The following is a 56714-nucleotide window of genomic DNA, read 5'->3' on the forward strand; positions in this document are numbered from 1 at the left end:
GACCCCGAAGCCCAGTCGGCACATGGCCACCTACCGGACGGGCGGCTGCACGGTCGTCGAGCTCCGCGGCGAGATGGACATCGCCGCGGCCCTCGACGCCGCCCCGCACCTCGACCGGGCCACCGCCACGGCCGAGCCCCGGCTCGTCATCGACCTCAGCCCGGTCACCTTCCTCGACGCCTCCGGGCTGAGCCTGCTGTGCCGTGCCCACCGCCGCGTCCACGCCCAGGGCGGACGCCTCGCCCTGGTCTGCGACCGGCCGGGCCTCCTGCGCATCCTGGGCATCACCGGCCTCGACCACCGCTTCCGTCCCGTCCCCACACTGGCCGAGGCGCTGCGCCGCCACGGTGCCCGCGTCTGAGCGTCCCGCTGGCGGGTCGCGCCAGTTCTGTGCCCCGATCCTTGGCCGAACGCGTACCCGGTGACCGGGGTCCGGGCGCCCAGGATGGTGGGGCGGTGCCCACCGCACCCGGCACCGTCGTCCGACCGGTGCCGCCGGACCGGATACGAAGGGGAGACCCCTTGACGGGTTCACGCGTCCTGGCTCTCGGCCACCACCAGCCCGCCGCCGTGCTGACCAACGACGATCTGGCGGCCATGGTCGACACGGACGACGCGTGGATCCGCAGCCGGGTCGGCATCCGCACCCGCCATGTGGCGGGTCCCGACGAGACCGTGGACCAGATGGCCGCCGCCGCGGCCGCCAAGGCGCTGGCAAGCTCCGGTCTCGCCGCCGCCGAGGTGGACCTGGTCCTCGTCGCCACCTGCACGGCCGTCGACCGCAGCCCCAACACGGCCGCCCGCGTCGCCGCCCGGCTCGGCCTCCCCTCCCCCGCCACCATGGACCTCAACGTGGTCTGCGCGGGCTTCACCCACGCCCTGGCCACCGCGGACCACGCCATACGGGCCGGCGCGGCCCGTGCGGCACTGGTGATCGGCGCCGAGAAGTTCACCGATGTGACCGACTGGACGGACCGCACCACCTGTGTGCTCACCGGGGACGGCGCCGGGGCCGCGGTGGTGACCGCGGCGGCGGAGCCGGGCATCGGGCCGGTCGTCTGGGGCTCGGTGCCGGAGATGGGCGGTGCCGTGCGCATCGAGGGCACCCCGAGCCGCTTCGCGCAGGAGGGGCAGACCGTCTACCGCTGGGCCACAACCCAGCTGCCGCCGATCGCACGCCGGGTGTGCGACCGCGCCGGGGTGCGGCCCGAGGACCTGGCGGCGGTGGTACCGCACCAGGCGAACCTGCGGATCATCGAGCCGCTCGCCCGGAGACTCGGAGCGGTCAACGCCGTGATCGCCCGGGACGTGGTCGACTCCGGCAACACCTCGGCCGCCAGCATCCCGCTGGCGCTGTCGAAGCTGGTGGAGCGCGGGGAGATCGAACAGGGCGCTCCCGTCCTGCTGTTCGGCTTCGGCGGCAATCTCTCGTACGCGGGCCAGGTCATCCACTGCCCGTAGGACCGGGCGGCTCCTCCGTCCGGGCGACACGGGGAACGTCCGGCCCGGCCCCCGCGTTGAGGGGACGAGGGGTGGTGCACCGCCCGGCCGCCCCCGCCGCACCGATCGCAGGAGGCAGCACATGGCAGGGTTTCTGGACCGCGCCAAGGAGCAGGCGCAGCGCGGGCTCACGCAGGGCAAGCAGAAGCTCGACGAGGTGCAGACCCAGCGCGCCGGTGCCGATCTGCTGAAGAAGCTCGGCGCGGCGTACTACGCCGAGCAGCGCCGCTCGGGCTCCCCGGAGGCCACCCGTCAGGCGATGGCGGCGCTGGAGCAGCACATCGCGACCCACGGCGACGGGGTCCTGCGGGGCTGAGTCCGCGGCGCCCGCCCCGGGCCGCGGCCCGCCCCGGCGGTGCCGCCGTCCGGACCGGGCGACTCCGCCCCGGCCCCGGGCGCTCCGTCCGGACCGGGCGCCGTGGTCCGCGGCCACCGGCCCCCGCCCGCGCGTCCCACGCCGGCACCGGGCGACAATGGTCCGGTGTCCGCCCCCTCCCCCGCCGCTCCCGGCACCCCGCCCGGCCGCACTTCCGGCCCCGGTGCCCTGCGGCCCCGGCTGCCGTCACCGCTGCGCCCGGCCGGTGACGAGCGCTTCGCGCGCCACGGCGTGCGGCTGCTGCTCAAGCGGGACGACCTCATCCACCCCGAGCTGCCCGGCAACAAGTGGCGCAAGCTCGCCCCGAATCTGCGCGCCGCCGCCGAGCACGGCCACACCACCCTCCTCACCTTCGGCGGCGCCTACTCCCACCATCTCCGGGCCACCGCCGCGGCCGGCCGGCTGCTGGGCCTGGCCACCATCGGCGTCGTACGGGGCGACGAGTTGGCGGACCGCCCGCTCAACCCGTCCCTGGAGCGCTGCGCCGCCGACGGGATGCGGCTGGTCTTCCTCGACCGGGCCGCCTACCGGCGCAAGAGCGCACCGGAGTTCGTCGCGGGGCTGCGCGAACGCTTCGGCCCCTTCCAGCTCGTGCCGGAGGGCGGCAGCAACGCCCTCGCCGTGCACGGCTGCACGGACCTGGGCCGCGAACTCCGGGGCCGGGCCGATGTGGTGGCCGTCCCCTGCGGCACCGGCGGCACCCTCGCCGGGCTGGCGGCGGGGCTGGCGCCCGGTCAACGGGCCCTGGGTTTCGCGGTGCTGAAGGGCAATTTCCTGGACGGCGAGGTCGAGCGCCTGCAGCGCGAGGCGTTCGGCGCCCGCCGGGGCGACTGGCGGGTGGAGCACCGCTTCCACTGCGGCGGCTACGCGAAGGTCCCGCCCCGACTGCGGGCGTTCGCGGAGGACTTCTCCGCCCGGCACGGGGTTATCCTGGAGTCACTGTACGTCGCCAAAATGTTCTACGGACTGTTGTCGCTGACCGAAGAGGGCGCGTTCCCCCGGGGCACGGTGATCGCGGCCGTTCTCACCGGACCCGGCTGACCAGTGGCGACGGCCGCCCCCGGCCCCGCGGAGTGAACCCGGGGCCGAATGACGGGAATTGGGACCGCCACACCCCTAGCCACTGTCCGTAGAGACGTGTTTACAATGAGTGACGTTCACCGGACCGCGGGCTCCGACCGGCCGTTGAAGGGCGGCCCCGCTGTGCCCTGCGCCCCCCGCGCAGGCGACACCGGCCCACAGATCACGATAGCGTCGCAGGCGAACCATGTGCTGCGCCGGTTCCGCCCTCGTATGAAGCGCGCGGTCCGGCGCTCGATCAGCTCGAAGAGCTTGTCACCTTGGAGGTGAGGGTGTCCCACATCGCAGGTGAGCCCGGGAACCAGGACTTCGTGGAAGTCCGGCTGCCCGCCGCGGGTGCCTATCTTTCCGTGCTGCGGACGGCCACGGCGGGCCTCGCGGCCCGATTGGACTTCACCCTCGACGAGATCGAGGATCTGCGCATCGCGGTCGACGAGGCCTGCGCGATCCTGCTCCAGCAGGCGGTGCCGGGTTCCGTGCTCAGCTGCGTCTTCCGCCTGGTCGGGGATTCGCTGCGGGTGACCGTCTCGGCCCCGACGACCGACGGCCGCGCCCCCGAGCGCGACACCTTCGCCTGGACGGTGCTCTCCGCGCTCGCCGGTGAGGTGGACTCCACGGTCGCCGAGGACCGCACGGTGAGCATCGGCCTGCACAAGAAGCGCGGCGCGGGTCCCGGTCAGCCGTGACGGAGGGAACGGGCGGGCCGGTGCAGGACGAGAGGCGCTCGGCGGGGGCGGTGCCCAGGGCGGCCATCCCCGAGCAACAGGCAGAGCGGGCGGACCACATGGACCAGCATCAGCAGGAGCAGCGGCAGGAGCAGCCCCGGCGCGAGCAGGGCCAGGGCGGGCACCCGGGGCGCGAGCACGACTACGCCCGCGGGGAGCAGCCGGATCCGCACGACCGCAGCGGTGCCCGCGCGCTCTTCATCGAGCTGCGCGGTCTCCCCGAGGGCTCGCCGCAGCGCGCCGAGCTCCGCGACCATCTGGTGCGGATGCATCTGCCGCTGGTGGAGCACCTGGCCCGGCGGTTCCGCAACCGCGGCGAGCCGCTGGACGATCTGACCCAGGTCGCCACCATCGGCCTGATCAAGTCGGTGGACCGCTTCGACCCCGACCGGGGCGTGGAGTTCTCCACCTACGCCACTCCGACGGTGGTCGGGGAGATCAAGCGGCACTTCCGCGACAAGGGCTGGGCGGTGCGGGTCCCGCGCCGGCTCCAGGAGCTCCGGCTGTCGCTGACCACGGCCACCGCCGAGCTGTCCCAGCGGCACGGCCGCTCCCCCACCGTCCACGAACTCGCCGTCCAGCTCGGCATCTCGGAGGAGGAGGTGCTGGAGGGCCTGGAGTCCGCCAACGCCTACAGCACCCTCTCGCTGGACGTCCCGGACACGGACGAGGAGTCGCCGGCCGTCGCCGACACCCTGGGCGCCGAGGACGACGCCCTGGAGGGCGTGGAGTACCGCGAGTCGCTCAAGCCGCTGCTGGAGGAACTGCCGCCGCGGGAGAAGAAGATCCTGCTGCTGCGCTTCTTCGGCAATATGACGCAGTCTCAGATCGCGCAGGAGGTCGGCATCTCGCAGATGCACGTCTCCCGGCTGCTGGCCCGCACCCTGGCGCAGCTGCGGGACAAGCTCCTCGTCGAGGAGTGACCGCCGCGGGCCGCCCCCCGGCTCCGTACGGGCGGTGCGGTCCCCGCCGCCCGCGGGCCGCGGCTCCTCACGGGAAGCACGGGAGGCGCCGCCCCGGGCCCGTCAGGGCTCGCCGCGGGGACCGATGCCCAGCGCCTCGGTGGCCGCCGGATTGACCAGCAGCACCAGTACGGTGACGGCCACCGCGCCCAGCGCCGCCCCCGCGGCGATCACCGCGCCGCCGGTGCCCACCAGCGTCCAGGCGACCGGCACGGCCATGAGCTGGGTGATCACCGCCGGTCCGCGGCTCCAGCGCCGCCGCAGCAGCAGTCCGCGGGCCGCGACGAGCGGCAGCGCGGCCAGCGCCAGCAGGGTCAGCCCGCCCATCTCCGCCTGCCGCGGGCTCGACGGGTCGCCGAGCAGCCCCATCAGAAGCAGATACGCCCCGAACCCGGCGAGCACCACGCCCTCGGCGGCGCAGAGGGCCGCGGCGGCGGAGAGCCGGGCCGGGCGGGGGGCGGCGGGAGATGATGCGCCGGTGGACGGTCGCTGCTCACTGCTCACCTCAGCAGCGTATCCGCCGTCCTCTTCCCGTCCGGTGCGGGGCACCGTCCGGACTGTGCCGTATACCCGCAGGTAGGTAATGTGCACGGCATGCGCGCCCTCCTCGTGGTCAATCCGGCAGCCACCACCACCAGCGCCCGCACGCGGGACGTCCTGATCCACGCCCTGGCGAGCGATCTCAAACTGGAGGTGGCGACGACGGAGTACCGGGGGCACGCCCGCGACCTGGCCCGGCGGGCGGCCGAGAGCGGCGAGGTCGAACTGGTCGTCGCGCTCGGCGGCGACGGCACCGTCAACGAGGTCGTGAACGGCCTGCTGCACCGCGGCCCGGACCCGGATTCCCTGCCCCGGCTCGCGGTGGTCCCGGGCGGTTCCACGAATGTGTTCGCCCGCGCTCTGGGACTTCCCAATGACGCCGTGGAAGCGACCGGTGCTTTGCTGGACGCATTGCGTGACGGAAACGAACGGACGGTCGGTCTCGGTCTTGCCTCGGGAACTCCCGGAACGGTGGACGAGGCGGTTCCGGCGCGCTGGTTCACTTTCACCGCGGGGTTCGGATTCGACGCCGGAGTCGTCGGCCGAGTCGAACAGCAGCGCGAGCGAGGCCGGCGTTCAACACACGCTCTGTATGTGCGCCAGGTGCTCCGCCAGTTCTTCAGCGACCCGCACCGCGGCCGCGGCACGATTACGCTCGACCGCCCGGGGCACACGCCCGTACGGGAGTTGGTGCTGTCGGTCGTCTGCAACACCGCTCCCTGGACCTACCTGGGCAATCGTCCGGTCTACGCCGCCCCCGGGGCGACGTTCGACACCGCGCTGGACGTGCTCGGACTGAGCAGTCTGTCCGCCGCCGCGGTGGCGCGGTACGGGACCCAGCTGCTCACGTCCTCGCCCGGGAAGGGCCCGCACGGCAAGCACGCTCTGTCACTGCACGACCTGACGGACTTCACCTTGCATTCGCAGGCGAAACTGCCGTTCCAGATGGACGGTGACCACCTGGGAGTGCGTTCCAGCGTGACGTTCACAGGCGTACGGCGTGCACTGCGTGTGATTGTGTGAGCGGAACCGCAGAAAGTCCTTTCACTCGAACGTTTAGGCCATCTTCCACCCCCTGGAAGTGAGGCTGTGACCGAGGCGACACCAAGGAATCAAAAAAAACTTTCCGGAAGGGGTTGTATCCGCAGCCCAGGTTTGCGAGTCTCTTCCTGGCGATCGGGACGGCCTCGCACATGGCCCCCTTGAGAGCCCGAACCCCCCTCCTCAATCCCGCTGGGACCGCACCAGGGAACTGGTCGTCGGCCCTTCTGTCGCGGGGGGATTCGTGAAAGCGTTCACATTCACAAGCAATCAGCAAGTATCACAAGGAGATGGAGCAGCCATGGACTGGCGTCACCGCGCCGTTTGCCGCGAGGAAGACCCCGAGCTCTTCTTCCCCATCGGCAACACCGGTCCTGCGCTGCTGCAGATCGAGGAAGCCAAGGCCGTCTGCCGTCGCTGCCCCGTCATGGAGCAGTGCCTGCAGTGGGCGCTGGAGTCCGGTCAGGACTCCGGTGTGTGGGGTGGCCTCAGCGAGGACGAGCGCCGCGCGATGAAGCGCCGCGCCGCTCGCAACCGGGCGCGCAACGCCAGCGCCTGAACCCCCCTGCACCCGGGCGGAGCGTGTTCCCGATGACACCACGTCATCCCAGCGGGTACGCACCACCCGCCCCCCGAGTCGCAGCGCGCAGTACCCGTTGCACATAAAGCTTTGAGCCCCGGCCGGATCCCGGCCGGGGCTCAGTGCTGTACCCGGCGCGGTCCGGGGCCGGGGCACGCCCGGCCCGGCCGCGCCGGACCGTTCAGAGCCGCCCCGGCTGCGGAAGGACCCTCCGCTCGGCGCCCTCGGCCCATACCGGGATGTCCAGCAGGACCCGGGTGCCGCCCTCCGGGGCCGGCCGCATGTCGAAGGTGCCGCCCAACTCGCCCTCCACCAGCGTCCGGACGATCTGCAGGCCCAGATTGCCGGTGCGGTGCGGGTCGAAGTCCGCCGGCAGGCCCGCGCCGTCGTCCTGGACGGTGACCAGCAGCCGCGGGTCGGCCCGGCCGCCGCCCCGCACCGCGGACACCTCGACCGTGCCCTGCTGCTTCCCCCGCTCGCCCGGAGCCACCGGCGGAAAGCCGTGCTCCAGGGCGTTCTGCACCACCTCGGTCAGCACCATCGACAGCGGGGTGGCGACGTCCGCGTCGAGTATCCCGAACCGGCCGGTGCGGCGGCAGACGACCCGCCCCGGGGAGATCTCGGCCACCATCGCCAGCACCCGGTCGGCGATCTCGTCGAACTCCACCCGCTCGTCGAGGTTCTGCGAGAGGGTCTCGTGGACGATGGCGATCGAGCCGACCCGGCGGACGGCCTCCCCGAGCGCCTCCCGACCCTGGTCGGAGTCCATGCGGCGGGCCTGGAGCCGCAGCAGCGCCGCGACGGTCTGCAGATTGTTCTTCACCCGGTGGTGGATCTCCCGGATGGTGGCGTCCTTGGTGAGCAACTCCCGCTCCCGGCGGCGCAGTTCGGTGACGTCGCGCAGCAGCACCAGGGAACCGATCCGGGTGCCCTTGGGCTTCAGCGGGATGGAGCGCAGCTGGATGACGCCCTGGTCGCTCTCCACCTCGAAGTCGCGCGGCGCCCAGCCGCTCGCCAGCTTGGCCACCGCCTCGTCGACCGGGCCGCGCGCGGGCGCGAGTTCGGCGGTGGCCCGGCCCAGGTGGAGGCCGACCAGGTCGGCGGCGAGACCCAGCCGGTGGTAGGCCGAGAGGGCGTTGGGGCTGGCGTACTGGACGATGCCGTCGGCGTCGAGCCGGATCAGCCCGTCGCCGGCGCGGGGCGAGACGTCCATGTCGCCCTGCTGGTCCTGGAAGGGGAAGGCGCCCGCGGCGATCATCTGGGCGAGGTCGGAGGCGCTCTGGAGGTAGGTGAGCTCCAGCCGGCTGGGGGTGCGGACGGTCAGCAGATTGGTGTTGCGCGCGATCACCCCGAGGACCCGGCCCTCCCGGCGCACGGGGATGGACTCGACCCGGACGGGGACCTCCTCGCGCCACTCGGGGTCGCCCTCCCGCACGATGCGGCCCTCGTCCAGGGCGGCGTCCAGCATCGGGCGGCGGCCGCGGGGAACCAGGTGGCCGACCATGTCGTTCTGATAGGACGTGGGCCCGGTGTTGGGCCTCATCTGGGCGACGGACACATAGCGGGTCCCGTCCCGGGTGGGCACCCACAGCACCAGGTCGGCGAAGGAGAGGTCGGAGAGCAGCTGCCACTCCGACACCAGAAGGTGGAGCCACTCCAGGTCGGAGTCACCGAGCGCGGTGTGCTGGCGGACGAGGTCGTTCATGGACGGCACACCCGCGAGCCTACCCGGACGGGCTCCGGACCTGCGGGCTTGGACAGTGGCGGAGGTCCGGTCCAAGATGGTGGGGAGACAATCGAACAGAGCCTCTGCCCTCCCCGCACAGGAGGGCGGATACGAGACCCGGGGCGCTCTCTGCCCTGACCGCGTCCGGGTCTCCGGTCGGCCGGGAACGGCCCCGGGGGACCGCACACCCCGGGAAACCACCGGCCGGTACAGCTCCGGGCTGCGGTGCCGGACAGGTTGAGGGTCCTGTCCCGGCGCCGCGGCCCGCGGGTCTTTCCGGGGGCGGGCCGCGGCTCGTCCCCCACCCCTGGACCGGCCCCGCGCCGTCCCCGGCCCCGTCCCCCGGGCTCCGTCAGCGGGTCTCGGTCACCTTCGCCAGCGCGCGGGGCGCGTCCGGGTCCTGGCCCCGGGCGAGCGTCACCTCGCGGGCGAGCATCTGCAGCGGCAGGATCTCCAGCACCGGCTGCACCTCCTCGGCGACGTCGGCGGTCGGCAGGGCGAAGCCCGCGGAGGCCGCCTTCACCTGCTCGCCGCTGCCGATGACGACGAGGTCGGCGCCCCGGTCCCGGAGCCGGTCCAGCACCGGCCGCAGGGCCTCACCGCCCCGGCCCTCCGGCACGATGGCGATCACCGGCGAGACGTTGTCGACCATGGCGAGCGGCCCGTGCAGCAGATCCGCGCCGGAGTAGGAGAGCGCGGGGATGTAGCTGGTCTCCATGAGCTTGAGGGCGGCCTCCTTGGCGGTCGGATAGCCGTAGCCGCGGGAGGTGAGCACCATGCGCTCCGCGAAGCGGTAGCGGCCGGCCAGCGTCCGCACCTCGGCCGCGCGGTCCAGGATCTGCCGGGCCAGCTCCGGCAGCACCGCGGCCGCCGCGCCGTCCCCGCCGGACAGGCCCTCGGTGAAGAGGTAGAGCGCCAGCAGTTCGGCGGTGTAGGTCTTCGTCGCCGGCAGGGCCTTCTCGGCCCCCGCGAGGATGTCGATGTGGAACTCCGCCACCGCGGCGAGGGGGGAGGAGGGGTTGTTGGTCACCGCCACGGTGACCGCGCCACCCGCGCGGGCGGCCTCCGTGGAGGCCACCAGATCGGGTGAGCCGCCGGACTGGCTGACGGCGATGACCAGCACGTCCGTGAGGTCGGGGCGGGCCCCGTAGGCGGTGGTCGTGGACATGGAGGTGAGCCCGCAGGGCATGCCCCGGCGGATCTCCAGCAGGTACTTGGCGTAGAGAGCGGCGTTGTCGGAGGTGCCGCGGGCGGTCAGCAGCGCGAAGCGCGGCCGGCGGGCGGCGACCCGGCGGGCGGTCTCGCGGATCGCGGCCGCGCCCTCGCCGAGGATCCGGGCCAGGACGGCGGGCTGTTCGGCGATCTCACCGGCCATGATGCGGCCCGGCTGCTCGGGGTACCGGATCGGCTGCTTGGCGGACATGCGGGGTGCCTCCCGTAGCTCTGGGGCCACCGGAGCGCCGGCCGCGGTGCTCCGCGGCGGCCGCTCCGGCGCGGGGCCGGACGCGATCAGGGTACCCTCATTTGGTTTAGACCAATACGCCCGTGTCCCGCCGTCCGGACCGGAACGCCGCGGAGATCCCGGAGGTGTATAAGGAGGGCTGTCGGTCCCCGGTGACGGGGCCCGGCACCTTCCGGCCGCACAGGGGCAGCGCACCGTGAACGCCGGACCGTGCCACGATGTGAGCCCTACGTACGGAGGAGCCGGTGACGGCAGCAGGCCAGGAGTCGGGAAGGCTGACGATGGAGACCGACGGGGGCGCCGAGAACGGCCCGGGCGGCACGGCGGGCACCGGGCGTCCCGCGCGGGTGCCCAAGTACTACCGGCTCAAGCGCCACTTGCTGGAGATGACCGAGACCCTGCCCCCGGGCAGCCCGGTCCCCCCGGAGCGCACGCTCGCCACCGAGTTCGACACCTCGCGCACCACGGTGCGTCAGGCCCTCCAGGAACTGGTCGTCGAGGGCCGGCTGGAGCGCATCCAGGGCAAGGGCACCTTCGTCGCCAAGCCCAAGGTCTCCCAGGCCCTCCAACTCACCTCCTACACCGAGGACATGCGGGCCCAGGGGCTGGAGCCCGCCTCGCAGCTGCTCGACATCGGCTACGTCACCGCCGACGACCGGCTCGCCGGGCTGCTCGACATCGCCACCGGCGACCGGGTGCTGCGGATCGAACGGCTCCGGCTGGCCAGCGGTGAGCCGATGGCCATCGAGACCACGCATCTGTCGGCCAAGCGCTTCCCCGCGCTCCGCCGCAGCCTGGTGAAGTACACCTCCCTCTACACCGCGCTGGCCGAGGTCTACGGAGTGCGCCCGGCCGAGGCCGAGGAGACGATCGAGACCTCGCTCGCCAGCCCGCGCGAGGCCGGCCTGCTGGGGACGGACGTCGGGCTGCCGATGCTGATGCTCTCCCGGCACTCCTTCGACGCGACGGGGGCGCCGGTGGAGTGGGTCCGCTCGGTGTACCGGGGCGACCGTTACAAGTTCGTCGCCCGTCTCCAGCGCCCCAAGAGCTGAGACGGGCCCGGGGGCCGCGGGTTCCGGGGGCTTCACGGGCCCGGTCATCACCGGCTGTCACCGGGTCGGGACGGCAGGGCGGAGAGTAACGGGCCATTCCGTCTGCCGGACTATGGTTTCCACAACGTGTCCGTACCGGTATGCAGGCGTAGTGACCACCGGCCGCGCGCTGCCCTAGATTTCCCTGCGCGTTACGCAGGAGATCCTTCCCGGAAAAAACGGAGACGCTCCCATGCCAGAGTCAGCATCCGCAGCCCCGCCCACCACCGCGAAACGCGGGATGACCCCCGGATCGATCGCGGTCTGGGCCGCTGTGGCCCTCGTCGGCGCGGCAGGCTGGGCCGTCCTCGCCCTCTCACGCGGCGAGGAGGTGTCGGCCGCCTGGATGGTCGCCGCCGCTCTCGGTTCCTATGCCATCGCCTACCGCTTCTACTCCCGGTTCATCGCCAACCGCGTCCTGAAGGCCGACAAGACCCGGGCCACCCCGGCGGAGCGGCTCGACAACGGTGTCGACTTCCACCCCACCGACCGGCGCGTACTGCTCGGCCACCACTTCGCCGCCATCGCCGGAGCCGGCCCGCTGGTGGGCCCCGTGCTGGCGGCGCAGATGGGCTACCTCCCCGGCACCATCTGGATCATCGTCGGCGTGATTTTCGCCGGCGCGGTCCAGGACATGGTGACGCTGTTCTTCTCCATGCGCCGGGACGGCAAGTCGCTGGGGCAGATGGCCCGGGAGGAGATCGGCCCGTTCGGCGGCGCCGCGGCGCTGATCGCCATCTTCGCCATCATGATCATCCTGCTGGCGGTGCTGGCGCTCGTCGTCGTCAACGCCCTGGCGCACTCGCCGTGGGGCACCTTCTCCATCGCGATGACGATCCCGATCGCCTTCTTCATGGGCTTCTACCTGCGGGTGCTGCGCCCGGGCCGGGTGACCGAGGTGTCGGTCATCGGTGTGGCGCTGCTGCTGCTCGCGATCATCTCCGGGAGCTGGGTCGCCGAGTCCTCCTGGGCGGAGACCTTCACCCTGCAGCCCGGCACCCTGGTGATCTGGCTCGTGGTCTACGGCTTCTTCGCCTCGGTGCTGCCGGTGTGGATGCTGCTGGCCCCTCGTGACTACCTGTCCACCTTCATGAAGATCGGCACGATCGTCCTGCTGGCCCTCGGGGTGGCGTTCGCCCTGCCGACCCTGAAGATGCCCGCGGTCACCGAGTTCGCGAGCTCGGGCGCCGGCCCGGTCTTCGCCGGCTCACTCTTCCCGTTCGTCTTCATCACCATCGCCTGCGGCGCGCTCTCCGGCTTCCACGCCCTGGTCTCCTCGGGCACCACCCCGAAGATGATCCAGAAGGAGACCCAGGTCCGCATGATCGGCTACGGCTCCATGCTGATGGAGTCCTTCGTGGCGATCATGGCCCTGGTGGCCGCGTCCATCATCGACCCCGGCCTCTACTTCGCGATGAACTCGCCGGCCGGCCTGATCGGCGACTCGGTGCAGTCCGCCTCCGAGGCGGTCGCGAACCTCGGCTACACCATCTCCCCCGGCGATCTGGCGGCGGCCGCCGCGGCGGTGGAGGAGGACTCCCTGCTGTCGCGGACCGGTGGTGCCCCGACGCTGGCCGTCGGTATGGCGGAGATCTTCTCCTCGGTCTTCGGCGGCGCCGGGATGAAGGCCTTCTGGTACCACTTCGCCATCATGTTCGAGGCGCTGTTCATCCTCACCACGGTGGACGCCGGTACCCGCGTCGGCCGGTTCATGCTCCAGGACATGCTCGGCAACGTCTACAAGCCCTTCCGGGACGTCAGCTGGAAGCCGGGGGCCTGGATCGCGAGCGCGGTCGTCGTCGGCCTCTGGGGCTACTTCCTCTGGGTCGGCGTCCACGACCCGCTGGGCGGCATCTACCAGCTCTTCCCGCTGTTCGGTATCGCCAACCAGCTGCTGGCGGCCGTCGCGCTGGCCGTCGCCACCACGCTGCTCGTCAAGTCCGGACGGCTCAAGTGGGCCTGGGTCACCGGTGTCCCGCTGGCCTGGGACGTGGTGGTGACCTTCACGGCGAGCTGGCAGAAGATCTTCTCGGGTGACCCGAAGATCGGCTTCTTCACACAGCGCTCCATCTACCAGGAGGCCATCGAGGACGGCAAGGTGCTGCCGCCCGCCAAGGACATGGGCGACATGCACACCGTCGTCACCAACGCGACGGTGGACGGCGTCCTCTCCGTCCTCTTCCTCCTGCTGGTCATCGTGGTACTCGTCGACGCCGGGCGGGTATGCGTCAAGGCGATCCGCAATCCCGCGCAGGCCAAGCTGGAGGAGGTGCCCTACGTGGAGTCGAAGCTCGTGGCCCCGGCCGCTCTGTGGCCCACCAAGGAGGAGAAGGCCGAACTCGTCGCGGCCGGCGCCGGCACGGACGGCAAGGAGAGCACCGGCACGGGGAGTTCCTCGTGAGCTCCGCGCTCAGGGAGAAGGCCGCCAGGATCCGCTTCCTCTGGCGGGAGGCGACCGGGGAGGCCACCTACGACCGGTACGTCGCCCACGCACGGAAGTGCGATCCGGACGCGGAGGTGCTGAGCCGCCGCGAGTTCGAGAAGCAGCGCGTGGACGGCCGTGAGGCCGACCCCCGCGAGGGCTTCCGCTGCTGCTGACGCCCACGCCACCGCTCCGGCGGAACCGCCCGAACGACCCGATGGCCCCGGCCCCGCGCCGGGGCCATCGGCGTGCCCGGGGGGCGCGCCGGGGTGCGCCCCCCGGGCCGCCGGGCGCACGCCACTCCGGTGCGCGGAGGATTTTTCCGGGATCCCGAACGGGAACACCCGCCCTTCCCGGCGGCCCGGTTCCCGCTCCCCGCGCACTCCGGGGGCGGCCCCGGACGTGTTCCCCTGCAAAGCGCCCCCGTGCGCCGGGATACACAACATCTAGTGCCGCTCGCGGAAAGCGACACAAGATGTATGCTCATGCTCGCTGACGCGCCAGGGGAATCCGGTGCGAATCCTGAACTGTCCCGCAACGGTGTGAAGGCGGCTTTCGCCTGCCTTCGAGTCCGAGCGCCTGCCGTCGGCCACGTCCGGCTCGACCGAGCCGGCGTCGATTCCGTCCGGGCTCCGGGGATTGGGCCGGTGGACGTCGCGCGGTCTTCCGCCCCTCCGGGCGGACGGGGGCCGCACGCGCCCCGCGCTCCGCCCCGCGGCCCCGCCGAGCGAGGGAGAGTTCTCCGTGACCATCGCGCCCGCCGATCCCGCATCAGCCGACAGCGGCGGCACAGCGACCGCCGGCCGGGACGCCCCCGGTACCGCGCTGCTGCGCCTCCTCACCGGGCTGACGGCCGATCTGCCCGCCGCCGACCCGGGCCGGGTGGCCGCCGCCGCGCTGCGCGGCCGCGAACCCGGCGCGGACGAGGCCGCGTTGCGCGAGCTGGCGACGGAGGCCGCGGCCGGGCTGATCTCCGAGGACCCGGTGTACTCGCGGCTGGCGGCCCGACTCCTCAGCCGTGCCATCGCGGACGAGGCGGCCGGCCAGGGCGCGGTCTCCTTCCCGGACTCGATCGCGGCCGGCCACCGGGAGGGCCTGATCGCCGACCGCACCGCCGCCTTCGTCCGCGAGCACGCGGCACGGCTGGACACCCTGGTGGAGACGTCGCTCGCCGACGGCGCCGACGACCGCTTCGGCTACTTCGGGCTGCGGACCCTGTACAGCCGCTACCTGCTGCGGCATCCGGTGAGCCGTCAGGTCGTCGAGACCCCGCAGCACTTCCTGCTCCGGGTGGCCTGCGGGCTGGCCGCAGACGACTCGCGCGCGGCCGTGGACGAGGTCGCCTCGCTCTACCGGCTGATGAGCCGGCTGCACTATCTCCCCAGCTCCCCCACCCTCTTCAACTCCGGCACCCGGCACCCGCAGATGTCCTCCTGCTATCTGCTGGACTCCCCGCTCGACGAACTGGACTCCCTCTACGAGCGCTACCACCAGGTCGCCCGGCTCTCCAAGCACGCGGGCGGCATCGGCCTGCCGTTCAGCCGGATCCGCTCCCGGGGCGCCCTGATCCGCGGCACCAACGGCCACTCCGGCGGGATCGTCCCGTTCCTGCGCACGCTCGACTCCTCCGTCGCCGCCGTCAACCAGGGCGGCCGGCGGAAGGGCGCGGCCTGCGTCTACCTGGAGCCCTGGCACGCCGACATCGAGGAGTTCCTGGAGCTGCGGGACAACACCGGCGAGGAGGCCCGCCGCACGCACCACCTCAATCTGGCCAACTGGATCCCGGACGAGTTCATGCGCCGGGTCGAGGCCGACGCCGAGTGGTCGCTCTTCTCCCCCTCCGACGTGCCCGCGCTGCCGGACCTGTGGGGCGCCGAGTTCGACGCGGCGTACCGCCGGGCCGAGGAGGCCGGGCTCGCCGTCCGGCGGCTGCCCGCGCGGCAGTTGTACGCCCGGATGATGCGCACGCTCGCGCAGACCGGCAACGGCTGGATGACGTTCAAGGACGCCGCCAACCGGACCGCGAACCAGACCGCCGAGCCCGGCAAGGTCGTCCACTCCTCGAATCTCTGCACCGAGATCCTGGAGGTCACCGACGACGGGGAGACCGCCGTCTGCAATCTCGGGTCGGTCAACCTCGCGGCCCATGTCGCGGCGGACGCCGGTCCCGGTGAGGCCGCGGTGGCGGAGGCGATGGACTGGGAGCGGCTGGACGCCACCGTCCGCACCGCCGTCGCCTTCCTCGACCGGGTCGTGGACATCAACTTCTACCCCACCCCGCAGGCCGCCGCCTCCAACCGGCGCTGGCGCCCGGTCGGACTCGGGGTAATGGGGCTGCAGGACGTCTTCTTCCGGCTGCGGCTGCCGTTCGACTCCCCCGCGGCGGCCCGGCTCTCCACCGAGATCTCCGAGCGGATCATGCTCGCGGCCTACGAGGCCTCCTGCGCTCTCGCCGGGCGGCACGGCCCGCACCCGGCCTGGTCCTCCACCCGCGCCTCGCGCGGCGTGCTCCACCCCGACCACTACGGCGTCCGGCCCCGGTGGCCGGAGCGGTGGGAGGCGCTGCGGGCCCGGATCGCCGCCACGGGGCTGCGCAACTCCCTGCTGCTCGCCATCGCCCCGACCGCGACGATCGCCTCCATCGCCGGGGTGTACGAATGCGTCGAGCCGCAGGTGTCGAACCTCTTCAAGCGCGAGACCCTCTCGGGTGAGTTCCTGCAGGTCAACACCTACCTGGTGGCGGAGCTCAAGGAGCTCGGCCACTGGAACGCGCGGACCCGCGAGGCGCTCCGCGACGGCAACGGCTCCGTCCAGGCGCTGGACCGGCTCCCGGCCGGGCTGCGGGACCGCTACCGCACCGCCTGGGAACTGCCGCAGCGGGCGCTGATCGACATGGCCGCGGCCCGCACGCCGTATCTGGACCAGAGCCAGTCGCTCAATCTCTTCATGGCCTCGCCGACCATCGACAAGCTCAGCTCGATGTACGCCTACGCCTGGAAGAAGGGCCTCAAGACCACCTACTACCTGCGGTCGCGCCCGGCCACCCGGATCGCGCGGGCCGCCGGTTCCGCCGACGCGGCGACCGCGCCGCCGGACCCCGTACCCGCCCCCGTCCCCGTCCCGGCGCACCGCCCCGGCTCCGCCGCCGTTCCCGCCCCCTCTCCCGCTCATGCTCCCGCTCCGGCGGAGCAGGCGGCCGGCGGGGACGCGGCCGCCTGCTCCCTGGAGAACCCCGAGTCCTGCGAGGCCTGCCAGTGACCACCGAAGCGACACCGACCACCACCACCGCGGCAGCCCCGGCCGCCTCCGGCACCGGAGCGGCACCGGCCGCCCGGAACCTGCTCGACCCGGGCTTCGAACTGACCCTGCGCCCGATGCGCTATCCGGGCTTCTACGAGCGCTACCGCGACGCGATCCGGAACACCTGGACCGTGGAGGAGGTCGACCTCCACTCCGACCTGGCGGACCTCGCCCGGCTCTCCCCCGGCGAGCGCCATCTCATCGGGCGGCTCGTCGCCTTCTTCGCCACCGGGGACTCGATCGTCGCCAACAATCTCGTGCTCACGCTCTACCGGCACATCAACTCCCCCGAGGCGCGGCTCTACCTCTCCCGTCAGCTGTTCGAGGAGGCGGTGCACGTCCAGTTCTATCTGACGCTGCTGGACACCTACCTCCCCGACCACGACGACCGCGCCGCCGCCTTCGCAGCCGTGGAGAACATCCCCTCGATCCGCGAGAAGGCCGAGTTCTGCTTCCGGTGGATGGACTCGGTGGAGAAGCTGGACCGGCTGGAGAGCAGGGACGACCGGCGGCGCTTCCTGCTCAACCTGATCTGCTTCGCCGCCTGCATCGAAGGGCTGTTCTTCTACGGGGCCTTCGCCTATGTCTACTGGTTCCGCTCCCGAGGGCTGCTGCACGGGCTGGCGACCGGCACCAACTGGGTGTTCCGCGACGAGTCCCTGCACATGGACTTCGCCTTCTCGGTCGTCGACACCGTCCGCGAGGAGGAGCCGGACCTCTTCGACGAGGAACTGGCCGGCCGGGTCACGGCGATGCTGGAGGAGGCGGTCGAGGCGGAACTGCAGTTCGCCCGTGATCTCTGCGGGGAGGGGCTGCCGGGCATGAACACCGATTCGATGCGCGAGTATCTGCGGTGCGTCGCCGACCAGCGGCTGCGCCGGCTCGGGCTGCCGGTCCGCTACGGGGCGCGGAACCCGTTCTCCTTCATGGAACTGCAGGGAGTGCAGGAGCTGACCAACTTCTTCGAACGCCGGCCGTCGGCCTACCAGGTCGCGGTGGAGGGGTCCGTCTCCTTCGACGACGACTTCTAGGCCCAACGCCGCGCGGCAGCCTTCTGACCACATGCGTGAGAAGGGGCCTGCGAACTCCGGCGCAACCGGTCATGTTCGGCAATATCCAGTCAGTCCCCGCCTCCCGCTTTGGCAACCGGCCGGTGGGGGCAACCTACCGTTCTATGCTCCCTGTCCCGGTCTCCCCGGCGCTTGTCCCGGTTGCCGTTCTCCGGAGCCGCGATTCCTGCGGGGCCCGGCCGCCCCGGCCGGGGCAGCCGGGGCAGCCGGGGCAGCCGGGGCGGAGCAAGGATCCGGGGCGGAGAGGAGCACGGGGGATGCGATGGCCGCGACGTGGCGGTGTCGGTGCAGGGTGGAGACGGGGCGGGAGGCGATCCCGCTTACCGCAGCCCGAGCACAGCCCGCAGGAGTGGGCCGCCGTCGCGGCTATCGCCCGGGAGGCATCGGGCCGGGCCTGTCCCGGAGAGCGGGAATTCTTCGGAGACATACTCACCGCGTACAGGAAGAACCCGAGGAAGGCCGCCCGGGGCGGCGCCCTGCGCCCCCCGGTGGGCATGGGAGTGGACCTGGCTCTGGGGTCACCCCAAGTGCTCTGGCTGGTGTCGCTGCTGGTCTCGGCCGTGGCGGGCAAGATGGCAGAACACACCGTCAACGGGCTGAGCCGCGTCACCCGGCAGCGGCTGATGCCGCTGCTGCGCCGTCGCGGCCGCGGCACCGCGGAGGGCCGGACGGGCTCCGAGCCCGGGGCCGGGGGCTCCGGGCCGGATGACGGCGGGCAGGGACTCGGCGCCGAGGAGCGGCGCGAGGTCCGGGCGCTGCTCGAAGCCGGGGCGGCGGACCTGGGGGTCCCCCAGCCCACCGCCGAACGGTATGTGAACGCCGTCATGGAGGCGTTGGGCGGCCACAGCGGCACCGGCGACGCCGGCGACAGCCGCCCCGAGGACACCCCGCGAAGCGGCGGTCGCGACGGCGGCGGAGGAGAGAGCGACCCGGACGACAGCGGTGCCGGCACGGCCGGAAGCCCCGGGTGAGCGCCCCGTCGGAGGCGCCCGGCCGGGAAGCGGAGCCGGGAGGGTCCCCGGAAGCCCGGTCGGACTCCACCTCCTACCCCTCCCCCGGCCGGGGACGGTACGTGCTCCTGCTGCTCGTCCTGCTGCTGGCCGGCGGATACGCGGGCCGCGTGCTCTTCGTCGGCCTCCGGGGCAGCGCCCCCGCGCGGGCCTTGGAGCAGTGCTCGGCCGTATACGAACGGGAGGCCCCGGCGGGGCCGCAGTCCGACCCCCGGCGTTCGGCGGCCGCGCTCGCGCGCCTGCAGGAATGCACGGCCGACGTAGAACAGGAGATGGACGTCTTCGTGGTGGCGGGCGCCGCGGTGACGCTCGCGCTCGGTCTGCTGCTGATGCGGCTGCTGCCCCTGCTGCTCGCCCGCCGCGCCGGACCGCTCGTCCCCGCGCCGCCCGGCTGGAGCGACCTGGCCGCCGAGGCCGCGCGTGAGCTGGGGCTCCGGCGGGCACCGGAAGTCCTGCGCGGCGGGCTGCGGTTGCGGGAGGCGTTCGCCTACGCCCACCACGGCCGGGCCCGGATCGTCCTGCCGCCGGGGGCCGCGGGTCTGCCGCCCGGGCAACGCGCGGCCCTCATACGGCACGAGACGGCACATGTCGCCGCCGGAGACATCACCCTGGCCTGGCTGACGCGCGGCGTCCGCTGGGCGGTGCTCGCCGTGCTGGTGGTCCCGGTCCTCCATGTACTGGTCAGCGCGCTGCCGTCCACCGGCGGCGCGTCGTCGCTCTCCTCACTGCCGGCCATCCTGCCGGGGATGCTGTGGAAAATATTCACCTCCCCCTTCTATCTCGACTACGGGCTGCGGGCCGTGCTGCTCCTGGGCACGGCCGCCGTGGTCGCGGCCGCTCTGCTGCGACGCCGCGAGTACGAGGCGGATCTCCGGTCCGTCCACGGCCGGCCGACCGAGGCCCTGCAGGCCCTGCTCACCGACCGGGCGGACTCCTCCGGACGGTGGTGGCACCGCCCCTTCGCCCTGCATCCGGCCCCCGCACGGAGACTGGCCGCCGTACGCCACCCCCACCGCATCCTGCGGAGTTCGGTCGCGGGGACGGCGGCGGTCGGCCTGCTGGTGGGCATGTTCCTCCCCGCACTGGAAGCCGCGTTGCCGCAGGGGCCCCATCGCCTGCTCCCGTGGGGAGACCAGCTGCACACGGCCGCGGTGCCGGCCGGGCTCGCCCTGGCCGCGGCCTGGGGAGTACCGCTGTGGACGGGGGTCCTGGCCGGCCGGGCTGCCGGCCGGCCGCCGGGAACCCGCCGGCTGCTCCTCGCCCTGCCGGCCGGGCTTCTCCTCGGACTGCTGGCGCAGCTGTGGGCCACCGGGCTCGTCCGGACGACGGGACCGTTCGGCCTGTGGAGCACCCTGGTGACCGTCCCGGTGGCCGTCGCCGGTGCGGCGGGGTGCAGCCTCGTCCTGGCGCGGCTCCGGGCCGGCGGGCGCCCTGCGGGCCGCTTGACGGGCCGGGACCGGCTGGTGGCCACCGCGGTCAACCTGGCCCTGTTCACCGGGGCGTTCTGGGCAGGGCGGGACACCGCCTTGTTCTTTCACATTTTCGGCAGTTCACCGGCGGGCGGCGGCTGGACGGTCTGGTGGAACGGGTTCAACGCTGCCGCGATGTTCACCGGCCGCGAGACCGTGGTCGCCGCCGCGCTGGCCGTCCTGGCGTTCCTGGCCTGGCGCTGGAGCGTCCGCGTCGGCCCCGGGGGCGCTCCGGCGGCGCCGGGCCGCGGCGTGGGCGCCGCCTTCCTCCCGGTCGCGGTCGTCCCGGCGGTCCTCGGGGCCGCGGTCGGCGCGATCGCCGCGCGCTGGACCGTTCCGCCGGCCGAGCGAACCGGAGGCTACGGCCTGGCCGACGGTCTCCTCGACCTGTGGGTGATCTCCTCGGCCGGTGTGGCCTGCCTCGTGACGCTCGTCCTGCTGACCGGCTCCGCCGGGCTGGCCACGGCCGTCGCCGCGGCACCGCCGGCTTCCCTCCTGGTGTCCCTGGCGGTGTGGGGCCGGTACCTCACCACCTGGCCACAGCCCTGGGTCGCCCTGCATACCCTGGCGATCAGGCCGCTGGCCCTGCTCGCCGTGATCCTGCTCACCGTGGGGCTGCCGCTGGCGTCGCTGAGCGCCCGCCGCGGACCGGTGCGGCGCGCCGTCGCGCTCCGGGTGGCCCCGGCCCTGTCCCTGGTGATCGCCGCGTCGCTCACCGCCGTTGTGCAACGGTCCCCGGAGCTGGCCTTCGCCTATCTGAACACGCTGGACGGCGGTTGAGCCACCGCGGTGCCGGGCGGTGGGAGTTCACCGGCAGCGGGTACCCGGTGACCCGCGCCGGCACCGGCCGGACCCGCCGCTCGGGGGCCCCGGCACAGGCCGCTCCGTCCGCGGGGAGCGGACGGAGCGGCCGGGCGCCGGTCCCGCCGGGGCGGGGACGAGAGCGCGTCAGATACCGCACCTCGACGCGGACCAGAACCGGTTCGACCGGTGGGCGACGTGGGTGTGGTCGTCGTGCCCCTGGTAGCCCGGGCCGAGGATCTCCCGGAAGCCGTGGTTGCGGGCGGCCTTGGCCAGGGTGCACAGGGAGTGCGGGGAGACACCCAGGTCGGCCGCGTCACCGTAGAGGTGGCGGCTGCTGGCGGAGCCGCCGGCGGCGTTGTTGCAGGCGGTGGAGCGGAAGCCGCTGGTCACCCGGATCGGCTGGTCGCCGAGTGCGTGCCGCATCGCCTCCAGCTTCCACATGGTGCGCAGCGCGTTGGACTTGGCGGTGGCGGCGCTGACCGCGCCGCCGGCCCAGCTGCTGTTGCACTGGTTGAGCTCGCTGTACGAGAAGTGGGCCGGTGTGCAGTCGTTGTCCTGCAGCGCGTAGATCTTGCTGAACGTCGCGGGGCCGGCGACGCCGTCCGCGGCCAGCCCGTACGCGGCCTGGAAGCGCTTGACCGCGGCCGCGGTCGCCGGTCCGTACGAGCCGTCGATGGCCAGGACGCCGCCGGTGCCGGGGTAGCCGGCGACGCGGATCTGCAGCTGGCTGACGTCGGCGCCCGAGGCACCCTGGGAGAGGGTGCGGGACCACGTGTAGCAGCTGTCGGCCTGCGCGGTCCCGGCCGTGGCGAGCGCCCCGGCGGTCAGACCGGTCATGACCATGACAAAGGCAACCAGGAGCCGTGCGACACGTCTGATCACAAGTGCCTCCAACGAGTGGGGGATTCGGTACGGAAGAGACTGACGGTACGGTCGACGCGCGTCAACCGTACGGAAGTCGAACAGAAAGCGGCGGAATCGTCATCACGACTCCGCCGCCTCGGCAAACGCGGGGTCCGGTCAACTCCCGGAAATTTCCCGGGAGTCACCGGCGTGGAAGGGCCCGGGGAGGCGGCGGCCGGCCGCCGCACCGCCGTGGTCAGTCGTTCGGCACCGTCTCGTAGCGCGGTGTGCCCTCGGCCATCTGCCGCAGGGCCTCCTTGCGGTCCCGCTTCGACAGCCGGTCGATGTAGAGATAGCCGTCGAGGTGGTCCGTCTCGTGCTGGAGGCAGCGCGCGAAGTAGCCGGTGCCGCGGACCACGATCGGCTTGCCCTGGGCGTCCTGGCCGCGGCAGACCGCGTAGTCCGGGCGCGCCAGCGGGGCGTAGGCGGTCGGGACGGACAGACAGCCCTCGTTGGACTCGTCCAGCACCCGGCGCTCGGCCGGCAGTTCCTCGATGACCGGGTTGCAGATGGCGCCGACGTGGCGCACGCCGTCGTCGTCCGGGCAGTCGTAGACGAACACCCGCAGGTCCACGCCGATCTGATTGGCCGCCAGGCCCACGCCCTCCGCCGCGCGCTGGCTGGCGAACATGTCGTCGATCAGCTGCGCGAGCTTGTCGTCGAACTCGGTGACGTCCTGGCACCGGCGGTGCAGCACCGGATTGCCCACCACGGTGATCGGGCGGGCCGTGCCCCGCTCGCGGTGCGCCCGCTCGCGCTCCTCGGCGCCGGCCGTGTCGTCGGAGAACTCCAGGCCCTCCCCGGACTCCAGGTCCTCCCCGGACTCCGCGGGCTCCGGAGCCTCCGCGGCCGGTGTCCCCTCCGCCGTCTGCCGTGCGCTGTCCTGCTGGGCCATGTCCGCCGTACGCCTTCCCTGAAGAACCCTCGTGGTGCTGCCCGTACAGGGTACGGGCACCGGGGAGGGCCGTTCAGCAGACCTCTTCGAGATCCCGCCAGGCGCGGGTGTCCGGGCTGTCGGCGACCCAGCCGTCGAGGAGGCCGCGGACCAGCCCGGGAGGCGCGGCTATGCCGCACTCGCGCTCCGCGACCCAGCGGTCACCCGCGGTGCGGTGGCCCAGCGGGCCCGGATGGCCCGGGACGCTGTGGTCGTGCGGGTCCAGATGCTCCCCGTCGCCCTCCGCGCTCGGCATCCGGCTCTCGGAACAGGTGCGGCAGAGCAGCCGCACCGAGGAGGACCAGTCCTCGGCGGCGAACCCGGCGTCCGCGGCCAGCCGCTCCAGGGCGTCCCGGTCGGCCTCGGCCGCCGCCTCCAGCAGCACCACCCAGGTCGGCACCGGGGACGGCGCCCACAGCTCGATCTCGTCGAAGACGGGGTACGAGGGCCCGGCCGCGGTCAGCCGCTCACCGCGCGGGACGCCGTCGTGCAGGACGACCTCGCCCCAGCGGCGCCCGGAGGACGGCAGCGGGATGCTCAGCACCTCGATCCGCGCCGGGTCCAGCCGGCGGCCCCACACGACCTCGGCCTCGCCCTCCGGCGACAGCCTTACGGCGGCGCTGCCCAGCTCCATGCCCACCGGCTCACCGGCGGGGGCGTCCGCGCCCTGGTCGCCGCGGACCCGGAGCCCGTACGCCTGCCAGGCGCGGCGGGCCAGCGGCCAGTCCTGCAGGGCGGTGGCGGCGATGCCGACGTTCCACCAGTCCGGGGCGCCGGCGTCCCGGTCCAGCAGGGCGACCGCGCGCAGGCCGGCCGTGCGCGCCTGCTCCCAGTCGTGCCGGAACTTGTGCAGCAGGGCCAGGTTGAACCAGGACTCGGAGAGCCAGGGCTCCATGTCCGCGGCGCGCGTCAGCAGCGCTCCCGCGTCCTCGTACCGGCCGTCGCCGATCAGCGTGAAAGCGCGGTCGGTCGCCTGCCGCCAGGAGGCGGAGGGCCGGTTCCGTACCTTGCCGAAGATCTTCACGATTCCCGCCTGCCGGTTCGCTCCGTGTCCTTCTGCCCTGCTCCAGCCGGCCCGGGGCCGGATGCGGTGCGCGAAGCACCGGGGACGCGTCTTCCTCCCTGAGGACAACCTGCCACACTTCGGCCGTCGCCTCAGCCCGGATATCGGCGCCCACCACAGCTCTTTGCCGCGCGGACGGCCTCCGAATCCCTCTGGGCCGCATCCAACCATGCCCGCCGGGGTGCCCGCGCCACGGCCCCGTTCCCGCCCTCCCCGGCGCTCCCCGGCGCTCCGCCGCCCTACCGCCCGGGCTCCCCGCCCCGGTCCGCCGGGGCCCGGCCCGCCGGCCGCGAGGGCCCCGCACCGCCGCGGGAGAGCACCCGGGCCAGCGCGTCGACGACCCGGGGTTCGTACTCCTCCCCGTCGTCCCGCCGGAGCCGGTCCAGCGCCTCGGCGCCGGCGGGACGGCCGGCGCCGTCCGTCAGATCGTCGTAGGCGTCGACGGCCCGGATGATGCGGGTGGGCAGCGGCTGCTCCGGGCACGGGTCCGCCTGCCGCTCGACGACCACGGCCACCTCGGGCGGCACCCCGGTCTGCCGGACGACCGCGCCGCCGAGCCGGGCGATCCGGCGGCGGTCCTCGGCCGGGAGCTCCCCCGCCCCGCCGGGCGCGGGGTCCGGGAGGGAGAGCCGGCCGACGTCGTGCAGCAGCGCGGCGTACTCGACGACGTCCAGCTCGGGCCCGGAGAGCCCCAGTTCGCGTCCGACGTCCCGGCTGAGCGCGGCGACCCGGCGGGCGTGGCCCACGGGGACGCAGCCGGCGATCTCGGTGGCGCGGGCGAGGGAGGCGATGGTCTGGCGGCAGGTGGCCCGGACCTCCTCGTAGCGGCGGTAGGCGTACAGGGCCGGCAGCAGCGGCAGGCAGAAGGCGGGCAGCGCCCACAGGCCGGCGACGTCCACGGCCGGGGCCAGCAGGGCGCCGGTGCCGCAGACCGCCGCCGCGGGGCCCGCCCGCGCCCGCGGCTCGTCACGGAACCGCGTCCCGGACGGGCCTGCACGCCGGGAGCGGGCCGACACGGCACGGAGCGCGGTGTCGCACTGCGCGGTGAGGACCGCGGCGAGCAGCAGGTACAGCGCCCGGCCCGGCCCGCCGCCGGTCCAGACGGGCAGTGCCTCCGGGTGGGACAGCGGCTGGACGCAGCAGGCGGCGAAGCCGGCGGTCAGCACCCGGCGGGCCAGCCGGTCCCGGGCGTGCCGGGCGTCCTCGGCGGCCCGGGCATCCCCGGCGGCCTTGGCGGCCTTGGCGGCCCGGGCGTCCTCGGCGCCCCGCCCGCCCCGGCCGCCGTCGCCGCAACGGGCGGACAGCACCGCACCGGCCGGGCGGGCCAGCCCGGCCAGCCCGGCCACGAGGACGACCGCGACGGTCTGGAGGACCCCGGGGCCGTCCGGGCCGCCGGGGTCCCCGGCCGCCGGGCCCAGGAACGCGTAGCCCACCGCGCCGGCGGCGGCCAGCGGCGCGGGGCCGCGCCGGTCCGGCCCGCAGCGGAGGAGCTCCCCGGCGGCGATCAGCGCGCCGAAGGCGAACGCGGTGCGCGGGCCCGTGACGCCCTGGGCGAGCGTCCGTCCGAGCGCCCCGGCCGCCAGCAGCGCGGCCGCCGCCAGAAGGAGAACGGCCCCGGCCCCCGGGCGCGCGGCCCGGGGCTCCGGGGCCGCTCCGCCGGGGCTCACCGGGCGACACCTCCGTGCGGGCCGCGGCCCGGTCCCGGCCGCTCCCCCGCTCCGGGCGTCTCCCGCGCCTCCGTCCGGCCGCCGGACGCCGCCGTGCGCGACGGGGGCAGGCCCCCGCCGCGTCCCGGCCGCGCCTCGTGGTGCGCCGCGGCCGCCGGGTGCCAGCCATGCCGTTCCAGCGCCCGGCAGAGGGCCCGCACCATGCGCGGGTCGAACTGGGATCCGGCGCAGCGGCGGAGCTCCGCGACGGCCTCAACGACCGGCCGGGCCCGCCGGTAGGAGCGGGTGGAGGTCATGGCGTCGAAGGCGTCGGCGACCGCGACGACCCGCGCCGATTCGGGGATCCCGTCGCCGCTCAGCCCGTACGGATAGCCGCGCCCGTCCAGCCGCTCGTGGTGGTGGAGAATCGCGGCGCGCGCCTCCTCCAGGAAGGCGATCCCGCGCACCATCTCGTCCCCGTACTCGGGGTGGAGCTGGATGAGGCGGCGCTCCTCGGGCGTCAGCGGTCCGTCCTTGCGCAGCAGCCGGGTGGGGACGCCGATCTTGCCGACGTCGTGCAGCACGCCGGCGAAGCGCAGGGCCTCCAGCCGGTCACCGGCCAGGCCGAGTTCACGCGCGATCAGGACGGAGGCGCGGCCGACCCGCTCGCTGTGGCCGCGGGTGTAGTGGTCCTTGATGCCGACGGCCTGGACGAGGGCGCGGATGGTGGCCTGGTGGGCGGTGTGCTCGTGGTGGTACCGGGCGAGCACCCAGCCGGAGAGCGACATCGGCAGCAGCGCGGCCGCCGCCGTGACGGGGCCGTACGGGCTGTGCCACAGGGCCGCGGCGAGCAGCCCGGCCGGGCCGTGCAGGAGATGGGGCGGCAGGGTGCGCGGCAGGTCCCGGGAGGCGTCGCGGGCCGGCAGTCCCTCGGCCGTGACGAGGATGCCCCAGTCCAGCAGGGCGAGCACCAGGCAGTAGGCGCCGGCGCCGGCGGCCGCGGGGAGCAGGGCGCCGGGGACGTCACCGGCCCCGAGGGGCGCGCCGGCCGGGTCGCCGGCGGCTCGCGCGTGGACGTGGGCCGCTGCGCAGGTGGCGAGGGAGAGCCGTACGGCGTTCCAGAGGCGGCGGAGCCCCACCGGCCGCCGCTCCACCCGGCCGGCGAGCGCGCCGGGCACGGGGACGAGGGCCGCGGCGGCGGGCGGCAGCAGAAACGCTCCGGCCAGCAGGACCGGCGCGAAGCTTCCCCCGGCGGACGGACGGCCCGTCCGCACACCGCCACCGCCCGGCGCGGCCGCGCGCCCGGTGGCGCCGGGGAACGGCGGGAAGCCGGGAAAGGGGAGCCGGGCGAGCCCGCCGCAGAGGGCGTACAGGGCGGCGAGCAGGGCCGCCGCCGCCCAGGGTGTGCGGGCCCCGGGGAGCAGCGCGGGGGCGGCGGACACCGCGGCGGCGAGCGTGACGCAGAACAGATACGCGCGCGCCCCCCGTGGCACCACTCGCATGGAGCGTCCTCCCGCCGGTCCCGCGCCCACGGCTCCGTGGGCGCGTCAGACCGGTGAGGATAGGACGGCGGACGCCGCGAGGCGGGGGGTTCGGCGGATCGAAGGGGCCCGGGAGACCCCGATTCGTCCCTTCGGGTGAATCGGGGTCCGTCAGGCCGAATCGGCGCGGGCGGCGGCCGCGGAGGAGTCCGTCTCCCGGGGGGCCTCGGCGGTGCCGCAGGACCCGGGATCGCGCTCGGCGGGCCGGCGTTCCATCACCGGCTTCTCCGGGACGGCCTGGCCGGAGCGGACCAGTTCGATCCGGCCCATGACCTTCGAGCGGAGGTCGGTGGGCACGTCGTCATGGCCGCAACAGCGCTTGACGAGCTTCTTCACGGCCTGCTCCAGGCCGTACTTCTCCAGGCACGGCGAGCACTCGTCGATGTGCGTCTCGAACTTGGCGCGGTCCCCGGCCGGCATTTCCTGGTCGAGAAACTCGTACAGGTGGTCGAGAATCTCCGAGCAGTCGATCTCGTGCGGATTGCCGCAGCTCATGAGCCCGAGCCTTTCGAATCGTGCGACTCGCCCGGCGCAGCACCTGCACCGGCGGGGACGAGCCCGCGCTCACGGGCGTAGTCCTCCAGCAGGCCGCGCAGCTGGCGGCGGCCGCGGTGGAGCCGCGACATCACGGTTCCTATGGGTGTCCCCATGATGTCCGCGATCTCCTTGTACGCAAACCCCTCGACATCCGCGAGATAGACCGCGATGCGGAACTCCTCGGGGATGGCCTGGAGGGCCGACTTCACGTCCGAGTCGGGCAGCCGGTCGAGCGCCTGCGACTCGGCGGAGCGCAGACCGGTGGACATGTGCGACTCGGCGCGGGCGAGCTGCCAGTCCTCGATCTCCTCGGCGGCGCTGCGCTGGGGTTCGCGCTGCTTCTTCCGGTACGAGTTGATGAAGGTGTTGGTGAGAATGCGGTACAGCCACGCCTTGAGGTTGGTGCCCTCGCGGAACTGGTGGAAGGAGCCGTACGCCTTGGCGTAGGTCTCCTGCACGAGGTCCTCGGCGTCCGCCGGGTTGCGGGTCATGCGCAGCGCGGCGGAGTACATCTGGTCGAGGAACTGAAGGGCGTCCCGTTCGAAGCGGGCGTTGCGCTCCTCCGCCGTCTCGGCCGTACGACTGTCCTCGGCGCGGCCGTCTTCGGCCCCTGCGTCGGTCCCGGTGACCGGACCCACCTCCTCCAGCGACGTGGCGGATCCGGATGCGGACCCGCTCGAATCGGAGGATAGACGACGATGCCCTCCTGCCGCGGCTCCGGAGGGTGCGGGCAGCGTGATGCGCGACCACGTGGCTGTGCCGGTCTGCGGGCGCGCGGGGCACTGCGTCGAACCCATGGAGAGGACTCCCTCGCTGAGGCGGTGACCGGCGGGCGGCCGGTCTGTGCGGACCTCCTCCAGAACACGGGCCTCCGGCGCCGCATTCCCGGGCCGCCCTCCCTGTGGCGCGGCGGTCTTCCCCGGCGGCGCGGCCGGTCTCCCCCCGCGCGCCCCTACACCGTCGCCGGCGGCCCCTCCGGCAGCCGGTCGAGCCAGCCGGCGACGGCCCCCGTGAGGATGTCGAGGGCCCCTTCCTGGGGGACCTCCGCCTTCTTCGGCACCGCGAAGCCGTGGTCGCCGCCGGGCACCGCGGCGATCTCCGTCCCGGGCGGGAACTCCTCCGGGCGGCCGAACGGGTCCCTGGTCCCCTGGACGACGAGCACCGGCACCCCGGCTCCGGTCAGCTCCTCCGCGCGGGACTTCTCCGGCCGGCCGGGCGGGTGCAGCGGGAAGGCCAGCGCCAGTACGGCGTGGGCCCCGAGCGTCCGCGCCGTACGGCAGGCGACGCGCGCTCCCGCGCTGCGTCCGCCCGCGACGACCGGCCGGCCGGGGGCGGCCAGCGCGGGCCGGAGCGCGGTCCAGGCGGCGTCGAGGGTCTTCGGGGCGGGGGCGAGCTTCTTGCCCGCCACCCGCCAGGGCTGTTCGACCAGCGCCACGGTGATGCCGCGGGCCGGCAGCGCGGCGGCCAGCGCCCGCAGGTCGCGCGCCTCGATGCCGCCGCCGGCGCCGTGCCCGAGCGCGAGGACGAGCCGGGGGTCGGGAGCCGGGTGCCAGGTGACGCGGGCGTCACCGGCGGGGGTGGGGACGGTCGTGGTACCGGTGGTCCGGGTGGTGCCGGCCCGCTGTCCGCCGGGTGCCGTGGCCGGGGTCCCGGCCGGGGTGTCTGCTGCCATACCGCCATCCTCCCCGGCCGGCCCGCTCCCGCGTCAGAAGAGGGTCTCCTCCTCGGGCGCGTCGAGCTCCTTCAGCAGCTCCGGGCCGTTGTTGCGGACGTTGCTGACCTCGGTCGGCACCGGGAAGGCCCGGACGGTGCCGGGCGGGGGCGGGGCGAGCAGTTCGCGCAGCCGGTCCGGGTCGGTGGTGCGCGGGTCCAGCCAGGCGTCCCAGCGGTCGGCGGGCAGCGCGAGCGGCATCCGGGGGTGGATGTCGGCCAGCGCCCGGGGTCCGCTCCCGCCGCGGGCCCCCGGGAGCGGGGTGGTCTCGGCCTCCGTGGTGAGCACCGTGCACGTCACCCACCAAGCCCGGGGGTGGTCGTCGGGCAGGGTGCGGTCCCGCCAGAACTCGTACAGTCCGGCCATCGCCATCACGGAGCCGTCCACGGGGGTCACGAAGTACGGCTGCTTGCGCGGCCGCTTCTTGCGGCCCTTCTCCTCCAGCTCCCGCTCGGCGGCCCCGGTCGTCCACTCGTAGTAGCCGTCGGCCGGGACCAGGCAGCGCCGGGAGGTGAAAGCGCGGCGGTAGGCGGGCTTCTCGTGGACCGTCTCCGCGCGGGCGTTGATCATCCTCGCGGCGCCGTCCGGGCTCTTCGCCCAGGACGGGACGAGCCCCCAGCGCAGCGTCCGCAGCTGCCGGACGGGGTCGGGGGCCTCCGCCTCCTTGTCCGGGCGTTCCAGGACCGCGTAGACGGTCTTGGTCGGGGCGATGTTGTAGTCGGGCGCGAGGGTCTCCGACGGGTCCCACTTCGCCACCCCGAAGGTGTCCACGAGTTCCGCCGGGTTCCGGCTTGCTGCGTATCGGCCGCACATGAGTGCCAGACTGCCACGACGCACCGACATCACCGCAAGCACACCGAGGGACCGCTGCCCGATGGACATAACCAGCCCCGGCGATCTGTGGGATCGCGTCACCGGCTCCCAGCCCGACCCGGCCTCCTGGCTGGTGCTCGCGACGGCGGCCGTCGCGCTGGCGGCCGTGCTGTGGCGGCCGGTCTGGCAGGTCGCGCGGAACGCCGTGACCATCGCCCACGAGGGCGGCCACGGGCTGGTCGCGCTGCTCACGGGCCGCCGGCTCGACGGCATCCGGCTCCACTCGGACACCTCCGGGCTGACGGTCTCCCGGGGGAAGCCCACCGGCGCCGGCATGATCCTCACCGCCGCCGCGGGCTACACCGCGCCCTCCCTGCTGGGGCTCGGCGGCGCCTGGCTGCTGGCGGCGGGGCACATCACCGCGCTGCTCTGGGGTGCGACGGGGCTGCTCGCCGTGATGCTGGTGATGATCCGCAACGCCTACGGGGTGCTGACCGTCCTGGTCACCGGCGCCCTCTTCTTCTGCGTCTCCTGGCTGACCGGTCCGGACGTCCAGGCGGTCTTCGCCTACGGCGTCGTGTGGTTCCTGCTGCTCGGCGGGGTACGGCCGGTCTTCGAACTCCAGGCCAAGCGGCGCCGGTACGGCAGGCGCGGGCTGCCGTTCGGCACCGGCGGTACGGCGGCGGGCGGGGCACCGGACTCCGACGCGGACCAGCTCGCACGGCTGACGCACGCGCCGGCGGCGGTGTGGCTGTTCCTCTTCCACACCGTCACCCTCTGCTCGCTGACCGGCGGCGGGCGCTGGCTGCTGGGACTGTGACCGCAGGTACGGACCGGCCACCGGGCCCGGGCCCCACGGGGGACCCGGCGCGGAAGCCCGGACGGGACCCGGGCGGAGGACCACGGCGAACGGGCGGGGGACTCGCGCCGGACGGCCGGGGAACGGCTGGACGATCCATGATCCACCTGACACCTTTCGAGCGCGTTGCGGCAGTTTTGTTGAAGTTTCCGGCATGCCGCGAGCCATTAAGGTGAGGCTTATGACCGGTACCCCCGAGCACACCGCCCTCTGGCCCGCCCCGATCGCGTCCGGCCCCGTCGACGCGACCGTCACGGTGCCGGGCTCGAAGTCGGTCACGAACCGCGGCCTGGTGCTGGCCGCCCTCGCCTCCGAGCCGGGCTGGCTGCGCCGCCCGCTGCGCTCCCGCGACACCCTCCTCATGGCCGACGCCCTGCGGGCCATGGGCACCGGCATCGAGGAGACCGTCTCCTCCAGCTCCGGCGACGACACCGGCGGCGAGGCCTGGCGGATCATCCCCGCCGGCCTGCACGGCCCGGCCGCGGTGGACGTCGGCAACGCCGGCACGGTGATGCGCTTCCTGCCGCCGGTGGCCGCCCTGGCCGACGGCCCGATCCGCTTCGACGGCGACCCCCGGTCCCACGAGCGCCCGCTGCACGGCGTCATCGACGGCCTGCGCGCCCTCGGCGCCCGCATCGACGACGAGGGCCGCGGCTCCCTGCCGATGACGGTGCACGGCGGCGGCGCGCTGGACGGCGGCAGGGTCGAGATCGACGCCTCCTCCTCCTCGCAGTTCGTCAGCGCGCTGCTGCTGTCGGCGCCGCGCTTCAACCAGGGGATCGAACTGCGGCATGTGGGCCGCGCCCTGCCCTCCATGCCGCACATCCGGATGACCGTGGACATGCTGCGCGCCGCCGGCGCCGCCGTGGACACCCCGGAGGCGGGCGGCGAGCCGGGCGTCTGGCGGGTCGCGCACAGCGCGCTGCTCGGCCGCGACCTCGTCGTCGAACCGGATCTGTCGAACGCCCAGCCGTTCCTGGCCGCGGCGCTCGTCACCGGCGGCCGGGTCACCATCCCCGACTGGCCGGAGCACACCACTCAGCCGGGTGACGCGCTGCGCCGGATCTTCACCGAGATGGGTGGCACCTGCGAACTCACCTCCGAGGGCCTGACGTTCACCGGCACCGGCCGCGTCCACGGCATCGACGTGGACCTCGGCGACGTGGGCGAGCTGACCCCCGGCATCGCCGCCGTCGCCGCGCTGGCCGACTCCGAGTCGGTGCTGCGCGGCGTGGCCCATCTGCGGCTGCACGAGACCGACCGGCTCGCGGCGCTCACCAAGGAGATCAACGAGCTGGGCGGCGACGTCAGCGAGACCGGGGACGGCCTGCGCATCCGGCCCCGCCCGCTGCACGGCGGGATCTTCCACACCTACGACGACCACCGGCTGGCGACCGCCGCTGCCGTCATCGGCCTGCGGGTGGAAGGCGTCGAGGTCGAGAACGTGGCCACCACCGCCAAGACCCTGCCGGACTTCCCGCGGCTGTGGACGGAGATGCTGAGCCCGGCACGGGCCGCGGCCCCCGCCCGGAAGGGCTGAGGGACGTCCCGCGATGCGTCGCTACGGCAAGCACCCCGACGAGGACGACGTCCGGATCCGGCCCGGCAAGGGCAGCCGGCCGCGCACCAGCATCCGCCCCAAGCACGAGGACGCCGCCGAGGGCATGGTGCTGACCGTCGACCGCGGCCGGATCACCTGCCTCGTCGACGACCGCAGCGTCACCGCGATGAAGGCCCGCGAACTGGGCCGCAAGAGCGTCGTGGTCGGCGACCGGGTCGGCATCGTCGGAGACCTGTCCGGCGCCAAGGACACCCTGGCGCGGATCGTCCGGGTGGAGAAGCGCTCCTCGGTGCTGCGCCGCACGGCCGACGACGACGATCCCTACGAGCGGGTGATCGTCGCCAACGCCGACCAGCTCGCCATCGTCACGGCCCTCGCCGACCCCGAGCCGCGGCCGCGGCTGATCGACCGCTGCCTCGTCGCCGCGTTCGACGCCGGCCTGGACCCGCTGCTCGTTCTCACCAAGGCGGATCTGGCGCCCGCGGCGCCGCTGCTGGAGACCTACGAGCCGCTGGGCGTGCCCTATGTGGTGACCAGCCGCGCGGAGCTGGCCGGGGGCTCCGCCGCCGACCGGGTGCGGGAGCGGCTGGCCGGACGCATCACCGTCTTCGTGGGGCACTCCGGGGTCGGCAAGACGACGCTGGTCAACGCCCTGGTGCCGGACCGGGCACGGGCCACCGGAGTGGTCAACGCGGTCACCGGCCGCGGCCGGCACACCACCACCTCGGCGCTCGCCCTGCCGCTGCCGGACACCCCCGGGGCGCCCGGCGGCCGGCGCGGCGGGTGGGTGATCGACACCCCGGGCGTGCGCTCCTTCGGGCTCCACCACGTGAACCCCTCCCAGTTCGTCCTGGCCTTCCCCGACCTCGTCCCGGGCACGGAGCGCTGCCCCCGGGCCTGCAGCCACGACGAACCGGACTGCGCGCTGGACCAGTGGGTCGCCGACGGCCACGCCGATCCGCAGCGGCTCTACTCGCTGCGGCGGCTGCTCGCGGCGCGGGAGCGGCGCGAGGAGGACTGAGCGGCGCCTCCGCCCGGGTTCCGCCGTGAGCGGCCCGTACGGGGGACTCCCCCGGCCCGCCCGGGGAACCGCCCGGCCCGGGCGGGATCACCCGGGCCGCAGGACGACGGCTCCGGCCGCCCCGGAGACGTCCGCCTCAGAGACCGCCACCCGAGCGCAGGGCCCGCCGGACCAGCCGGCCGGTCTCCTGCTCGCCGACCGGGGCCACCACGCAGGACAGCGCCAGCCGCACGGCGATCTCGCAGACCCCGGCCATCCGCTGGACCTCCTCCGGCGGCCGGCCCGGCGCCAGCGCCGCCGCCGCCAGATCCCTGATCTGCGCCACCAGTTCGGACGGCGAGGGCAGCGGGCCGTCCGCGCGCCGCTGCGCGGGGACGTACGGCCCGGGGTTCGGCCCGGCGGACGCACGGGGCGGGCGGGGCAGCCGCTCCCCCCAGCAGCCGGTGAGAGCCGCGCGGACCAGCGGATTGTGACGGGCCGTCCGCGCCGTCCAGTCCGCCACCGCCGCCAGCCGCTCACCGGGTTCGCCCGGCGGCGGACCGGCCAGCGCGTGCCGGACGCCCGCGAGATAGCGGTCGACCTCGCGCCGCACCAGCGCCCGGGCCAGGCCGTCCTTGCTGCCGAACTCGTTGTACAGGGTCTGCCGGGACACCCGGGCGGCCACCGCCACGTCGACCATCCGCACACCGGGCCAGGGGCGCCCGGAGAGTGCCGCGAGCGCGGCGTCCAGCAAGGATTCGCGTGCTGTGGGCATCGTCGCCTCCCGGGCGCGTCCCCGTCCTGGTCTCACACGGCTGCTGTGGGGTCAGAATTGACGCGCCGACAGGGACTGTCAAGAGTGCCCCCGCCCGGGCCCCGTCCGCTCCCGTACGGACTCGGCCGTGTGGCCCGCCGCGAGCTGCGTCGATACTGTTCACACATGCCCGACTATCACGACGATCTCCGACTCGCCCATGTCCTGGCGGACGCCGCCGACGCCCAGACCATGGGCCGGTTCAAGGCCCTCGACCTCAAGGTCGACACCAAGCCGGACATGACGCCCGTGAGCGAGGCGGACAAGGCCGCCGAGGAGCTGATCCGCACCTCGCTGCGCCGCGCCCGGCCCCGGGACGCGGTACTCGGCGAGGAGTACGGCAGCGAGGGGTCCGGGCCCCGGCGCTGGGTGATCGACCCGATCGACGGCACCAAGAACTACGTCCGCGGGGTGCCGGTCTGGGCGACGCTGATCGCGCTCATGGCACCCGGGGAGTCCGGCCACCAGCCGGTCGTGGGGCTGGTCTCGGCGCCCGCGCTGGGCCGCCGCTGGTGGGCGGCGCAGGGCTCGGGCGCGTACACCGGGCGGAGCCTGTCGTCCGCGACCAGGATGCGGGTCTCACAGGTCTCCAAGATCTCGGACGCGTCCTTCGCCTACTCCTCGCTGACCGGCTGGGAGGAGCAGGGCCGGCTGAACGGCTTCCTGGATCTGACCCGCGACTGCTGGCGGACGCGCGGCTACGGCGACTTCTGGCCGTACATGATGGTCGCCGAGGGCTCGGTGGACATGTGCGCCGAACCGGAGCTGTCGCTCTGGGACATGGCGGCCAACGCGGTCATCGTGCGCGAGGCCGGCGGGGAGTTCACCGGTCTGGACGGGGTGCGCGGGCCCGGCGGCGGCAACGCCGCGGCGTCCAACGGGCTCCTCCACAGCGAACTGCTGGGCTATCTGAATCCGCGTTAGGGCAGGCCGGCTCGGTGTGCCGGCCGCCCGCCGCGCCCGCCACCGGTGCGCCGGGCGGCTCCCGAACGCCCTCGTACGCCCTCTTGCCCGGCCCACCGAGCGCATGTGAACATGAGAATTCCCCCGCTTGTGCATTTGTGCGTCTCCCGCCGGGCCGTTCCGCGAGGGCCGGCCGGGGAGCCGCGAAGGAGGTGGCTCCGCTCCATGCTCGTCCGTGACGCCATGAGCACCGTGGTCCTCACCATCGGCCCCGCCCACACGCTGCGTCAGGCAGCCCGTCTGATGTCGGACCGCCGCGTCGGCGCCGCCATCGTCCACGACCCCGACACCAGCGGCATCGGCATCCTCACCGAACGCGACATCATCGACTCCCTGGGCGCCGGCCAGGACCCGGACCACGAGACCGCACAGGCCCATACGACGACCGACGTCGTCTTCGCCGCCCCCGGCTGGACGCTGGAGGAGGCCGCGGCGGCGATGACGCACGGCGGCTTCCGCCATCTGATCGTGCTCGACGACCAGGAAACGGTGGGGGTGGTCTCGGTCCGGGACATCATCCGCTGCTGGTCGCCGGCGCGCCGGGAGCCGGCCGCTCTGGCGGGCTGAGCACCACCGTGCCGGGACGGGGCCGTCCGGACCGCCGGCGAAGACGGCCGGGGTCCGGACGGCGGAGGAACCCGCGCCCGGAACGGCGGAGAGAGCCGGCCCCCGGAGGGGACCGGCTCTCTCCGTCCTTGCGGCAGGCGCCGGGTCAGCCGCGCAGGGCCTGGACCGCGGCCTCCAGACGCTTGCCGAAGTCCTCATCCGCCTGGCGGAAGTTGCTGATCGCCCGCTCCAGGATGTCGTCCCGGGTGACGCCGCTCATGGCGCCCGCGAGGTTGCCGACCAGGCGCTCCTTCTCGTCCTCGCTCATGAGCCGGTAGAGGTTGCCCGCCTGCACGAAGTCGTTGTCCTCCGCGTGCCGCGGGGTGTCCGCCTCGCCCGTCTCGCCGCTGACGGGAACCGGCTGCCACAGCGGACGGCCGGTCTGCGCCGGACCGCCGAAGCTGTTCGGCTCGTAGTTCTTGGCGCCGCTGTGCCGGCCGTCGTAGAGGAAGCCGTCCCGGCCGTGGGTGCGGGCCTCGGTGGCGTGCGGGCGGTTCACCGGCAGCTGGTCGGCGTTGACGCCGACGCGGTAGCGGTGGGCGTCGCCGTAGCCGAAGAGCCGGCCCTGCAGCATCTTGTCCGGGGACGGGCCGATGCCGGGCACGAAGTGCGCCGGGGAGAAGACCGACTGCTCGACCTCGGCGAAGATGTTCTGCGGGTTGCGGTTGAGCTCCAGCTTGCCGATCTCGATGACCGGGTAGTCCGCGTGCGGCCACACCTTGGTCAGGTCGAACGGGTTGAAGCGGTAGGTCGCCGCCTCGGACGCCGGCATGATCTGGACGCCGACGGTCCAGCTCGGGTACTCGCCGCGTTCGATGGACTCGCGCAGGTCGCGCTGGTGGCTGTCCGGGTCCTCACCCGCGAGCTTGTTGGCCTCTTCCTGGGTCAGGCACTTGATGCCCTGGTCGGTCTTGAAGTGGTACTTGACCCAGAAGACCTCGCCGGCCTCGTTGTTCCACTGGAAGGTGTGCGAGCCGAAGCCGTCCATGTGGCGGTACGAGGCGGGGATGCCGCGGTCGCCGAACAGCCAGGTGACCTGGTGCGTCGACTCTGGGGAGAGCCCCCAGAAGTCGAAGACGTTGTCCGCCTCCTGCGAACCGGTGTACGGGTCGCGCTTCTGGGTGTGGATGAAGTCGGGGAACTTGATGGCGTCCCGGATGAAGAAGACCGGGGTGTTGTTGCCCACCAGGTCGTAGTTGCCGTCCTCGGTGTAGAACTTCAGCGCGAAGCCGCGGGGGTCCCGCACCGCGTCGGCGGCGCCGAGGTTGCCGGCGACCGTGGAGAAGCGGAGGAAGACCTCGGTCTCCTTGCCCACCTGGGAGAGGAACGTCGCCCTGGTGTACTTCGTCACGTCCGCGGTCACCGTGAAGGTGCCGTAGGCGCCCGCGCCCCGGGCGTGCACGACCCGCTCCGGGATCCGCTCGCGGTTGAAGTGCGCGAGCTTCTCCAGCAGCAGCTGGTCCTGCACCAGTACGGGACCGCCGACGCCGGCCGTCTCACTGTTCTGGTTGTCCGCGACCGGAGCCCCGGATTCTGTCGTCAGCGGCCCTGTCGCCTCGCCCTGCACCGTCACGTACGCCTCCCGCGTTTCCTGCAGTATCTGCAGTTCTGTTGCCCTACAGCTTGGTTTACAGCAAAACCGATCCTACATTGGACAGAGTCCAAGTCAAGAAGAATCCGAAGACCGTACGCGTTCGGAACCCGGGGTACACGCTTGTTAAGCTGGACCCCCAGATTTCGTTAGGTGATGGACATGAGTGACCTACTGGACCGCCTCCGTGGCCGCGGCTGGCGGATGACCGCCCAACGGCGGGTCATCGCCGAGGTTCTCGACGGCGACCATGTCCACCTGACCGCCGACGAGGTGCACGCGCGGGCCGCCGCGCGACTGCCCGAGATCTCGCGCGCGACGGTGTACAACACCCTCGGTGAGCTGGTCTCCCTCGGTGAAGTGATCGAGGTCTCCACCGACCGCCGGGCCATGCGGTACGACCCCAACGCCCACCGCCCGCACCAGCACCTGGTGTGCGGCCAGTGCGGCACGGTGCGGGACGTCCACCCCACCGGCACCCCGCTCGCCGACCTGCCCGAGAACGAGCGCTTCGGCTTCACGATCTCCGCGGTCGACGTGACGTACCACGGCCTCTGCCCGTCCTGCGCCTCCTCCGCCTGAGCGGGACGGGGCCGCCGGCGCACGGGAGCCGGGGCCCCTCCGCCGCGACCGGTCCGCGGGGGTGACCGGAGCGCCGGCGCCCGGCAGCCGCCGAGGCGCCGCGGGCCGCCGGGCGGCGCGCCCCGGCCCGGACATGACGAAGACCCGGATCCTCAGGATCCGGGCCTTCGTACCGAGTAGCGGGGACAGGATTTGAACCTGCGACCTCTGGGTTATGAGCCCAGCGAGCTACCGAGCTGCTCCACCCCGCGTCGTTGTCTCCACTCTAGCCCGTCGGCGACAACCAGCGCAAATCCGGGACACGGGCCCCGGAACAGCGGGAGAAGCCCGGGCCGGCCCGGGCTTCTCCCGCTGTTCCGGCGGGTGAGGACGGCGCCGGGACGCTACGCCGACAGCTCCTGCCGGAGGGCGTCCCGGAGCCTCGCCGCGCGCTCCGCCACCTCCGGCGGGCCCAGCTTCACCGCCTCCGAGCACCACTGCTGGGCATCGGCCAGATCGCCGCGCCGGGCCGCCAGCAGCGCCAGCCGCAGCGCCGCCCGCCCGTGGCCCGCCTCGGCCGCCCGGGTCCACCAGAGCGCGGCCTCCGGCTCGCTGCCCTCGCGGGCGTAGAGCAGGCCGAGGTTGAAGGCGCCGTTGCGGCTGCCCGCGTCGGCGGCCCGGCGGTACCAGCGGGCGGCCTGCACCACATCGCCGCGCGCGGCGGCGAGCGTCCCGCACCGCACCTGCGCCCTGCGGTGGCCCTGCTCGGCCGCGCGCTCGTACCACTCCTCGCTCTCCGCGACGGGACCGTCCTGCGGACCGGCCGCACCCGCCTCGGGCTCCTGTTCGCCGGAGCGGCCCCGCGCCTTCCGGTCCAGCAGCGCGCCGAGGCGGAAGGCCGCCTCCGCGCTGCCGCCGCCCGCGGCGCAGCGCAGATGACGCTCGGCCTCCCGCTCGTCCCCGTCCCGCAGCAGGGCGATGGCGACCTGGAGGGCCGCCTCGGTGTGCCCGGCCGCCGCGGCACGCTCGTACCAGCGCCGCGCCTCGGCCTCCTCGCCCCGCCCGGTGTGCAGGATGCCGAGGTTGAAGGCGGCGTCGACGCTGCCCGCCTCGGCGGCCTTGGAGAACCACGGGCCCGCGCCCGCGGCGTCGCCCTGCTGGAGCAGCAGGACGGCCAGGGCGTTGGCCGCCTCGCGGTGCCCCGCGTAGGCCGCGCGGCGGTACCACTGCTCGGCCTGGTCGGTGCGGCCCTGCTCGGCGCAGAGCAGCCCGAGGTTGAAGGCACCGTTGATGTCGCCCGCGTCCAGGGCGGCGCGGTACCAGCGCTCGGCGGTCTGCGGCTCGCCGCGGTCGGCGTGCAGCGCGCCCAGGGCGTTGGCGGCGTTGCCGTCCCCGTCCTGGGCGGCACGGCGCCACCAGACCGCGGCGCTGTCCGGGTCGCCCGCGTCGCGCAGCAGGAAGCCCAGCGCGCAGGCGGCGCGGGCCTCGCCGTCCTTGGCCGCGCTCAGGTACCAGCGGCCGGCCTCCTTGGTCTCGCCGCGCTCCTCCAGGAGCGTGCCGAGGTACAGGGCGGCACGCCGGTGGCCGCGCGCGGCGGCCTGGCGGTACCACTGCTCCGCCTCGGCGGAGGCACCCCGCTCCGCGCCGTCGCCCGCCGGGGGGCGCGGCGGGGCCGGGCCGGGGCCGAGCTCGCGGGCGCCGGCGGTGCGGTCGCGCCGGGCCGGGTCGCTCAGGTCGAGGATCCGGGCGAGCCGGTACGCGGCCTCCCGGTGCCCCTGCTCGGCGGCGACGCGGAACCAGCGCTCCGCGCCCACGTCGCTGCGGTGCTCCAGCAGGTCCCCGAGGGCGTACGCGCCCAGGGCGTGCCCGGATTCGGCGGACTGGCGCAGCCAGTACTCGGCGCCGGTCTCGTCACCGCGCTCGCGGCAGTAGCGGCCGAGGGAGTGCGCGGCGGCGGCGGATCCGGCGACGGCGGCGATCCGCCACCAGCCGGCGGCCTCGTCGACGTAGCCGCGCTGGTGCAGCAGGACGCCCAGGTTGTTGGCGGCGGCGCGGTCTCCGGTGGCGGTGGCGGCGCGGAGGTGCGGTTCCGCCCCGTCGAGGTCGCCGCGGCGGAGCAGCAACGCCCCGAGGACGCCGGCGGACTCGGGGTCACCGGCTTCGGCGGCGCGGCGGTGCCGGGCCTCCTTCTCCGCCTCGGCGGCGGACTCCGGAGCGGTGGTGGTGCCGGTCGTCTCCGGAGCGGAGGTGGTGGCGGCGTCCGGGCAGGCCGCAGCGCCGGCCGGCGCGACCGCATACCTCCCGGTATCCGGTGGAGCCACAAATCGACCTGATTCCAACAGATTTGCCTTGTCCCCCATAAGGGCCATCGTCGCACCACCTGAAACCTGCGTACACCTGGTATACCGCAGCCAGTGAAGTCACTTCGGCGTTTTGTCGACTTCCCGACATGACGAGGACTCAAACGCCGGGGCGGACAGTCCCCCCGGACAAGTGAAGGACCCGGAGTCGTTGACTCCGGGTCCTTCATATGAGTAGCGGGGACAGGATTTGAACCTGCGACCTCTGGGTTATGAGCCCAGCGAGCTACCGAGCTGCTCCACCCCGCGCCGTTGTGTGACAACCGTACCACGGCGCGGGGTGTGCCCTGCTCAGCCGCCCTGTTCGGGCTCCCTGGCCGCCTTCTCGGCTTCCGCGGCCCGCTTCAGGGCGTCCCTGAGGTCGTCCTGGGCCTTGCCGTAGGCGGTCCAGTCCTGCTCCGCCAGCGCCTTCTCGCCCGCCTCGATGGCCTCCTGCGCGTCCTCCAGGGCCTGGCGCACGGTCGGGTCGTCACTGGGCCGGTCGCGCTCGCCCTCGTCGCCCGTGTCGCCCTCCTCGCCCTCGCCCGGCGGGGGTTCGGTCTCGCCGGCGCCGGGCTCCTTCTCGCCGAAGACGACGTCCAGCGCCTCGCCGAGCGTGTCCTCGAAGGCGGTCTCGTCGCCGTACGAGACCAGGACCTTCCGCAGCAGGGGGTAGTTGGTGCCGGCACCGCGGACGTAGACCGGCTCCACATAGAGCAGGCCACCGTCCAGGGGGACGGTCAGCAGGTTGCCGTACTCGATCTCCGAGTCACCCCGCTGGAGGATGTTGATCTCGTTGGCGATGGCCGTCTCGGAGTTGAACTTGCTCTGCACCTGCTGCGGTCCGGACACGGTGGTGTTGGACGGCAGTTTCAGGATTCTGATCTTCCCGTACCCGTCGCTGGTGGCGTCGGCGTCCACGGCCATGAAGGCTCCGAGGTTGTCGCGCCGGTTCGGGGTGAAGGTCGTCGTCAGCGAGAAGGTCTGCTCCTTCTGGTCCGGCATCCGCATGCTGAGGTAGTACGGCGGCACGGAGTTGCCCGACTTGTTCGTCGGGTCGTCCGGGACCTGCCAGACCTCACTACCGCTGTAGAACTGCGCGGAGTTGGTGACGTGGTAGCGGGTCAGCAGCTCGCGCTGGACCTTGAACAGGTCCTGCGGGTAGCGCAGATGCTCCATCAGCTCGGTGCCGATGGCGCTCTTCTTCTCGACCGTGTCCGGGAAGGCCTTCATCCACGTCTTGAGCACCGGGTCCTTGGTGTCCCACTGGTACAGCTTGACCGAGCCGTCGTAGGCGTCGACGGTGGCCTTCACCGAGTTGCGGATGTAGTTGACCCGGTTCTCCTGGGCGACGACCTCGCGCTGGCCGGTGGTCAGCGAGTCGGCCGTGGTGTCGCCCAGCGTGGTGCGGGAGGCGTACGGGTAGCCGTTCGACGTGGTGTAGGCGTCGACGATCCACTTGATGCGGCCGTCCACGACGGCCGGGTAGGCGTCACCGTCGATGGTCAGCCAGGGCGCCACCGCCTCGACGCGGTCCTTGGGCGTGCGGTTGTAGAGGATCCGCGAGCCCTCGCCGATGGCCCCCGAGTACAGGATCTGCGGCTCGCTGAACGCGGCCGCGTAGGCGGCGCGGTTCACCGGGCCGGAGAGGTCGACCCCGCTGTCGCCGGTGTAGCTGTACAGCTTCTCGCCGCTGTCGTCGGAGTAGTCCAGCTCCTTCTGCGGGCCGCCGACGATGGAGTACTGCTCCATCTTCTCGCCGTAGTAGACCCGCTGCTGGTACTTGCCGAACTCGCCCTTGGACGGCAGGTCGGACTCGGTGAAGTCCGGCGCGCCACCGCGGGTGGTCGAGGTGCCCTTGGCGGCCACCGCGCCGAAGCCGTGGGTGTACTTGAAGTGGTCGTTGATCCAGTTGCGCTCGGGGATGCCGTTGATGTTCAGCTCGCGCAGGCCGATGACGGTGTCCTGCTCCCTGCCGTCGCCGTCCTTGTAGCGGTCGACGTCCAGGGTGTCCGGGAAGCCGTAGTAGCCGCGGACCTGCTGGAGCTGCTGGAAGGTGGGCGAGACGACGTTCGGGTCGAGGAGCCGCAGGCTGGCCGTGTTCTCGGCCTCCGCGCGCAGCTTCGCGCTCTCGGCCTCGTCGACGGAGACCTTGCCCTCGTAATCGCTCACCTTGGCGTCGTTGATGCCGTAGGCGTCGCGCGTGGCGTCGATGTTCTTCTTGATGTACGGGGCTTCCTTGGCCTGCTCGTTCGGCTCGACCTGGAACTTCTGGACGATGGCCGGGTAGAGGCCGCCGATCAGGATGGCCGACAGCACCATCAGGCCGAAGCCGAGGACCGGCAGCTGCCAGGTGCGCCGCCAGAGCGTGGCGAAGAACAGCACCGCGCAGATGGCGGCGATGAAGAACAGGATCGTCTTGGCCGGCAGGTAGGCGTTGGCGTCGACGTACCGCAGACCCGTCCAGTTGCCGGTGGCCTTGAAGTCACTGGACTTCACCGCGAGGCTGTACCGGTCCAGCCAGTAGGCGACCGCCTTCAGCGCGACGAAGAGCCCGACGAGCACCGACAGATGCCCGGTGACCGCACCGGTGGCGCGGGCCCCCGGGCTGGTGAGCCGCAGGCCGCCGTAGAGGTAGTGCGTCAGCGCGGCGGCGATCAGCGACAGCACGACCGTCGCGAAACCGAAGGCCAGCAGGAAGCGGTACCAGGGCAGGTCGAAGGCGTAGAACGAGACGTCCTTGCCGAACTGCGGGTCCTCGGTGCCGAACGGGACCCCGTTGATCCACATCAGCCAGGTGCGCCACTGGCCGGCGGCCGAGGCTCCGGCGATCAGGCCCACCAGGGCCGTCACCCCGAGAAGCGCCCACTTCTTGTAGGGCGCGATGCCCATCCGGTAGCGGTCCAGGCTCTGCTGCTCCAGCGACATCGCGCTCAGCGGCGGCCGCATGCGGTGCGCCAGCCAGATGTTGACGCCCACGGCGGCCGCCATCACCAGTCCGAAGACGGCGAACAGCCCGATCTTGGTCCACAGGGTCGTCCTGAAGACGGAGGAGTAGTCGACCGAGCGGTACCAGAGCCAGTCCGTCCAGAACCCGGCGAACATGACGAACACCATGGCCAGCAGGGCGAGCGCGGCCATGGTCAGCAGCAGGGTCCTGGAACGCCGGGACGGTCCGCCGGCTCTCATCCGTGGCCCGGTCGGGCCTCCGCCGCGGTCCGGCATCTGGAAAGCCAAGGTGCGCCCCTCGAAGAAATCGCAGTCATATGGGTCGTGGATACGAGCCCAGAGATACTAGGGCCCACTCATGCAACTTACTCAAGCTTTACCCAGTTCCCGATTCCGGCCACGAAGAAGGCAAGATACGGACCATGTCTGCCTCCTCCGTACCGAACGGCCCCGACAACCCCGAGCCCGCCGCGGGCCCGGACCCGATCGCCGCCGGACCGCTCACCCGTGCCGTGCTCGAGATCGACGAGTACGCCGCCGCGCTCGGCTGGGACCAGCCCGCCCGTCTCTTCGCCCTCGTCGACACCGAGCGGCTGCTGTCCGAGGAGCCCGAACTGGCCGCCCAGCTCGGGCTGGAGAGCGGTGACGGCTCCGGCACACTGACCCCCGTCGAACAGGACGAACTGCCGGCCGGAACGCCGCTGGACGAGTTCCTGGGGACCATCGCCTGGCCCGACGCCGTGAGCGGCTGCGCGATGACCGTGGAGCGGCTCATGCTGCCGCCGTCCGCCGAGGAGTCCGTCCCGGAGGGGCTGGACGGCGAGCGGCTGACGCGGTGGGTCGCCGACCACCCGGACCGGCAGGAGGTCCGGATGACGGTGGCGGTGCTGCGGGACGGCACCCGGGAGTCGGCGCTGCGGCTGCGCGAGAAGGACTCCCCCACGGAGGTGCTCACCGGAGCCGGCCTCGTGCCGGGGCTGGCCGAGGCGCTGTCCGCGACCTTCGCCGAGTAGCGCGGGCCGCGCCGGGCCGGCCGCGTCCCGCCCGGCTCCGGGCAGGTGGCCCGGCCGCGCCCCTCGTCTCCCGGGCCTGCTCCTCGTCTCCGGGGCCTGCTCCTCGTCTCCGGGCGGATCCCCGCTCCCCCGGCGGGCCGGGCGGCGCCCGGGGGCCCGTACGGACCGGCAGGCGCCGGCCGGGTCACTTCGCCGAGCAGCCGGGCAGGCCGGCCGTCCCGCCCTCGGCGATCTTCTCCAGCGAGTCCACGGCGTCCCGCAGCGTGCGGACCTTGACGAGGGTCAGCCCGTCCGGCTTGCCGACGAGGGCGGCCGGGCAGTTGTCCTCCGGGGTGAGGAAGAACTCGGCGCCCTGCTCCCGGGCGCCGATCGTCTTCATCTGGATGCCGCCGATGGGGCCGACCTTGCCGGCGTCGTCGATCGTCCCGGTGCCGGCGACGAACTTTCCGCCGGTCAGCGACCCGGGCGTCAGCTTGTCGACGATGCCGAGCGAGAACATCAGCCCGGCGCTGGGACCGCCGACGTCCGCGAGCTTGATGTCGATGTCGAACGGGAAGGTGTGGTCCGTCCCGGCCTGGATGCCGACGAGCGCACGGCCGTCCTCGGGCGCCTTCCCGGCGGTGACGGTGACCGTCTCGGTGGCCTTCGGCTCGGCCTTGCCCGCCTTCTCGGCCGCCTCGGCCTTCTTGGCCGGTACGACGGTGAACTCGACCCGCTCGCCCGGCTCGTGCTCCGTGACGAAGTCCGCCACGTCCGCGGGCTTGCGCACCGCCTTCCCGTCCACGGCCCTGATCACGTCACCGGCGTGCAGCCTGCCCTCGGAGGCGCCGTCCTTGACGACGGAGGCCACGACCACCCGCGAGGTCACGGATATGCCCAGCTCCTTGAGGGCCGCCACCTTGGCGCTCTCCTGCGACTGGCTGAACTCCTCGGCGTTCTCCTCGTCCGCCTGCTCCGCCGTCTGCCCGTCCGGATAGAGGGTGCTGTGCGGTACGACGGCGTCCCGGGACAGCCAGCCGTAGACCGCCTCGGCGAGGTTCATCCGGTAGTCGGCGCCGGTGACCCTGACCGTCGTCATGTTGAGATGGCCGCTCGCCGGATAGGTCTTCCGGCCGGTCACCCGGAGCACCTCCTCCCCACCGTGCTTCTCCAGCGTGTTCACGGTCGGACCGGGAGACATCTCGGAGTACGGCACCGGGATCAGCACCCCGGCGCACAGCAGCGCGATCAGCATCAGGGTGGAGGCGAGCATCGTCGCAGTGCGGCGTGGCATGGAACGACAGTACGGGAACGGGTCACCGGTGCACTCGCCGGGCGGGCCGTCCGGGGACCGCCCCGGACGGGCTCACGGACAGCCCGCGAGGGCTCGCGGCGGCCGGCGGGGCGGGCGCCCGAGGGGGAGGACGACCGGTGTCAGGCGGCGTCGGAACCGGCGGGGCCCCGGTCCGAGGCGGCCGGTCCGGGGGCGGAGCCTGGGCGCTCCATCGCCTCCCGGAACCTCGCGTAGCCCGCGAGCTCGGCGACGTCCCCCGTCGTGCGTTTGCGGGCGGCCCAGCGGGCCCACACCCCCGCGGCCACCGCCGCGACCACCGGAATCAGCAACCAGGCGACAGCCGCCATGCCGGCCTCCCGACTCCCTGTACCAGCGCGTTCATCAGCGCAGTCAACAACAGATGAGCAGATTAGCCATCCGCACAGTCAACGCTCACGGCAGGGGGGCGGTTACGCAACCGGGCGGGAGCGCGGTGACTGTTCCGGGTGATACCCGGCGTGACGGACCGTACACCGCCCGGCCGCCCGTCTCCGGGTCGCGTCCCGGCCGCGAGGGCTCGCGCGGCGTCTCCCGCGCGCCGTCCTTCTACGCCCCCACCCACTCCTCGGTACCGTCCGTGAACCGCTGGTGCTTCCAGATGGGGACCTCGTGCTTGAGGTCGTCGATGAGGCGGCGGCAGGCGTCGAACGCCTCGGCGCGGTGCGGACAGGAGACCGCGACCACCACGGCCAGATCCCCCACCACCAGATCGCCCACCCGGTGAACGGCGGCCAGCGCCCGTACCGGGAACTCGGCGGCCACCTTCTCCGCCACCCGCCGCAGCTCGGCCTCGGCCGTGGGGTGCGCGGTGTAGCCCAGGGCGGCCACACCGGCGCCCTCGTCGTGGTCCCGCACCGTGCCGACGAAGAGCGCGGTGCCGCCCGCGGCGTCGTCCGGCACGGCACCGAACACCTCGTCGAGCGAGAGCGGGCTGTCGCGGACCGCCAGCAGGCGGATGGGGTCGGGATGGGCCTGCTCGCCGGGATGCTCGTACGTACGTGCCATGGCGCCCATCGTGCCGCACCGGGCGGGGATCGCGGAACAGGCGCCCGCGCGCCGCGGCGGCCGGTGCTCAGATGCGGCGGCGTGCCTTGCGCGCCCGGCGCACCAGCGCGGCCGTGCCGACCAGCGCGACGGTGGCGCCCGCGGCGCCCAGCGTGGTCGCGTCCTTGCGGCCCAGCCTGCGGCCGGCGACCGTGTGCCGGCCCGCCACCTCGTCCAGCAGTTCGGCCAGGACCTCCTCGTTCGTGTACCGCGGCCGCCACCCGGCGTCGTGCAGCCTGCTGCCGCTGACGACCCAGGGGTGCATCGTGTACGCCAGGTCGCCGGCCGGGGACGGGGTGAGGCCGAGCCGGTGCAGCCGGGAGGCGGCGCCGAGCGCGACGGCGGACGGCAGTTCCATCCGCCGGATCCCGGAGAGCTCCTCGATCTCCTCCTGCTCCAGCCAGCCGTCGCAGCCGACCACGAACTCGCCCTCGACCTTCTCCAGCGCCGCGCACTCCAGCGCGCTGACGAGGTCGTCCATGTGGCAGAACTGCCAGGTCGGGCGGGAGCCCGCGACGACCAGCAGCCGCGGTGACTCGAAATAGCGGGTCAGGGCCGTGTCCGTGCCGCCGACCAGCACGGTGGGACGGGCCACCGTGACGTTGAGACCGGGGTGGGCGCGGGGCGCCCGGCGGCCCAGCCGTTCGATCTCCAGCAGGTCGCCGACGCCCGTGGCGTCCGCGGTGGCGCGCAGTTCGGCGTCCTCCGCGAGCGGTACGTCGTTGTCGGGCAGGGCGCCGTAGACCATCGCCGAGGTGCACAGCACGACGCGGTGCACACCGGCCGCCGCCGCCGCGGTCAGGACGGTCTGGGTGCCGCGCACGTTGTACGCGGTGCGGGCGGCCGCGTCGGACTCCAGATCGAGGTCGAGGGCGAGGTGCACCACCACGTCCACCCCGCGGAGCTTCCCGGCGATGAGCGGATCGCGCACGTCGAGCAGGTGCCACTCGGCCTCCGGCACCTCGCCGCGCCGTTCGTCGATGGCGATGACCTGCTTGACTTCTTCGGAGGCCGCGAGCCGCCGGGTCAGCAGCTCCCCGGCTCCGGTCGCGGCGCCGGTGACCGCGACGACGGGCCGCCGCACGGTCGCCGGCGGGGGGTTTCGCGTTGCGCGAACTTGAGGGTCTGGGGAACTCACCGGGCGTCTCCAGCGGTTGTCTGCGTACATGCGTACGTGCGCCTGAGCGTACGGACCAGGTGGCGTCCATCCTGCCGCAGGCGGTGGGGCGGCGGAGCACCCGAGCCTAGAACGCGGCCGACGTGTCTACGCTGGGTGGTGACGCCGGACAGTCGCCGCCGGCCGGAGCCGGCGGCCCTACGAGCCGAGGAAGCCCGTGAGTGACAACCCATTCGGATTCGGCCTTCCGCCGGAGGAGCCGGAGGACGGCGACGACGGCAGGAAGCAGGGCGGCGAGGGCGGTGGCCGGGGCCCGGCGAATCCCTTCGGGTTCGGCACGGGGCCCGGCGGCCCGGGCGGTGACAACCCGCTCGCGGCGATGTTCGGTTCCCTGAACCCGAACGATCTGGGTGCCGCCTTCCAGCAGCTCGGCCAGATGCTCTCCTATGAGGGCGGCCCGGTGAACTGGGACATGGCCAAGGACATCGCGCGGCAGACCGTGGCCCGGGGGGCCGCCGAGGGCGCCGGGGACCCGAGCGTCACCCCCGGCGACCGGTCGTCCGTCGAGGAGGCCGTGCGGCTCGCGGACCTCTGGCTGGACGGGGTCACCTCGCTGCCCTCCGGATCGAGCTCGGCGGTGGCCTGGAGCCGTGCCGAGTGGGTCGAGGCGACGCTGCCGGCGTGGAAGGAACTGGTGGACCCGGTCGCCGAGCGCGTCGCGGGCGCCATGGGCGACGTCCTGCCCGAGGAGATGCAGGCCATGGCGGGCCCGCTGCTCGGGATGATGCGGTCGATGGGCGGTGCCATGTTCGGCACCCAGATCGGCCAGGCCGTGGGCACGCTCGCGGGCGAGGTGGTCGGTTCGACCGACATCGGACTGCCGCTCGGGCCGCCGCAGAAGGCCGCGCTGCTGCCGGTGAACATCGCCGCCTTCGGCGAGGACCTCGGTGTGCCGCTGGACGAGGTGCGGCTCTACCTGGCCCTGCGGGAAGCCGCACACCAGCGGCTCTTCGCCCATGTGCCGTGGCTGCGCTCGCATCTGTTCGGCGCCGTCGAGGGCTACGCGCGCGGCATCAAGGTGGACACGGCCAAGCTGGAGGACGTCGTCGGCCAGCTCGACCCCTCGCGCCCCGAGCAGTTGCAGGATGCCCTGCAGCAGGGCATGTTCCAGCCCGAGGACACCCCCGAGCAGAAGTCGGCGCTGGCGCGGCTGGAGACGGCCCTCGCCCTGGTCGAGGGCTGGGTGGACGCGGTGGTGCACGCGGCGGCCTCGCCGCATCTGCCGTCGTCGGGCGCGCTCCGCGAGATGCTGCGGCGCCGCCGGGCCACCGGCGGGCCGGCCGAACAGACCTTCGCCACGCTCATCGGGCTGGAGCTGCGGCCTCGGCGGCTGCGGGACGCCTCCCGGCTGTGGGCCTCGCTCACCGACGCCCGCGGAGCCGACGGCCGGGACGCGCTCTGGGAGCACCCGGACATGCTGCCCACCGCGGAGGACCTGGACGACCCGGACGGCTTCGTCCACCGCGAGCAGGTGGACTTCTCGGAGCTGGACAAGATGCTCGGGGAGGCGGCCGACGGCTCCGGCAAGGACACCGGGCGCGGCGGCGGCAACGGGGACGGGGCCGGAAACGGGGCCGGCGAAGAGTCCCGCGGCTCCGGCGGCCGGGACGGTTCCGGCCGGGAGGACGACGGCGAGAAGTGAGCCTGCACGCGGACGCGACGCGCGTCCTGGAGAACTGGAGCCCACGGCTCCCGCCGGCCCGGACCGTACCTCCGGCCCCGGGCTCGCCGCCCCCGGCCGGTCCCGGCCAGGAGGAGCTGCGCCGGGACTACCTCGGCCATCTGGGCTCCCACCCGGACGGCATGTGGAAGGACTGCCGTGAGGGGCACATCACGGCCAGCGCGCTGGTGGTGGATCCGGGGACCGGGCGGGTGCTGCTGACCCTGCACCGGAAGCTGGGGATGTGGCTGCAGACCGGCGGCCACTGCGAGCCGGAGGACGCCACGCTGGCGGACGCAGCGCTGCGGGAGGCCACCGAGGAGTCCGGCATCCCCGGGCTGGAACTGCTCCCCGGCGGACCGGTCCGGCTCGACCGGCACCGCACCCCCTGCGCCTGGCATCTGGACGTGCAGTACGCGGCCCTCGCCCCGGCCGGATCGGTGGAGGCGGTCAGCGAGGAGTCCCTGGAACTGCGCTGGTACGGCTGGGACGAGGTGCCGCGCGTGGCGGACGCGTCCGTGGTCCGGCTGGCGGAGGGCACCCGCGCGCTGCTGTGAAGGCGCCGCACGGCCGGGCCGGCGTGACGGCTCGCGCCGGCCGCGACGGCGGACGCCGGTCCGGGCCCTGTCGGCCGCCGGACCGGCGTCCCGTGCCGGAGCGTCAGCGGTTCGTCCAGATGTTCCCCTGGTTCTGGCCCTGCGCGCCCTGCGGCCCCATGCCGTACTGGGCACGGACCCCCTGGCCGGTGACGGCGTTCTGCGGGGGCAGCAGCTCGCTCGGCTGGACGAGGGCGTACCCCTGGCCGAGGAAACTGAGCTCCCAGCCCTCGCCGGTGTTGCCGCGCCGCCGGAAGACCCCGGAGGAGTGGGTCTGCGCCTGCATCTGCACCCGCAGCGACGTCGACCAGGCGACCACCGCGTCGGCGTCCGCGTTGACGTACGTGTCGGGCGTCACCTGCAGCATCAGCGGCTTGCCCGAGGTCATCAGCGCGACCTTGCCCCGCCCGGAGATCTGCAGGTTGTAGGCGCCGGAGCCGGAGATGCCGAACTGGCTGTCGACGGCGATGGTCTCCCAGTGCAGCGCGGAGTCCAGCGCGAGGACGTACGCGCTGTCGACGGTGAGCCCTTCCTGGTCCACGTCCAGGAGGTGCACGTACTGCGCGAGGTTGGCCAGATAGACGGTGCCCTGGCCGGAGCAGCGCATCAGGTCCAGGCCCTCACCGGTACGGGCGCGGGACCGGCGCCGGCCCGGCGTCTGGTACTCGCCGTCGAACTCGACCAGGCCCTGGTAGGCCACCATGCTGCCCTTGCGGGCGAGGATGTCGTCGTGGCCGCCGAGCGCGACCCGCAGCATCTGCGGGTTCTGCAGGGCGTAACGCTCCTGGGTCTGGTTCTCGGTGTGGCCGAACAGCGGACTCTGCATCTCTTCCCGTCCCCCCTCAGCCCCGGGCCCGGAGCCGGTCGGTGCCGTCCTCGCTCGGCTGGACGACGACGAAGCCCTGCCCGGAGAAACCGAGTTGGTACGCCTCGCCGCTGCCGCGGCCGATCATCGAGGACGCCTTGAAGCTGCGCTTCCCCTTCATCTTCAGACCGCTGGACCAGGCCACCAGGGCGTCCGGGTCCACATAGGTCTCGTCCTCGCCGCGGCCGCAGTCGACGACGATTGGGGTACCGCGCGAGGTCAGGGCCACCCAGCCGGTGCCGGAGACGGCCACGTTGAAGAGGCCCTGGCCGGCGAACTTGGCCATCCCCTTGACCCGCTGGACGCCCCACTGCAGGTGGGCGTCGAAGGCGAGGAGATTGGTGCCGTTGACCGACAGCGCTTCGTCGGCGAGGTTGACGCAGACGACGTCGGCGCCGTAGTCGGCGAGGTAGAGCAGGCCGTCACCGCTGCACTTCATCAGCGGCGCGCCCTCGCCGGTGAGCCATTGCGAGGCCATCTGGCGCACGGCCGGCGGGTTGGGCTCGTACTGGACGAATCCCTCGTAGGCGACCATCGAGCCGGTGCGGGCGAAGAGGTCCTGGCCGCTCTGCATGGCGACCCGGAGCATGCTCGGGCCGTGGTTCTCCATCCGGGCGGCCACCGGGGCCGGGGCATAGCCCGAGATCATGTGCTGGTCCATCACGGGCTCCCTCAGACCTCGTACGGCTGGACGACGATGAAATTGCCGGGCGCGCCGCGGAACTGGAGGTTCACGGTCTCCCCGCTGTGGCCCGGATAGGCGTTGCGGCGCAGCCGCACCTGGCTGGAGATGATCACCTGCGAGGCGGCGGACCAGGCGACGACGGCGTTGCTGTCGGCGAAGGTCGTCGGGGTGACGGGGAGGACCACCGGGGTTCCCCGCGTCTTCACCACGACGGTGCCGGTGCCCTGGAAGAGCATGGTGAAGAGCGCTCCGCCGGGGATGCCGTGGCCCTCGATCCGCCGCACCTCGTACTGGAGGGACTCGTCGAAGGCGAGGACGTTCTCGGCCGAGACGCAGATCGCGTCGCCCTGCAGCTCGATCGGGTGAATCTCGGCGGCGTCCTCGGCGAGGAAGACCTGGCCGCGGCCGGTGCAGCGCATCAGCTGCATCTCCTGGCCGGTGGCGTTGCCGACGACCCGGCCGGCGAAGCCAGCTCCCTTGTAGCCGAAGTCGACCTTGCCCTGGTAGAGCACCATGCTGCCCTGGCGGGCCAGCACCGGCCGGTCGTCGGCGCCGAGGTCGACCCGGACGAGCTGCCGGCTCTGCAGCGTCCACCGCTGCCCGGTGGGCACCTCGCGGTACTTCTCCAGGACGCTCCCCAGGCCGGCGGGGGCGGCGCCCGCGCCCTGCGGCGGGCCGTACGGGCCGGGCTGCCCGGGGATCTGGCCGGGCGCCGGCGGCGGATGGCCGTACGGGGCGGGTGCCCCGGGCGGCTGGGCGCCGGGGAACGGGGCCTGTGAGCCGGGCGACGGACCGTAGGGCGCGGCGGGCGCCGCCGGGGGCTGCGGAGGACCGGGCGGCTGCACCGGACCGGGAGGCGCCAGGGGCGCGGCGAGGGTCGGTGCCCCGGCGTGGGGCGGCGGGGCGGCGGGCTGCGGGGCGGCGGGCGCCGGCGGGGAGCCCTGCGGAGGCGTGAACTGCGGAGGCGTGGCCTGCGGCGCGGGTGCGGGCGGCGCCTGGGATGCGGGCTGCGGCGCGGGCGGCGCCTGGGGAGCGGGCGCCTGCGGTGCCGCGGGCTGCGGCGCCGACGGGGGCGGCCCCGCCGGGGCGCCGAACGCGGGCGGCGCGGCGGGCGCGGCCGCCGGCGGGGCGAACCCGGGCACCGCCCCGCCCTGCTGCGGCGCGGACTGCTGCGGCTCCGGTGTCTCCTCCTCCAGCACCTCGCCGCCGAAGTTCTTCAGCAGCGCGTCCAGTCCGCCGTCGAACCCCTGTCCCACGGCGGCGAACCGCCAGACGTCCTTCCGGTAGAAGTCGCCGAGCATCACCGCCCGTTCGGTGCTGAACTCCGAGCCGTCGAAGGCGTAGCGCGCCACTTCCTCGCCGCCCGCGACGATCCGGAGGTAGCCGGGGCCGACCTGGGACATCTGGCCCGCCCCGTCGATCGTCGCGGTGAACGACAGCCGGTGAACGCTGTCCGGGACACGGTCGAGGGTGACGCGGAAGGACTCGGTGTCCCCCGCCTGCGCGCCGAGGAGCTGGATCGACTCCTCGGGCGACTTGGGCTGGTTGAAGAAGACGAAGTACCGGTCGTCGGACAGCCGTTCGTCCGCGTCGAGACCGAAGCAACTGATGTCGAAGGACAGTCCGGGACCGGATATCTGCACACCGACGTACAGATCCGTCCCCGCTGTCAGGTCACTGATCCTGGCCTTGTGGCCGCGCTGGAATTCCCTGGCCATGCGTAACGACCGTCCCCCATCCCGAGCTGTACGTGCTTGCGCGCCAGGCTAGCCGCTGGTCACGGCCCCCGGCGATCTCGGAGCGGAAAAGCTTTCGCCCCGGGCTCGTACCGGAACCGGCGGGGTCAGGCGTCGGGGTCGCCGGTGAGATGCGGCAGCCGTCCGGCCGCGACCACGCCCTCCAGGTAGCCGCGGGCGCGCTCCGTCCGGGGATAGGCCTCCAGCAGCCGCCAGAAGTCGGCCCCGTGGCCCGGGACCAGCAGATGCGCGAGTTCGTGGAGGAGGACGTAGTCCGTCACATAACCGGGCATGCCCTGCAGCCGGTGTGACAGGCGGATGCTGCCCTCCGCGGGGGTGCACGAGCCCCAGCGGGTGTTCTGGTTGGTGACCCAGCGGACACTCCGGGGGCGCGCCCTGCCGTCAAGGTACTGCGCGGACAGGCGCTCGGCCCGCTCGGCGAGCTCGCTGTCGCCCAGCATGCGCCGGCTCTCCTGGGCGGCGAGCCGGTCCAGCATCACCGTCACCCAGCGTTCCTCCTCCGCCTGCGACATCCGGGCCGGGATGAGGACGACCGTGCGGTCGCCCTCGCGGTAGGCGGAGACCGTACGGCGCCGGCGGGCGCTTCTGCGCACCTCGACCGCGCTGGTCCGGGAACGTCGGGGCGGCTGGCCGAGCCGGCCCGGCGTGCTGAGGGGGTTCTCTCCGGCGCGGCTCAGTGGATCGGAGGGCACCCTGCCGACGTTACCCGCTGCGGGCACGGGAAGTCCCGCCCGTCTTCGCTTCGTGCGCGACTCCCCCACAAGTGGAGACCGATGAGATGACCATCCACAGGCCCTGTGGACAACTTTCGGCGGGGAGTCCGCCCGCCCGGCCATGCTGGCAGCCGTCGAAGAGGAACCGAGCGGGAGAAACCGAGGGGGCGGCCATGCATCCGATCATCAAGCCCGTGCTGCGGCGCGGCTGGCGGGACCGGCAGACGGTGCAGTTCGGGGTGACGCCCGCACATGCCGTGCTGCTGGGCCCGGTCGACACGGCGACCGGCAGTTTCCTCTCCCTGCTGGACGGTACCCGGGGGCTTCCGCTGCTGCGGGCGGAGGCGGCGGCCCTGGGCCTGTCCGGGGACCGGCCCGGTGAGCTGCTGCGGCGTCTGGCGGCGGCGGGTCTGCTGGACGATCCGACGGCGCCGCGCGACGGCCCGGCGGCGGAGGGCCTCCCGCCGCCGGAGTGCCGGGAGCGGGCCGGGGTCCCGGACCGGCTGCGGGCCGACCTGGGTTCCCTGTCGGTGGTCGATCCGGAACCGGGCGGCGGCAGGCGTCGGCTGGCGGCGCGCGGAGCGGCACGGGTCCAGGTGCGGGGTGCCGGGCGGGTCGGCGCTGCCGTCGCGACGGCGCTCTCGGCCGCGGGGGTGGGGCAGGTCGACGTGGTGGACGGCGGCCGGGTCGCGCCCTGGGAGACCGGCCCCGGCGGGCTGCCACCGGAAGCGGCCGGCGAGCGCCGGGACACCGCCGCCCGCAAGGCCGTCCGCGCCGCCGCGACCGCGCGGGGCCGGGCCCGGCGGAGAGGGCCCGGCGGCGGGGGCCCGCCGCCCGGGGCGGGGCTCGCCCTGACGGTGCTGGCCCCGCGCGACGGTCTCGGTGCCTACGCCCCCGATCCCGTGCCGGCCGAGGCGCTGCTCGCCTCCGGCATCCCTCATCTCTATGCCGGTGTACTGGAGGGCACGGGCGTGGTCGGCCCGCTGGTGCTGCCCGGCGAGTCGGCCTGTGCGGGCTGTCTGCAACGGCACCGCTCCGAGCGGGATCCCGCCTGGTCCCGGCTGCTCGCTCAATGGCGGTCGGCCCGGAACCCGGCCGAACCGGCCTGTGACACGGCGCTGGCCACTGTGGTCGCGGGGCTGGCGGCGGCCCACGCGCTGGCCTTTCTGGACGGCCGGCCGCCGGTGTGCGCCGGGGCGCGGCTGGAGCTCGCGCTGCCCGATCTGGCGTGGGAACCGTGTTCCATCACACCGCACCGGGCCTGCGGGTGCGGTGCGTATGAAGCGGTCGAGCGTCCATACTCACCAGATGGTGCCGGACCACCGGAACGGCCGGAACGGGCCGGTCCGGGCACCGACGCGGAGGGCGGCTGCCCTCCGGTGAAGCGCAGTGAAGTTGGAGGAGCGCATGTCTGATCTTCCCCGCAAGGCGGTCACCCGGACCGCCAAACTGGCGGCGCTGCCACTGGGCTTCGCCGGACGCACCGCCCTCGGGCTCGGCAAGCGGATCGGCGGACGGCCGGCCGAGATGATCGCCAGTGAGCTGCAGCAGCGGACGGCGGAGCAGCTCTTCTCGACCCTGGGCCAGCTCAAGGGCGGGGCCATGAAGGTCGGGCAGGCCCTCTCCGTCTTCGAGTCCGCCCTCCCGGAGGAGATCGCCGGCCCCTACCGCGCCGCCCTCACCAGGCTGCAGGAAGCCGCGCCTCCGATGCCGTCCCAGAGCGTGCACGCCGCACTGGAGAAACGGCTCGGGCCCGACTGGCGTGATCTCTTCGAGGAGTTCGAGGACAAGCCGGCGGCCGCGGCCTCGATCGGCCAGGTGCACCGGGCCGTCTGGCACGACGGCCGGGAGGTGGCCGTCAAGGTGCAGTACCCGGGCGCGGGTGAGGCGCTGCTCTCGGATCTCACCCAGCTCGGCCGGTTCGCCCGGCTGCTGGGCCCTCTCATCCCCGGAATGGACATCAAGCCGCTCATCACCGAACTGCGCGACCGGGTCTCGGAGGAGCTGGACTACGCCCTGGAGGCCCGGGCGCAGCGCGATCACGCCGCCGAGTTCGCCGATGACCCGGATGTGGTGATCCCGGACGTCGTCCACCAGGGCTCCGAGGTGCTCGTCACCGAGTGGATGGACGGTGTGCCGCTGTCGGAGGTGATAGCCGACGGCACCCCGGAACAGCGGGACCGGGCCGGACAGCTGCTGGCCCGTTTCCTCTTCTCCGGTACCGCCCGCACGGGGCTGCTGCACGCCGACCCCCACCCGGGGAACTTCCGGCTGCTGCCGGGAAAGGCTGAGGGCACCGGGCCGGAGCAGTGGCGCCTGGGCGTCCTCGACTTCGGCACGGTC

The 56714-nt window shown here is 73.6% G+C and carries 50 protein-coding genes, 2 tRNA genes and 1 riboswitch (1 of these 53 running past the window's edge); of the genes, 26 read left to right on the plus strand and 26 right to left on the minus strand.

What is annotated here, in order from left to right; genetic code table 11:
* The first annotated feature begins 22 nt into the window (after nt 1-22).
* The 6 genes from LIX60_RS09935 (at nt 23) to LIX60_RS09960 (ending at nt 4604) form a co-directional block, all read left to right on the plus strand.
* Complete coding sequence (locus LIX60_RS09935; RefSeq protein ID WP_227958113.1) at nt 23-361, plus strand: STAS domain-containing protein; 339 nt, start codon at nt 23-25, stop codon at nt 359-361.
* A gap of 161 nt (nt 362-522) precedes the next feature.
* A complete protein-coding gene (locus tag LIX60_RS09940) occupies nt 523-1461 on the plus strand; it encodes a beta-ketoacyl-ACP synthase III (protein ID WP_227958114.1) in 939 nt (312 codons plus the stop codon).
* Between the two features lie 121 nt (nt 1462-1582).
* On the plus strand, nt 1583-1816 hold the full coding sequence (locus LIX60_RS09945) for a hypothetical protein (RefSeq protein WP_019710111.1): 234 nt from the start codon (nt 1583-1585) through the stop codon (nt 1814-1816).
* 165 nt (nt 1817-1981) lie between these two features.
* Nucleotides 1982-2917, plus strand: a complete 936-nt coding sequence (locus LIX60_RS09950; RefSeq protein ID WP_374117835.1) for a 1-aminocyclopropane-1-carboxylate deaminase/D-cysteine desulfhydrase — start codon at nt 1982-1984, stop codon at nt 2915-2917.
* Between the two features lie 311 nt (nt 2918-3228).
* Nucleotides 3229-3642, plus strand: coding sequence for an anti-sigma regulatory factor (locus LIX60_RS09955; RefSeq protein WP_019710113.1), 414 nt, complete (start codon nt 3229-3231; stop codon nt 3640-3642).
* Nucleotides 3643-3740: 98 nt separating this feature from the next.
* Entirely contained in the window at nt 3741-4604 is an 864-nt protein-coding gene (locus LIX60_RS09960) for an RNA polymerase sigma factor SigF (protein WP_267134227.1), read from the plus strand.
* A gap of 102 nt (nt 4605-4706) precedes the next feature.
* Here LIX60_RS09960 and LIX60_RS09965 read toward each other — a convergent pair whose 3' ends face one another.
* A complete protein-coding gene (locus LIX60_RS09965) occupies nt 4707-5147 on the minus strand; it encodes a hypothetical protein (RefSeq protein WP_227958115.1) in 441 nt (146 codons plus the stop codon).
* A 90-nt stretch (nt 5148-5237) separates the two neighbouring features.
* On the opposite strand from LIX60_RS09965, the gene LIX60_RS09970 reads away from it, so the two are divergent.
* Nucleotides 5238-6206 (plus strand): diacylglycerol kinase family protein, encoded by a 969-nt coding sequence (locus LIX60_RS09970; protein WP_043459813.1) that lies wholly within the window; start codon nt 5238-5240, stop codon nt 6204-6206.
* A 319-nt stretch (nt 6207-6525) separates the two neighbouring features.
* Nucleotides 6526-6783, plus strand: coding sequence for a WhiB family transcriptional regulator (locus LIX60_RS09975; RefSeq protein WP_003983230.1), 258 nt, complete (start codon nt 6526-6528; stop codon nt 6781-6783).
* 202 nt (nt 6784-6985) lie between these two features.
* On the opposite strand, the gene LIX60_RS09980 is transcribed toward LIX60_RS09975, so the two are convergent.
* Nucleotides 6986-8509 carry a PAS domain-containing sensor histidine kinase gene (locus LIX60_RS09980; protein WP_227962698.1) on the minus strand — a complete coding sequence of 508 codons (1524 nt, stop codon included), beginning with the start codon at nt 8507-8509 and terminating at the stop codon, nt 6986-6988.
* A gap of 373 nt (nt 8510-8882) precedes the next feature.
* A complete protein-coding gene (locus tag LIX60_RS09985) occupies nt 8883-9953 on the minus strand; it encodes an SIS domain-containing protein (RefSeq protein WP_227958116.1) in 1071 nt (356 codons plus the stop codon).
* 320 nt (nt 9954-10273) lie between these two features.
* Here LIX60_RS09985 and LIX60_RS09990 point away from each other — a divergent pair, with 320 nt between their 5' ends.
* The 7 genes from LIX60_RS09990 to LIX60_RS10020 all read left to right on the plus strand — a co-directional run bounded on the left by LIX60_RS09990 (nt 10274) and on the right by LIX60_RS10020 (nt 21134).
* Nucleotides 10274-11044 (plus strand): GntR family transcriptional regulator, encoded by a 771-nt coding sequence (locus tag LIX60_RS09990; protein ID WP_227962699.1) that lies wholly within the window; start codon nt 10274-10276, stop codon nt 11042-11044.
* Nucleotides 11045-11276: 232 nt separating this feature from the next.
* Nucleotides 11277-13484: a carbon starvation CstA family protein gene (locus LIX60_RS09995; RefSeq protein WP_308101164.1), complete on the plus strand. Its 2208-nt coding sequence runs from the start codon at nt 11277-11279 to the stop codon at nt 13482-13484.
* Nucleotides 13481-13681, plus strand: coding sequence for a YbdD/YjiX family protein (locus LIX60_RS10000; RefSeq protein WP_227958117.1), 201 nt, complete (start codon nt 13481-13483; stop codon nt 13679-13681). Before LIX60_RS09995 ends, LIX60_RS10000 begins: the two co-directional genes overlap by 4 nt.
* Before the next feature lie 293 nt (nt 13682-13974).
* Nucleotides 13975-14107, plus strand: a riboswitch (cobalamin riboswitch).
* A gap of 142 nt (nt 14108-14249) precedes the next feature.
* Complete coding sequence (locus LIX60_RS10005; protein WP_227958118.1) at nt 14250-16763, plus strand: ribonucleoside-diphosphate reductase subunit alpha; 2514 nt, start codon at nt 14250-14252, stop codon at nt 16761-16763.
* 116 nt (nt 16764-16879) lie between these two features.
* Nucleotides 16880-17836: a ribonucleotide-diphosphate reductase subunit beta gene (locus tag LIX60_RS10010; RefSeq protein ID WP_265585290.1), complete on the plus strand. Its 957-nt coding sequence runs from the start codon at nt 16880-16882 to the stop codon at nt 17834-17836.
* A 533-nt stretch (nt 17837-18369) separates the two neighbouring features.
* A complete protein-coding gene (locus LIX60_RS10015; RefSeq protein ID WP_227958120.1) occupies nt 18370-18846 on the plus strand; it encodes a hypothetical protein in 477 nt (158 codons plus the stop codon).
* On the plus strand, nt 18843-21134 hold the full coding sequence (locus tag LIX60_RS10020; RefSeq protein ID WP_227958121.1) for a M48 family metalloprotease: 2292 nt from the start codon (nt 18843-18845) through the stop codon (nt 21132-21134). Before LIX60_RS10015 ends, LIX60_RS10020 begins: the two co-directional genes overlap by 4 nt.
* A gap of 168 nt (nt 21135-21302) precedes the next feature.
* Here LIX60_RS10020 and LIX60_RS10025 read toward each other — a convergent pair whose 3' ends face one another.
* From LIX60_RS10025 to LIX60_RS10065, 9 genes are all read right to left on the minus strand, one after another.
* Complete coding sequence (locus LIX60_RS10025) at nt 21303-22040, minus strand: D-Ala-D-Ala carboxypeptidase family metallohydrolase (protein WP_227958122.1); 738 nt, start codon at nt 22038-22040, stop codon at nt 21303-21305.
* 217 nt (nt 22041-22257) lie between these two features.
* Nucleotides 22258-22956, minus strand: coding sequence for a peptide deformylase (gene def, locus LIX60_RS10030; RefSeq protein ID WP_227958123.1), 699 nt, complete (start codon nt 22954-22956; stop codon nt 22258-22260).
* Between the two features lie 73 nt (nt 22957-23029).
* Entirely contained in the window at nt 23030-24019 is a 990-nt protein-coding gene (locus LIX60_RS10035) for a tetratricopeptide repeat protein (RefSeq protein ID WP_227958124.1), read from the minus strand.
* Between the two features lie 278 nt (nt 24020-24297).
* Nucleotides 24298-25725, minus strand: coding sequence for an HD domain-containing protein (locus LIX60_RS10040; RefSeq protein ID WP_227958125.1), 1428 nt, complete (start codon nt 25723-25725; stop codon nt 24298-24300).
* A complete protein-coding gene (locus LIX60_RS10045; protein WP_227958126.1) occupies nt 25722-27206 on the minus strand; it encodes an HD-GYP domain-containing protein in 1485 nt (494 codons plus the stop codon). The genes LIX60_RS10040 and LIX60_RS10045 overlap by 4 nt, the downstream gene beginning before the upstream one ends.
* Nucleotides 27207-27356: 150 nt before the next feature.
* On the minus strand, nt 27357-27740 hold the full coding sequence (rsrA, locus tag LIX60_RS10050; protein ID WP_227958127.1) for a mycothiol system anti-sigma-R factor: 384 nt from the start codon (nt 27738-27740) through the stop codon (nt 27357-27359).
* Nucleotides 27737-28420: a sigma-70 family RNA polymerase sigma factor gene (locus tag LIX60_RS10055; protein ID WP_019710128.1), complete on the minus strand. Its 684-nt coding sequence runs from the start codon at nt 28418-28420 to the stop codon at nt 27737-27739. Before LIX60_RS10055 ends, rsrA begins: the two co-directional genes overlap by 4 nt.
* A gap of 314 nt (nt 28421-28734) precedes the next feature.
* The gene (locus LIX60_RS10060) at nt 28735-29454 is read right to left on the minus strand and encodes an alpha/beta family hydrolase (protein WP_227958128.1); all 720 of its coding nucleotides are present in this window, start codon (nt 29452-29454) and stop codon (nt 28735-28737) included.
* Between the two features lie 33 nt (nt 29455-29487).
* Nucleotides 29488-30306: an SOS response-associated peptidase gene (locus tag LIX60_RS10065; RefSeq protein ID WP_227958129.1), complete on the minus strand. Its 819-nt coding sequence runs from the start codon at nt 30304-30306 to the stop codon at nt 29488-29490.
* Between the two features lie 61 nt (nt 30307-30367).
* Here LIX60_RS10065 and LIX60_RS10070 point away from each other — a divergent pair, with 61 nt between their 5' ends.
* The 3 genes from LIX60_RS10070 (at nt 30368) to rsgA (ending at nt 33747) form a co-directional block, all read left to right on the plus strand.
* The gene (locus LIX60_RS10070) at nt 30368-31126 is read left to right on the plus strand and encodes a M50 family metallopeptidase (RefSeq protein WP_019710131.1); all 759 of its coding nucleotides are present in this window, start codon (nt 30368-30370) and stop codon (nt 31124-31126) included.
* Nucleotides 31127-31346: 220 nt separating this feature from the next.
* The gene (aroA, locus tag LIX60_RS10075; protein ID WP_227958130.1) at nt 31347-32705 is read left to right on the plus strand and encodes a 3-phosphoshikimate 1-carboxyvinyltransferase; all 1359 of its coding nucleotides are present in this window, start codon (nt 31347-31349) and stop codon (nt 32703-32705) included.
* Between the two features lie 13 nt (nt 32706-32718).
* Nucleotides 32719-33747 carry a ribosome small subunit-dependent GTPase A gene (gene rsgA, locus LIX60_RS10080; protein WP_019710133.1) on the plus strand — a complete coding sequence of 343 codons (1029 nt, stop codon included), beginning with the start codon at nt 32719-32721 and terminating at the stop codon, nt 33745-33747.
* Nucleotides 33748-33883: 136 nt separating this feature from the next.
* Here rsgA and LIX60_RS10085 read toward each other — a convergent pair whose 3' ends face one another.
* Nucleotides 33884-34501: a TetR/AcrR family transcriptional regulator gene (locus LIX60_RS10085; RefSeq protein WP_227958131.1), complete on the minus strand. Its 618-nt coding sequence runs from the start codon at nt 34499-34501 to the stop codon at nt 33884-33886.
* 165 nt (nt 34502-34666) lie between these two features.
* Here LIX60_RS10085 and hisN point away from each other — a divergent pair, with 165 nt between their 5' ends.
* On the plus strand, nt 34667-35464 hold the full coding sequence (gene hisN, locus LIX60_RS10090; protein ID WP_043459415.1) for a histidinol-phosphatase: 798 nt from the start codon (nt 34667-34669) through the stop codon (nt 35462-35464).
* A gap of 204 nt (nt 35465-35668) precedes the next feature.
* Entirely contained in the window at nt 35669-36070 is a 402-nt protein-coding gene (locus LIX60_RS10095; protein ID WP_043459413.1) for a cyclic nucleotide-binding/CBS domain-containing protein, read from the plus strand.
* Nucleotides 36071-36215: 145 nt separating this feature from the next.
* Here LIX60_RS10095 and LIX60_RS10100 read toward each other — a convergent pair whose 3' ends face one another.
* The gene (locus LIX60_RS10100) at nt 36216-37682 is read right to left on the minus strand and encodes a catalase (protein WP_227958132.1); all 1467 of its coding nucleotides are present in this window, start codon (nt 37680-37682) and stop codon (nt 36216-36218) included.
* 180 nt (nt 37683-37862) lie between these two features.
* On the opposite strand from LIX60_RS10100, the gene LIX60_RS10105 reads away from it, so the two are divergent.
* The gene (locus LIX60_RS10105; protein WP_227958133.1) at nt 37863-38282 is read left to right on the plus strand and encodes a Fur family transcriptional regulator; all 420 of its coding nucleotides are present in this window, start codon (nt 37863-37865) and stop codon (nt 38280-38282) included.
* Nucleotides 38283-38459: 177 nt separating this feature from the next.
* Here LIX60_RS10105 and LIX60_RS10110 read toward each other — a convergent pair.
* The 4 genes from LIX60_RS10110 to LIX60_RS10125 all read right to left on the minus strand — a co-directional run bounded on the left by LIX60_RS10110 (nt 38460) and on the right by LIX60_RS10125 (nt 43789).
* Nucleotides 38460-38533, minus strand: a tRNA-Met gene (locus LIX60_RS10110).
* A 132-nt stretch (nt 38534-38665) separates the two neighbouring features.
* Nucleotides 38666-40630, minus strand: a complete 1965-nt coding sequence (locus tag LIX60_RS10115) for a tetratricopeptide repeat protein (RefSeq protein WP_227958134.1) — start codon at nt 40628-40630, stop codon at nt 38666-38668.
* A 166-nt stretch (nt 40631-40796) separates the two neighbouring features.
* Nucleotides 40797-40870: transfer RNA gene (locus LIX60_RS10120), tRNA-Met, on the minus strand.
* Between the two features lie 42 nt (nt 40871-40912).
* Nucleotides 40913-43789 carry a UPF0182 family protein gene (locus tag LIX60_RS10125; protein ID WP_227958135.1) on the minus strand — a complete coding sequence of 959 codons (2877 nt, stop codon included), beginning with the start codon at nt 43787-43789 and terminating at the stop codon, nt 40913-40915.
* Nucleotides 43790-43971: 182 nt separating this feature from the next.
* Between LIX60_RS10125 and LIX60_RS10130 the strand changes: the two genes are divergently transcribed.
* Nucleotides 43972-44562, plus strand: a complete 591-nt coding sequence (locus tag LIX60_RS10130; RefSeq protein WP_265584827.1) for a PPA1309 family protein — start codon at nt 43972-43974, stop codon at nt 44560-44562.
* Nucleotides 44563-44746: 184 nt separating this feature from the next.
* Here LIX60_RS10130 and LIX60_RS10135 read toward each other — a convergent pair whose 3' ends face one another.
* From LIX60_RS10135 to LIX60_RS10150, 4 genes are all read right to left on the minus strand, one after another.
* On the minus strand, nt 44747-45835 hold the full coding sequence (locus LIX60_RS10135) for a PDZ domain-containing protein (RefSeq protein WP_227958137.1): 1089 nt from the start codon (nt 45833-45835) through the stop codon (nt 44747-44749).
* 140 nt (nt 45836-45975) lie between these two features.
* Nucleotides 45976-46182 carry a hypothetical protein gene (locus LIX60_RS10140; protein WP_227958138.1) on the minus strand — a complete coding sequence of 69 codons (207 nt, stop codon included), beginning with the start codon at nt 46180-46182 and terminating at the stop codon, nt 45976-45978.
* A 238-nt stretch (nt 46183-46420) separates the two neighbouring features.
* Nucleotides 46421-46888 (minus strand): molybdenum cofactor biosynthesis protein MoaE, encoded by a 468-nt coding sequence (locus tag LIX60_RS10145; RefSeq protein WP_125623262.1) that lies wholly within the window; start codon nt 46886-46888, stop codon nt 46421-46423.
* A gap of 58 nt (nt 46889-46946) precedes the next feature.
* On the minus strand, nt 46947-48056 hold the full coding sequence (locus tag LIX60_RS10150; RefSeq protein WP_125623263.1) for an SDR family oxidoreductase: 1110 nt from the start codon (nt 48054-48056) through the stop codon (nt 46947-46949).
* 196 nt (nt 48057-48252) lie between these two features.
* Between LIX60_RS10150 and LIX60_RS10155 the strand changes: the two genes are divergently transcribed.
* On the plus strand, nt 48253-49737 hold the full coding sequence (locus tag LIX60_RS10155; RefSeq protein WP_227958139.1) for a zinc-dependent metalloprotease: 1485 nt from the start codon (nt 48253-48255) through the stop codon (nt 49735-49737).
* Entirely contained in the window at nt 49734-50312 is a 579-nt protein-coding gene (locus tag LIX60_RS10160; RefSeq protein WP_227958140.1) for an NUDIX hydrolase, read from the plus strand. Before LIX60_RS10155 ends, LIX60_RS10160 begins: the two co-directional genes overlap by 4 nt.
* 103 nt (nt 50313-50415) lie before the next feature.
* On the opposite strand, the gene LIX60_RS10165 is transcribed toward LIX60_RS10160, so the two are convergent.
* From LIX60_RS10165 to LIX60_RS10180, 4 genes are all read right to left on the minus strand, one after another.
* Nucleotides 50416-51177, minus strand: a complete 762-nt coding sequence (locus LIX60_RS10165; protein WP_227958141.1) for an AIM24 family protein — start codon at nt 51175-51177, stop codon at nt 50416-50418.
* Nucleotides 51178-51193: 16 nt separating this feature from the next.
* A complete protein-coding gene (locus LIX60_RS10170; protein ID WP_227958142.1) occupies nt 51194-51877 on the minus strand; it encodes an AIM24 family protein in 684 nt (227 codons plus the stop codon).
* A gap of 11 nt (nt 51878-51888) precedes the next feature.
* Entirely contained in the window at nt 51889-53619 is a 1731-nt protein-coding gene (locus LIX60_RS10175) for a TerD family protein (RefSeq protein WP_227958143.1), read from the minus strand.
* 125 nt (nt 53620-53744) lie between these two features.
* Nucleotides 53745-54350, minus strand: a complete 606-nt coding sequence (locus tag LIX60_RS10180) for a M48 family metallopeptidase (protein WP_227958144.1) — start codon at nt 54348-54350, stop codon at nt 53745-53747.
* Between the two features lie 194 nt (nt 54351-54544).
* On the opposite strand from LIX60_RS10180, the gene LIX60_RS10185 reads away from it, so the two are divergent.
* Entirely contained in the window at nt 54545-55786 is a 1242-nt protein-coding gene (locus LIX60_RS10185; protein ID WP_227958145.1) for a ThiF family adenylyltransferase, read from the plus strand.
* A protein-coding gene (locus tag LIX60_RS10190; RefSeq protein WP_227958146.1) for an AarF/ABC1/UbiB kinase family protein crosses the window boundary here: on the plus strand, nt 55779-56714 show its 5' portion. It continues 603 nt past the right edge of the window; only the first 936 of its 1539 coding nucleotides appear in the window; it begins with the start codon at nt 55779-55781; its stop codon lies beyond the right edge, outside the window. The genes LIX60_RS10185 and LIX60_RS10190 overlap by 8 nt, the downstream gene beginning before the upstream one ends.

This window comes from Streptomyces sp. S07_1.15, assembly GCF_020739505.1.
Lineage (GTDB): Bacteria > Actinomycetota > Actinomycetes > Streptomycetales > Streptomycetaceae > Streptomyces > Streptomyces xinghaiensis.

Bases quoted from the DNA above. Each gene is read 5' to 3' on its own strand.
- LIX60_RS10070 (WP_019710131.1), top strand. From the start codon at position 30,368: ATGGACATAACCAGCCCCGGCGATCTGTGGGATCGCGTCACCGGCTCC.
- rsrA (WP_227958127.1), bottom strand. From the start codon at position 27,740: ATGAGCTGCGGCAATCCGCACGAGATCGACTGCTCGGAGATTCTCGAC.
- LIX60_RS10015 (WP_227958120.1), top strand. From the start codon at position 18,370: ATGGGAGTGGACCTGGCTCTGGGGTCACCCCAAGTGCTCTGGCTGGTG.
- LIX60_RS10115 (WP_227958134.1), bottom strand. From the start codon at position 40,630: ATGGCCCTTATGGGGGACAAGGCAAATCTGTTGGAATCAGGTCGATTT.
- LIX60_RS10140 (WP_227958138.1), bottom strand. From the start codon at position 46,182: ATGGCGGCTGTCGCCTGGTTGCTGATTCCGGTGGTCGCGGCGGTGGCC.
- LIX60_RS09980 (WP_227962698.1), bottom strand. From the start codon at position 8,509: ATGAACGACCTCGTCCGCCAGCACACCGCGCTCGGTGACTCCGACCTG.
- LIX60_RS10125 (WP_227958135.1), bottom strand. From the start codon at position 43,789: ATGAGAGCCGGCGGACCGTCCCGGCGTTCCAGGACCCTGCTGCTGACC.
- LIX60_RS10165 (WP_227958141.1), bottom strand. From the start codon at position 51,177: ATGCAGAGTCCGCTGTTCGGCCACACCGAGAACCAGACCCAGGAGCGT.
- LIX60_RS10085 (WP_227958131.1), bottom strand. From the start codon at position 34,501: ATGCCCACAGCACGCGAATCCTTGCTGGACGCCGCGCTCGCGGCACTC.
- LIX60_RS09960 (WP_267134227.1), top strand. From the start codon at position 3,741: ATGGACCAGCATCAGCAGGAGCAGCGGCAGGAGCAGCCCCGGCGCGAG.
- LIX60_RS09985 (WP_227958116.1), bottom strand. From the start codon at position 9,953: ATGTCCGCCAAGCAGCCGATCCGGTACCCCGAGCAGCCGGGCCGCATC.
- LIX60_RS09945 (WP_019710111.1), top strand. From the start codon at position 1,583: ATGGCAGGGTTTCTGGACCGCGCCAAGGAGCAGGCGCAGCGCGGGCTC.
- LIX60_RS10130 (WP_265584827.1), top strand. From the start codon at position 43,972: ATGTCTGCCTCCTCCGTACCGAACGGCCCCGACAACCCCGAGCCCGCC.
- LIX60_RS10175 (WP_227958143.1), bottom strand. From the start codon at position 53,619: ATGGCCAGGGAATTCCAGCGCGGCCACAAGGCCAGGATCAGTGACCTG.
- LIX60_RS09995 (WP_308101164.1), top strand. From the start codon at position 11,277: ATGCCAGAGTCAGCATCCGCAGCCCCGCCCACCACCGCGAAACGCGGG.
- LIX60_RS09970 (WP_043459813.1), top strand. From the start codon at position 5,238: ATGCGCGCCCTCCTCGTGGTCAATCCGGCAGCCACCACCACCAGCGCC.
- def (WP_227958123.1), bottom strand. From the start codon at position 22,956: ATGGCCCAGCAGGACAGCGCACGGCAGACGGCGGAGGGGACACCGGCC.
- LIX60_RS10105 (WP_227958133.1), top strand. From the start codon at position 37,863: ATGAGTGACCTACTGGACCGCCTCCGTGGCCGCGGCTGGCGGATGACC.
- LIX60_RS10185 (WP_227958145.1), top strand. From the start codon at position 54,545: ATGCATCCGATCATCAAGCCCGTGCTGCGGCGCGGCTGGCGGGACCGG.
- aroA (WP_227958130.1), top strand. From the start codon at position 31,347: ATGACCGGTACCCCCGAGCACACCGCCCTCTGGCCCGCCCCGATCGCG.
- LIX60_RS10045 (WP_227958126.1), bottom strand. From the start codon at position 27,206: ATGCGAGTGGTGCCACGGGGGGCGCGCGCGTATCTGTTCTGCGTCACG.
- LIX60_RS10060 (WP_227958128.1), bottom strand. From the start codon at position 29,454: ATGGCAGCAGACACCCCGGCCGGGACCCCGGCCACGGCACCCGGCGGA.
- hisN (WP_043459415.1), top strand. From the start codon at position 34,667: ATGCCCGACTATCACGACGATCTCCGACTCGCCCATGTCCTGGCGGAC.
- LIX60_RS09975 (WP_003983230.1), top strand. From the start codon at position 6,526: ATGGACTGGCGTCACCGCGCCGTTTGCCGCGAGGAAGACCCCGAGCTC.
- LIX60_RS10145 (WP_125623262.1), bottom strand. From the start codon at position 46,888: ATGGGCGCCATGGCACGTACGTACGAGCATCCCGGCGAGCAGGCCCAT.
- LIX60_RS10170 (WP_227958142.1), bottom strand. From the start codon at position 51,877: ATGGACCAGCACATGATCTCGGGCTATGCCCCGGCCCCGGTGGCCGCC.
- LIX60_RS10135 (WP_227958137.1), bottom strand. From the start codon at position 45,835: ATGCCACGCCGCACTGCGACGATGCTCGCCTCCACCCTGATGCTGATC.
- LIX60_RS10010 (WP_265585290.1), top strand. From the start codon at position 16,880: ATGCGCTATCCGGGCTTCTACGAGCGCTACCGCGACGCGATCCGGAAC.
- LIX60_RS09990 (WP_227962699.1), top strand. From the start codon at position 10,274: ATGGAGACCGACGGGGGCGCCGAGAACGGCCCGGGCGGCACGGCGGGC.
- rsgA (WP_019710133.1), top strand. From the start codon at position 32,719: ATGCGTCGCTACGGCAAGCACCCCGACGAGGACGACGTCCGGATCCGG.
- LIX60_RS09935 (WP_227958113.1), top strand. From the start codon at position 23: ATGGCCACCTACCGGACGGGCGGCTGCACGGTCGTCGAGCTCCGCGGC.
- LIX60_RS10095 (WP_043459413.1), top strand. From the start codon at position 35,669: ATGCTCGTCCGTGACGCCATGAGCACCGTGGTCCTCACCATCGGCCCC.
- LIX60_RS10065 (WP_227958129.1), bottom strand. From the start codon at position 30,306: ATGTGCGGCCGATACGCAGCAAGCCGGAACCCGGCGGAACTCGTGGAC.